Source organism: Rathayibacter sp. AY1F9 (assembly GCF_002932155.1).
Lineage (GTDB): Bacteria > Actinomycetota > Actinomycetes > Actinomycetales > Microbacteriaceae > Rathayibacter.
This window is the reverse complement of the sequence record NZ_PSVA01000022.1, coordinates 1-56,628: the sequence shown is the minus strand read 5'-3', so window position 1 is coordinate 56,628 and position 56,628 is coordinate 1. Positions and strand designations below refer to the sequence as shown.

Genomic DNA, 56,628 nt, shown 5'->3' with positions numbered 1-56,628 from the left:
CGCACGCCGGTGCTCCGCAGTCAGCTCCCCTAGGCGCTCAGGTCCCCGAGTGCGGGTCTTGACCGCCGAGAACGTCCCGCCGGCTCGAGCGCGGATTCCGCTCGCGGAGGGTCAGCGGGCGCGGTAGCGGTGCTCCGGACGGCCGGTGGTGCCGTAGCTGAGGGTCATCTCGACGAGGCCGCGGCCCGCGAGGCCCGAGAGGTAGCGCTGGGCGGTGGCGCGCGAGATGCCGGCGCGCTCGGCCACCTCGAGAGCCGACAGCTCGGCGCCCGATTCGGCCAGGCGCGCCAGGACGAGCTGCTCGGTCGCCGAGCGCGAGGGCTGCGCGGCGGTCGCGTCGCCCGAGTGCAGGATGCGCAGCGCCCGCTCCACCGCCTCCTGATCGGCCGCGCGGTCCTCCCGCAGCACGTTCCGGAACCGCACGTACGCGTCGAGGCGCTCGCCGAGCAGGCGCGCCTCGAACGGCTTGATGAGGTACCCGAGCGCTCCCGCGTGCAGGGCGCGCCGCACCGTCGCCCCGTCGGAGGCGGCGCTCACGACGAACGCGTCGGTGTCGAGCTCGCGGAGCAGCGCGATCCCGCTCTGATCCGGCAGGTGCACGTCGAGCAGGAGCAGATCGGGCGCGTGCTCGGCGACGGCCGCCCGCGCCGCGCGCGCCGTGTGCACCGGAGGAAGGGCCGTCAGCCCCTGCCGCGCCTCGACCAGGTCCGCATGCAGCTGCGCGACCCGGAAGTCGTCGTCCACCACCAGCACCGTGCGCTCCCGCGCCGTGTCCGCGCTCATGACCCGTCCCCGTCCTGCTCCGGCGGCAGCACCGCTCCGGGGAGGCGCGCGCACAGCACGGCCCCCGACTCCGCTCCGCCGGGGTCTGCCAGCCAGACCTCGCCGCCGCGCCGGGCGGCCACCTCGCGGCACAGCGGCAGGCCGAAGCCCCGGCCGTGCACGCGGCCGTCGTCCTCGACGGGGTCGCCCGCGCCGGCCCGGTCGAACAGCGAGTCCGGATCGAGCACTCCGTCGCCGGAGTCGGCGACCGTCACGAAGAGCGCGTCGCCGTCGTCGAGCAGCTCGACCTCGACGAAGCGCACGTCGCGCCGCCCCTCGACCGCCGCGCGCACCGCGTTGTCCACCAGGTTCCCGACCACCGTGGCGACGTCCTCCGGCTCGACGACGGTGCCGCGCACCAGCGTCTCCTCGCCGAGCGTCAGCAGCACGCCGCGCTCGGCCGCCTCGATCCCCTTCGCCCCGACGAGCGCCTGGAGGTACGGCTCCTGCAGCCGGTCGGCGTGCTGCACCGGGTACTTGAGCGGGCCGCGGGTCAGCACCTCGTCGAGGTAGTCGCGCGCCGACGCGGTCCGCCCCGCATCCAGCAGGCCCGCGACCACGTGCAGGCGGTTGGCGAACTCGTGCCGCTGCACCCGGAGCGCGTTGGTCATCGCGCCGACCGCGTCGAGGCGCCGGCTCAGCGCGGCGAGGTCGGTGCGGTCGCGCAGCACCACCACCACGCCCAGGTCGCGGTCGCCGCGGGTCACCCGGCGGATGTCGACGTAGACGATGCGGGAACGGACGACGAAGCCCTCCTCGCCTCCGGGGCGGGGCGGTTCGACGGAGTGCAGCGCGGCGCCGATCGCGTCGGCCAGCGGTACGGGGAGGTCGAGCTCCGCGAGCGGCCGCCCGTGCAGCGCCCGCCCGGTCGGGTCGTCGGAGCCGAGGATCGCGGCGGCCCGCGCATTGCAGACGCCGACGCGCCCGTCGCGGTCGAGCGCGAGCACGCCCTCGTCGACCCCGTCGAGCACGGCGGCCTGGTCCTGCACGAGCGAGGTGAGCTCCTCCGGAGCGAGGCCGAGCGTCAGGCGCAGCAGGCGGCGGCGGATGAAGACGGAGGCGACGGCGGCGAGCACCAGCCCGGCAAGCGCCGCGGCGAGGACGCCGAGCAGCGCGGTCGGCAGGTCGGTGAAGACGCTGGAGCGCGCGAAGCCGATGCTGACCTCGCCGACGACCCGCTGCTCCCCCGCGGCGAAGACCGGGACCTTCGCCCGTGCCGACTCGCCGAGCGTGCCGGTGCCCCACGAGACGCTCTCGCGCCCGGCGAGCGCCTCGTCGGGGCTGGTCGAGACCCGCTCGCCGAGGCGGTCCTCGTCGGGGTGGGCGAGGCGGATGCCCTGGTCGTCGGTGATCACGACGAAGAGCGCGCCGGTGCGCTGCTCGACGGCGGCGGCGACGTCCTCGAGCGGTCCGCCGCGCAGCTCCGAGGCGGCGGGCGCGCCGGGCACGGCGGAGGACGCGGCGACCGCGTCCTGCACGTCGGGGTCCTCGGCGACGGTGCGGGCGATGGCGAGCGCCGTGCCCTCCGCCTCGCCGCGCAGCTGCTGGATGCTGAGCGCGGTGACGAGCCCCGCGCAGACCAGCACGGCGGCCGACACCGTGGCGAGCTGCAGGACCAGGACGTGGGTCGCGAAGCGCATCGGGGCCTCCTCGCCGTCGTCGTGCGCAGAATGCGCAGAAGCCACACTATGCGCAGATGTCGCCGTAATGAGCGATACCCCGGCGCCGGACGCGGAGCTGCCTAGGGTTTCCACCATCTCCCGGCCGGCTCTCCCGCCGAGCGCGGGCGGAGGCACTGGACGAAGGAGTCAGCTGTGTTGGTAGTACTCGGTTTCACCATGATCCTGGCCTTCATGGCCCTGATCATGACCAAGCGGCTGACGCCGATGGTCGCCCTGATCGTCGTGCCGACGATCTTCGGCCTCTTCGCGGGCGCCGGCCTCGGCATCGGCGACATGGTCCTCGAGGCGATCGGCAGCCTCGCGCCCACGGCCGCGCTGCTGATGTTCGCGATCATGTACTTCGGGATCATGATCGACGTCGGGCTCTTCGACCCGCTGATCCGCTTCATCGTCCGCGCGCTCGGCGACGACCCGGCGAAGGTCGTGCTCGGCACGGCGCTGCTCGCGGGTGCGGTCTCGCTCGACGGCGACGGCTCGACCACCTTCATCGTCACCACCGCCGCGATGCTCCCGATCTACCTGCGCCTGGGGATGAACCCGGTCGTGCTGACCTGCGTCGCGGGCCTGGCCAACGGCACGCTCAACATCGTCCCCTGGGGTGGACCGACGGTGCGCGCCGCCGCGGCCCTCCAGGTCTCGCCGAGCGAGATCTTCGTGCCGATGCTCCCGTCGCTCGCGGTGGGCCTGGCCGTCACGCTCGTCTTCGCCTGGTTCCTCGGGCTCGGCGAGCGCCGCCGCCTCGGCTCGCTCGCGCTGGCCGAGCCGATGCTCGAGCAGGAGCTCGTCGGCGCCGGCCGCGGCTCCTCCTCCCGCTCGGGCGGCGCCCGCACCGGCGGCCTCGCGGCCCTGACCGGGGGCATCCGCACCGTCGCCCGGGAGCGCTTCTCCTTCCTCCGCGGTCCCCAGGCCCTGCGCGGAGCCCAGGTGGCGGTCGCCGCCCGCGTGCAGGCCGACGACGCCGACACCGCGATGGCCGACACGATGCTCGACCCCGAGCGCGAGACGCTGCGCCCGAAGCTGATCTGGGTGAACCTGGTCCTGACCCTCGCGGTGATGACGCTGCTGGTCGCCGACATCCTGCCGCTGCCCTACGTGTTCATGGTCGGCTCCGCGGTCGCCCTGCTGATCAACTTCCCGAAGATGAAGGACCAGGCGGCCGAGATCGTCAAGCACGCGCCGAGCATCGTGGGCGTCGTGTCGATGGTGCTGGCGGCCGGCGTGCTGATCGGCGTCCTCAACGGCACCGGCATGGTCGACGCCATGGCGGAGTGGGTCGTCGCGGTGATCCCGCCGGCGCTCGGACCGTTCCTCGCCGTGATCACCGGCGTGCTCAGCATCCCGATGACCTTCTTCATGTCGAACGACGCGTTCTACTACGGCATCCTCCCCGTGCTCTCCGAGAGCGCGGCGAACTACGGCATCTCGCCGGTCGAGATGGCGCGCGCCTCGATCACCGGGCAGCCGGTGCACCTCCAGAGCCCGCTGGTCCCGGCGATCCTCCTGCTCGTCTCCCTCGCCGCGGTGAACCTCGGCGACCACCACCGCAAGGTGCTGTGGCGAGCGGTCGTCGTCTCGCTGGTCATGCTCGCCGTCGGCGTGCTGGTCGGCTCGATCCCCTTCGGCTGAGGCCGGCGGAGCGGATCGCCGAGCGATCGGAACGAGGACGGGACCCCTTGCTGCGGCGGGGGTCCCGTCCTCGTTCCGCGGCTCGGTCCCGCAGCCCGCGCTAGCGCAGCAGCGGCGCCAGGTTCTCGGTCCACACGTCGGAGCCGACCTTGAGGATGAGGGCGCCGACCACGACGAGGAACGCGACCCGGATGAAGCGGCTGCCACGAGCGACGGCCATCCGCGAGCCGAGGTACGCGCCCGCCACGTTGGCGGCGCCCATCAGGAGGCCCAGCAGCCAGATCACGTGCCCGCCCGGCACGAAGTAGAGCAGGGCGCCGAGGTTGGTCGCGACGTTGACGATCTTCGCCTTGGCGCTGGCGAGCAGGAAGTCGTAGCCCAGCGCGGTGATCAGGGCGATGATCAGGAAGGTCCCGGTGCCCGGTCCGATCAGGCCGTCGTAGAAGCCGATCAGGAGTCCCAGCACGGCCGCCGTGACGAGGTGGCGCCGGCCCGCGTGCTTGAGCACCGTGACGCTGCCCAGTGCCGGGCGGGCGATCGTCACGACGGCGACCACGATCAGCGCGACGACGATGATCGGCTTGAACACCGCGGCCGGGAGGAGGCCGGCGAGCGTCGCGCCTCCGTAGCTGCCCGCGAGGGCGACCGCCGCCATCGGCAGTGCGGTGCGCAGATCGGGCTTCGCGCGCCGGTAGTAGGTGATCGCGCTGGTGGTCGTGCCGAAGATCGAGGCCAGCTTGTTCGTGGCGAGCGCCTGCACGGGCGAGATCCCGGGGACGAGGAGCAGGGCGGGCAGCTGGAGGAGTCCGCCGCCGCCCACGACCGCGTCGATCCAGCCGGCCGCGAAGGCGGCGAGGATCATCAGCGCGAGGACGGGGAGTCCGAGATCCTCTGTGAAGGTCAGCATCGGTCGGAAGCGTACGCGAGCACCGCGACCCCTCGACCTCGGGGGCCGGGCCGCCCTAGGGTCGGCGGCATGCGATTCGGACTCTTCATCCCCCAGGGCTGGCGCCACGACCTCGTCGGCGTCCCGGCCGCCGACCAGTGGCGCACCATGAGCGACCTCGCCCGGCACGCCGACGACGGCGCCTGGGAGTCGATCTGGGTCTACGACCACTTCCACACCGTCCCGCAGGTGACGGAGGAGGCGACGCACGAGGCGTGGTCGCTGATGAGCGCGTTCGGCGCCACCACGTCGCGCGTGCGGCTGGGCCAGATGTGCACCTGCATGGGCTACCGGAACCCCGCCTACCTCGCCAAGGTCGCGACGACCGTCGACATCGTCTCGGGCGGGCGGGTCGAGATGGGCATCGGCGGCGGCTGGTACGAGCACGAGTGGCGCGCGTACGGCTACGGCTTCCCGCCGATCGCCGAGCGGCTGGGCCGGCTCGACGAGGGAGTGCAGATCCTGCAGCAGGCCTGGACGACCGGGTCCGCGACCCTCGACGGCCGCTACTACCAGGTGGACGGCGCGCAGAACCGACCGCTGCCCCTGCAGGAGGGCGGCATCCCGCTGTGGGTCGCCGGCGGCGGCGAGAAGGTCACGCTGCGGATCGCGGCCCAGTACGCGCAGTACACGAACTTCGCCGGGACCCCGGAGGCGTTCGACCACAAGAGCTCGGTCCTCCGCGGGCACTGCGAGCGCCTGGGCACCGACTTCTCGGCGATCACCCGGAGCTCGAACTACAACGTCGTGATCGGCGAGACGGAGGCGGAGGTCGAGGCGGCGCTGCAGCGTCTCGAGGAGCGCGTGGTCCCGTACCTCGGCGCGGAGGGAGCGGCGTCCTTCGTCGCCGAGTACCGCAGCCCCGACGCGCTCGCGGTCGGCACTCCCTCGCAGATCGTCGACCGGCTCGCCGGCATGCAGTCGCGCGGGATGGACTACGGCATCCTCTACTTCCCGGACGCCGCCTACGACCGGTCCGGCATCGAGCTGTTCGAGCGCGAGGTGCTGCCGGCGCTCTCCTGAGCGCGGAGCGGCGGGGGCTCCTACGCCTCCCGCCCCCCGCCCGCAAGTCCTTGGGGCGCCCCGGCCCCGCGCTTACGGTCGGAGCATGGACGCACAGGACATCCGCTGGAACGACGAAGCCCGCGACAAGATCCTCGAGGACTCGGACAGGGTCCTCCGTGAGGCGGTGCTCGACCTCGCGACGAGCAAGAAGGGCGAGCCCTGGGAGGACGTGTTCGCGGAGCTGAACGCGCGCCTCAAGGACCGCTTCATCGACTTCGAGCCCGGCCCGGACCTCCGCAAGTACGCCGAGGCCGTCTCCGCCGGGGAGATCGAGACCGGCTCGTGAGCGAGCACGACCGCGACGCCGCGCTCGAGGACGAGATCACCTCGATCCACGCCCTCGGCGAGGGTCGCGTCGGCGAGACGGCCGGCCCGGAGGACGAGGACCACGAGCTCTCGCCCGAGCAGGACGCCCGCATCGAGTCCGAGCTGAAGAGCCGGGGCAGCGAGAGCTGATCCCCCCGGTACGCGGAAGGCCCGCTCCCCCTCGAGGGAGCGGGCCTTCCGCGTGAGTCGCGACTACGCCGAGAGGGGCTCGTAGTCGGTGTAGCCCTCGGCTCCTCCGCCGTAGACCGTCTCCTGGACGACCTCGTTCTCGGGGTGCCCGCCCTGCCAGCGCTCGACCAGGTCGGGGTTGGCGATCGCCGGGCGGCCGACGGCCACGGCGTCGGCGTGGCCCTCGCTGATCAGCTCGGTCGCCTCCTCGCGGCTGGTCGGCGAGCCGAAGCCGCTGTTGGCGATGAAGACGCCGTCGAAGCGCGAGCGGAGGTCCTGGACCAGCTCGCCGGCGGGCTCGGCGTGCAGGACGCTGAGGTAGGCCAGGCCGAGCGGGGCGAGCCCGTCGACGACGGCCTCGTAGGTGGCGCGCACGTCGTCGCCGTCGGTCTCGACGACGTCCTGGATGTTGTGGGCCGGCGAGAGGCGGATGCCGACGCGGCCCGCTCCGACCTCGTCGACGATCGCGCGGGTGACCTCGAGCGGGAACGCGGCGCGCTCGGCCGGGGTCCCGCCGTACTGGTCGGTGCGCACGTTGGAGACGGGCGAGAGGAACTCGTGCAGCAGGTAGCCGTTGGCGCCGTGCACCTCGACCCCGTCGAAGCCGGCGTCGATCGCGCGGCGGGCGGCGGCGACGAACTCGTCGCGGACGGTCGCCAGCTCCTCGGTGGTCAGCGCGTGCGGCACCGGGAAGGGCTTCTTGCCGGCGGGGGTGTGCACCTCTCCGTCGATGGCGACGGCGCTCGGGGCGACGATGCGGTCGGTGCCGGTGATCTCGGTGTGCGAGACGCGGCCCGCGTTCATCAGCTGCATGACGATGCGTCCGCCCGCGGCGTGCACGGCGTCGGCGACGGCGCGCCAGCCCGCGGCCTGCGCGTCGGTCTCGATGCCGGGCTGCCCGGCGTAGCCCTTGGACTCGGCGCTGGGGAAGACGCCCTCGCTGATCAGCAGGCCCATGCTCGCGCGCTGGGCGTAGTACTCGGCGACGATCGCGCCGGGCACGCCCTGCTCGTCGGAGCGCAGTCGCGTCATCGGTGCCAGGACGATGCGGTTGGGGAGGTCGAGGTCGCCGGCGGTGAGGGGGGAGAACGGATCCACGGGATCGCCTTTCTACGGAGCTGTCTCAGGGGCTGCCCTGAGGGGGGAGGCACGTGCACCTGCGGCGCACTCCGGGCCACAACCGCGAGCGGAGCACGGTCATTCCTCCTCCCGGCGTTCTCCCATCCCCCGCGCCCCGGGCACGCGGTCGACGGCCTGCCGCCTCCCGACTCCTGCTCGGACACCCGGGCTGTCTACACTCGGGAGGCGACGACGAAGGAGTGTGCGCGATGCCGGCGAGACCCCACCACCCCGTGAGCTCCCGGCTGCTACCGGCGCTCGGGGCCCTCCTGATCGCCGCGGTCCTCGCGCTGGTCCCCGCGACCGCGGCGACGGCCGAATCGCCCGTCTCCTTCTCCTCCTCCACCGTCCTCGACTCGGTCGGGGTGCTGAGCTCCGGAGAGACCGCCGAGATCGAGCAGGCCTCGCGGGCCCTCTACGACCAGCACCGCGTGCAGCTGTTCGTCGCCTTCGTCGACTCCTTCACCGATCCGTCCGACCGCGCCGCGTGGGCGGACGAGACCGCGACCCGCAACGGACTGGGCACCGACGACGTCCTCCTGGCCGTCGCGGTCGACGCCCGCCAGTACCAGGTGTCGGTCGCGCAGGGCTTCGCCCTCGACGACGCGCAGGTCTCCTCGCTCCAGTCCGACGACATCGAGCCGAGGCTCGCCGACGGCGACTGGGCCGGAGCCGCGGTGGCCGCCGCCGACGGGATCGGGCAGCGCCTCGACGCGCCCAGCGCCGGCGAGTCCCTCGGCTCGGGGCTGCTGATCGCGCTCGGCGTGCTCGCGGCCCTCGTCGTGGTCGGCCTCGTGGTGCTGCTGCTCGTGCGCCGCGCGCGGAAGCGCCGCGCCCAGGAGGCGGTGGAGGCCTCGATCGACGAACTCGCCACCCGTGCCGGGTCGGCCCTCGTCCACGCCGACGACGCCGTCCGCACCAGCGAGCAGGAGGTCGGCTTCGCGGAGGCGCAGTTCGGCGCCGACGCGACCGGCGCGTTCCGCGAGGCGCTCGTCACCGCGAAGCGCCTGCTCGGCGAGGCCTTCACCCTGCAGCAGCGCCTCGACGACGCCGAGCCGGAGACCGATCAGGAGCGCCGCGACGGCTACCAGCGCATCCTCCAGCTCTGCGCCGACGCCGAGCAGACGCTCGACGAGCGCGCGAGCGCGTTCGAGGAGCTGCGCGACCTCGAGAAGAACGCGCCGCAGGTCGCCGCCGCGCTCTCGGCTCGCGCCGCCGAGGTCGGCGACCGCCTCCCCTCGGCCCGCGCCCGCCTCGCCGAGCTCGCCTCCCGCTACGCGCCGACCGCGATCGACGACGTGGGCGACGACGCCGACCAGGCCGAGGACCGCCTCCGCTTCACCCGCGACCAGCTCGCCGGCGCCCAGCAGGCGCTGCAGGCCGGCGACTCCGGCCGCGCCGCCGTGCTGCTGCGCGCCGGGCAGCAGGCCGCCGAGCAGGCCTCCGGACTCGTCGACGCGGTGGCGACGAGGGGTGACGAGCTGCAGAAGGCGGAGGCGTCGCTCGCCGGCCGCATCGCCGAGATCCGCGCCGACGTGGCGCAGGGACGAGCGCTCGCCGCCTCCCAGGACGCGGAGTCCGCTGCCCAGGCGCAGAACGTCGCCGCGGCGGTCGCCTCGACCGAGGCCGCCCTCGACGACGTCGAGCGCGCCGCCTCCGTGCGGCCGAACGACCCGCTCGCCCTGCTCGAGGCGCTCACCGCCGCCGACGCCACGATTGACGCCGCCGTCGGCGGGTTCCGCGACGCGCAGGCCCAGCGCGAGCGCGAGCGGGCCGCCCTCGGCGCCGAGCTCACCTCCGCCCGCAGCCGCGTCTCGGCCGCCGAGGACTTCATCGCGGCCCGCCGCGGCGCGGTCGGCTCGGAGGCGCGCACCCGCGTCGCCGAGGCCGCCCGCTCGGCCGAGTACGCCGAGCGCATCGCCGCCACCGACCCCCGCGAGGCTCTCGCCTCCGCCCAGCGCGCTTCGCAGCTCGCCCAGCAGGCGCTCGAGCGGGCGCGGGCCGACGCCGGCTCGTACTCCGCCCCGAACGCCGTCGGCAGCCCCTACGGAGGCGACACGACCGGCGCGTTCCTCGGCGGGATCCTGGTCGAGTCGCTCCTGGGAGGCGGACGCCGCAGCGGCTACCGCTCGGGCGGCTTCGGCGGAGGCGGGTTCAGTGGCGGCTTCGGCGGCGGCGGCTCGTCCCGGCGCTCCGGCGGCGGCGGCTTCGGCGGCGGGCGCAGCAGCGGCGGAGGCGGACGCCGTGGAGGCGGCGGGCGCTTCTGAGCGCCCCCGGGCATCCGCGCACGACCGACGACCACCACCTCCCCCACGACTCCGGCACCACCTCCGACATCCGGCACCACCCACGACGCAAGGAGAGACACCCATGGCTCAGAGACAGTCGATCTTCGGCCGCATCGCGCAGCTCGCGAAGGCCAACATCAACGCACTCCTCGACCAGGCCGAGGACCCGCAGAAGATGCTCGACCAGATGGTCCGCGACTACACCGACAGCATCCGCGACGCCGAGGCGGCGATCGCCACCACGATCGGCAACCTGCGCCTGCTCGAGGACGACTACCGCGAGGACGTGCAGAACGCCCAGGAGTGGGGCGGCAAGGCCCTCGCCGCGAGCCGCAAGGCCGACGAGCTGCGCACCGGCGGGAGCGCCGGCGACGCCGACAAGTTCGACGCGCTGGCCAAGGTCGCTCTGCAGCGCCAGATCCAGTCCGAGAAGGAGGCGAAGGACGCCGAGCCGACCATCGCCTCGCAGACCGAGGTCGTCGACAAGCTCAAGTCGGGCCTGAACCAGATGCGCGAGAAGCTGCAGCAGCTCTCGAGCAAGCGCGACGAGCTGATCGCGCGCTCGAAGACCGTCGAGGCGCAGAGCCAGGTCCAGGACGCCGTGAAGAGCATCGACCTGATGGACCCGACGAGCGAGGTGAGCCGCTTCGAGCAGAAGATCCGCCGCGAGGAGGCGCGCGTCCGCGGCGCGGAGGAGCTCGCCTCCTCGAGCCTGGACGCGCAGTTCGAGTCGCTCGAGGACCTCGGCGAGATGACCGAGGTGGAGGCGCGCCTCGCCGCGCTCAAGTCCGGCCGCCCGCAGGACTCGATCGGCTCCTGAGCCCGTGCGCCTCCGGCGGTCCCGCCGGAGGCGCACTCCCCTTCCCGACACGCGCGGAGCGAAGGCTGGCAATCGCCATGGTGCGGTGCCGCCGCCGTCCCCGTAGTGTTCACACCAGGTTGCCCTTGACCCCGGTCGCCCTGATGCCGCGTCCGGCCCCTACCGACGCGGTGAACCATGAGCGGACCGCCCCCGTCGGGATCGCTCACCGAGAGACCGTCGACGCCGACGGTCACCACGAAGAGCGAGGCGCCGATGAGCACCCCCACCACCACGTCCGTCACCGGAGGCGCCCCCCGCGTCGTCCGCACCCGCCCCCGCGCCGACGGCCGCGTCAACCCGACGACCGAGTACTCCGGTCTCCTCAGCACGGTCCGCGACGCGGGGCTCCTCCGCCGCCGCACCGGCTTCTACTACACGATGTTCGGCGCGCTGGTCCTCGCGCTCGGCGGCATCGTCACCGGCTTCGTCCTGCTGGGCGACTCCTGGTTCCAGCTCCTGCTCGCCGCCGCCCTCGGCATCGTGCTGACGCAGTTCGCCTTCCTCGCCCATGAGGCCTCGCACCGCCAGGTGTTCGAGTCCGGCAAGGCCAACGACGTCGCCGGCCGCACCCTCGCGAACCTCTTCGTCGGCATCAGCTACTCCTGGTGGATGACCAAGCACAGCCGCCACCACGCGAACCCCAACGTGCTGGGCAAGGACCCGGACATCGAGCGCGACGTCGTCTCCTTCACCGCCGAGGACGCGGCCCGCTCGCGCGGCCTCTACGCCTGGCTCACCCGCCGCCAGGGCTACGCGTTCTTCCCGCTCCTGCTGCTCGAGGGCCTCAACCTGCACCTGCACGGCTTCCGCACCGTGTTCGGCAAGGGCAAGGTCGACAAGCGCTGGGTCGAGATCACCATGCTCGTCACCCGCGTCGGCCTCTACCTCGCCGTCGTCTTCTGGGCCCTCCCCCTCGGAATGGCGTTCGCCTTCGTCGGCGTGCAGCTGGGCGTCTTCGGCCTCTACATGGGCGCCTCGTTCGCGCCGAACCACAAGGGCATGCCGCTGCTGCCGAAGGAGGCGCGCGTCGACTTCCTCCGCCGCCAGGTCCTCACCTCGCGCAGCATCCGCAGCACCTGGTTCACCGACCTCTACATGGGCGGACTGAACTACCAGGTGGAGCACCACCTCTTCCCGAACATGCCCCGCCCGGCGCTGCGCCGTGCGCAGGTCATCGCCAAGGAGTACTGCACCACCCACCAGATCCCCTACACCGAGACCTCGCTGATGGAGTCGTACGCGATCGTCGTCCGCTACCTCAACAAGGTCGGCCTGTCGGCCGGCGGCGACCCGTTCGACTGCCCCGCCGCCTCCGCCTACGGACGCTGAGCACTCCCCCTTCGGAGGCCCCTCGCACCTTCCCGGTGCGGGGGGCCTCCGTCGTTCGCGGGAGCGCAAGGGGGTGCCCCCGCGGGCGGCGGAGTCGTAGCGTCGGGACATGAGCAGCTCCGACTACGACATCGAGCCCACCCCCACCGACACGACCGACGGCGCCCGCACGCCCGACCCCGCCACCGAGACCGGCACCTCCGCGGGCCTCGACGAGGTCGGCGGCGCGGCCTCCCCCCTGGCCGACGGCGTCGGCGCCGACGGCGAGGAGCAGAACCCCCCGCTGCCCGACTGGGGCCCCACCGACGGCGTCCACGGCACCGACGCCGAGACCGACGCCTCGGGCACCGAGCAGCACTGACACGGCTCCGCGAGGGACCTCCCCGGCCGGTCGGCGAACGTTCCGACCGCGTTCCGAGGAGGTCCCTCCGTGTTCGCCGGAGGGTCGGCCGGCGCTCGGTCGGCGCGCCCTACACTGGCGAAATGCAGCCGACCGAACGCGCCCTCCGCGTGATCTCCTACAACCTCCGGGAGCACCGAGCGCACGCCGAGATCGCCCCCCTCGCCGCCCGCCACGACATCGACGTCCTGTGCCTGCAGGAGTGCGACACCACGAAGCTGCCGCAGGAGGTGGGCTCGCTCCGGCTCGCGTCCGTCACGGCCCGCAACCGCCTGGGCCTTGCCGTCTACTACTCGCAGGACCGCTTCGAGCTCTCCGGCAGCGCCGCTTTCGAGCTCAGCAAATCCATGCACGACCGGGTGATGTCCCCCGCTCACGAGCGCCTGCTGGCCGTCCGCCTCGACGACCGCGACGGCGGATCGATCGCGGTCTCCTCCTTCCACGCCGCCCCGCTCTCGGCCGGCAACGCCCTGCGCCGCAAGCAGATCGACGAGGCGCTCAACCGGCTGCGCGAGTACGCGCCGGACACCCCCTCCCTGATGGTCGGCGACTACAACTACCCGTGGTTCTTCCGCGGACTCGACCGCCGGATGACCCGGAACGGCTACCTGGTCTCGCGGAGCGACTCCCCCACCTACGCGCGCTACCGCTACTTCAGCGGCCACTTCGACTTCGCGATCAGCGACTCCGTGCGGATCGAGCGGGTCTCCACGCTGCCCCAGGGCGTCTCGGACCACCTCCCGGTGATGGTCGACGCGCACTACGGCGTCCCCGCCGCCTGAGCGCGGGGCTCGCGGGCCCGCGCGGTCGGTAGGCTCAGGGGGTGACGACCCTGATCCTCGCCCGGCACGGAGAGACTGTCTGGCACTCCGAGAACCGCTTCGCGGGCTCCTCCGACATCGCGCTGACCCCCCGGGGCCAGGACCAGGCGGCGACTCTGGCCGCCTGGGCCGTCGACGCCGACCTCGAGGCGGTGTACTCCTCCACCCTGGTCCGGGCCGTGCGCACCGCCGTGCCCGCCGCGCGGGCGGCCCACCTCGAGCTGCAGCCCGACCCGGCCCTGGTCGAGGTCGACTTCGGCCGCGGCGAGGGGCTGACCACCGACGAGATGGAGAAGCGCTTCCCGGACGAGTACCACGCGTGGGTCGCGGCGCCGGCCATCCAGCCGATGCCCGGCGGCGAGTCCGGCCTCGACGCCGTCGCCCGCGCGAACACCTCGCTCGCCCGCATCCACCGCGAGCACCCCGACGGCCGCGTGCTCGTCGTCGCGCACGGCACGCTCATCCGCCTCCTGCTGTGCGCCTACCTCGGCATCAACCCCGAGACCTATCGGCACACCTTCCCGGTGGTCGACAACGTCTCGCTGACCACGCTGCGCTGGGACGCGACCGGCGTCGGCCTGCTCGGCTACAACGTCCCGCCCGTCCAGACGCAGCGGCGCTCCAGCTGAGCGCAGTGGCCGCTCCGGAGCGGCGCCCGGCGAGCGCTGGCTCGATCGGCCTGGTGCTCGGGTCGGTCGCGAGCGTGCAGCTGGGCGCCTCCTTCGCCGTGCTGCTCTTCCCCGCCGCGGGGCCGATCGGCACCGTCACGCTCCGGCTGGTGTTCTCGGCCGTCGTGCTGCTCCTGGTCTGCCGTCCGCGGCTGCGCGGCCACAGCCGGAGCGACTGGGCCACCGTCGCCGCCTACGGTCTCGCCCTCGGCGGGATGAACGCCTGCTACTACGAGGCCATCGCCCGGATCCCGCAGGGCGCCGCCGTCACCCTCGAGGTGCTCGGGCCGCTGACGCTCTCGGTGATCGCCGGGAGGAGCGTGCTGAGCCTGGTCTGGGCGGTGCTCGCGCTGGCCGGGGTGGTGACCCTGTCGCAGGGCGGATTCTCCGCGCTGGACCCGGTCGGCGTCGGCTTCGCGCTGGGGGCCGCAGTGCTCTGGGCCGCGTACATCGTCTTCGCCGGCCGCACCGGCGGGCGGTTCCAGGGGATCGACGGGCTCGCGCTGGCGCTGGCGGCCGGCGCGATCGTGTCGCTGCCGTTCGGCCTCGCCTCCGCCGGGCCCGCCCTGGTGGTGCCGCCGGTGCTGCTCCTCGGGCTCGCCGTGGCGGTGCTCTCCTCCGCGGTGCCCTACGCGCTGGAGCTGCTGGCGCTGCGGCGCCTGCGCTCCTCCACCTTCTCGATCCTGATGTCGCTCTCCCCCGGGGCGGCCGCGCTCTCGGGCTTCCTCGTGCTCGGTCAGCGCCTCAGCGCCGTCGAGGCCGTCGGGATCGCGCTCGTGGTCGCCGCGAGCATCGGAGCGGTGCGGACCGCGCGGACCTCCGCCTGAGCGGCAGTTCTTTTGTTAGGCTAACTATGTGCCATCGACCGAGACCCTGCAGACCGAGACCCCTCAGGCCGATCTCCCGCTGACCTCCCTCGCCGGCGAGGTGCGGGCAGCGGTCGGCCGGCTCGGACGGCGGCTCCGGCAGGAGAAGGCCCAGCACGAGCTCAGCGATCCGCAGTTCAGCGTGCTCGCGCTCCTGCACCGCGAGGGCGCGAAGACCCTGGGCGAGCTGGCCGAGGCGGAGCGGGTCCGCCCGCCGTCGATGACCCGCACGGTCGGCTGCCTGGTCGACGAAGGACTCGCGGAGCGCCTGGCCGACCCCGCCGACGGCCGCGTCACCCGCATCCGCCCCACCGGGGCCGGCACCGCACTGGTGCTCGACGTGCGCCGCATCCGCGACGCGTGGCTCGTGGCGCGCCTCGAGGAGCTCCCTCCCGAGGACCTGCGCCTGCTCCACGACGCGGCGGCGGTCCTGCGCGCGGTGGCCGACCGATGAGCGCGATGTTCCGCTCCCTCGCCGTGCCGAACTACCGCATCTGGTTCGCGGGCGCGATGGTCTCGAACGTCGGCACCTGGATGCAGCGCACGGCCCAGGACTGGATCGTGATCAACGACCTGACCGACCACGACGCGACGGCGCTCGGCGTGACCATGGCGCTGCAGTTCGGACCGCAGCTCGTGATGGTGCCCTTCTCCGGCTTCATCGCCGACCGCTTCGACCGGCGGAAGCTCCTGATGGCCACCCAGGGCGCGATGGGCGCGCTCGGGCTCGGCCTGGGGCTCATCGTCGTGACCGGGGTCGTCCAGCTCTGGATGGTCTACCTCTTCGCCCTGCTGCTCGGCTTCGCCGCGGCGATCGACGCGCCCGTGCGCCAGACGTTCGTGTCGGCGCTGGTCGAGGAGCGCGACCTCACCAACGCCGTCTCGCTGAACTCGGCCTCCTTCAACTCGGCGCGGATGATCGGACCGGCCCTCGCGGGCGTGCTGATCGCCGCGGTCGGCTCCGGCTGGGTCTTCCTCCTCAACGCCGCGAGCTTCCTCGCCGTCCTGCTCTCGCTGCGCGCGCTGCACCGCGACCAGCTCCGCAGCGCCCCACGCGCCACCCGCGGCCCGGGTGCCCTGCTGGAGGGGTTCCGCTACGTGTCGAAGCGGCCGGACATCCTCGTGGTGCTCGCGATCGTGTTCCTGATCGGCACCTTCGGCCTGAACTTCCCGATCTTCGCCTCGACGATGGCGACGGTCGAGTTCGACATGGGGGCGAGCGAGTTCGGCCTCCTCTCCTCCGCGATCGCCGTCGGCTCGGTGCTGGGGGCGCTCCTCTCGGCTCGCCGCGACCGCCCGAGGCTCCGGCTCATCGTCGGCGCCTCCGCGGCGTTCGGCGTCGCGCTCGCGCTGGCCGGCGTCATGCCGACCGTCTGGGCGTTCGCGATCCTGCTCCCCTTCGTCGGCATCGCGGCGCAGACGCTGATGACCTCGGCCAACGGCTACGTGCAGCTCTCGACCGCCCCCGAGATGCGGGGCCGGGTCATGGCGCTCTACATGGCCATCTTCGTCGGCGGCACCCCGATCGGCGCCCCGCTGATCGGCTGGGTCGCGAACGCCTACGGTCCGCGCCAGGCGATGCTGGTCGGCGCCGCCTCCGGGATCGCGGCGGCCGCCATCGGACTCGCCTTCCACCTCCGCCTGCGCCGCGCCGCCCGGCTCGCGGCCCCCGGGCCGGAGGCTCTGCCCGCCACCGGCGGAGTCCCCCTGCTGCGTCCGCGCGCCTAAGCTCCGTCGGCCGGTCCGCACGCCGGGCGGATCCGCGGACCGCCCACTCGACGGGTCGCCCCCGACGCGGGGCGCGACCGCCGCCCGCCCTCAGGCCTCGCGGGTGATCTCGACGCGGACGAAGAGCTTCGACGAGCGGGGCCCGGCGAACACCCCGCGCAACGGCGCGATGTCGTTGTAGTCGCGGCCCCGGCCGACGATGACGTGGCGGTCGCCGATGTCGATCAGGTTCGTCGGGTCGTAGCCGCGCCAGGCTCCTCCGCAGAACCACTCGACCCAGGCGTGGGACTCCCCCACCACGGTCTCGCCGATCTCGGCGTGCGGCTTGGGGTGCAGGTAGCCCGAGACGTAGCGCGCCGGGATGCCCACCGAGCGCAGCGCCCCGAGGACGATGTGCGTGATGTCCTGGCAGACGCCCTCGCGCGCGGTCCACGACTCCGTCGCGGTGGAGTGCACGCCGGTGACGCCCTGCCGGTAGGTCATCGCCCGGCCGATCGTCTCGGCGATCGTGAGCGCGGCCTCGCACGGGCCGGCCGCCTCGTCCGCGAGCGAGCGCGCCATCGCCGCGAGGTCCTCCGGCGGCGCGGTGCGGTGGGTCTGCTTCGACTGCTCCACGTACTCGGTGCGCGTCTCGACCTGCTCGGACAGCTGATCCCACCCGGTCGGGTGGTCGGGGTGCTGCTTCGGCCGGATCTCGACGAGCGAGGTCGCCGTCAGCGAGAGCTCGCGGTGGGCGTCGAGCACGTCGAACGACGAGACGCGGGTGCCCCAGTAGTCGGTGTAGGCGTGCACCGAGGTCACCGGCCGGATGTCGAGGTTCGAGAACAGCACCAGCTGCCCGTCCGAGGAGGCGGGGAGCATCCGCGCCTCGTTGTAGGACGCGACCACGTCCCCCGCGTAGGTGAAGCCCGTGGTGTGCCTGATGCGCAGCCTGCTCACAGCGCCTCCCCGATCCAGCTCGGCATGACGTTGGTGGGGAAGTACCGCTGGCGGATCGCCTCGGAAGCGGCCGAGGTCGCCTCCTGCACGCTGTCCATGTGCCGCGGCAGGTCCTCGAGGATGTCGGTGATCGGCCGGAACTCCAGCTCGCTGCGGATCCGCCCGAGGACGCGCTGCGCGTCGCCGGAGTGGCCGATGCGGCCGGTGCGCGGCTCGATGTCGCGCATGCACGCCTCCGCCCGCGAGACCGAGAAGAGGATCGAGCGCGGGAACAGCCGGTCCAGGAGGAGGAACTCGGCCGCGTTCCGCGCGCTCGGCACGCCCCGGTAGGTGCGCAGGTACGCCTCGTAGGCGCCGCAGGAGCGGAGGATCGTGGTCCAGGAGGGGCCGCTCGCCTCGGTCAGCGAGCGGGTGGCGAGCAGGCGGGCGGTCATGTCGGCGCGCTCGATCGAGCGGCCGAGGGTGAAGAACTGCCAGGCCTCGTCGCGCGAGGTCGCCGACTCGATGATGCCGACGGCGAGGGCGGAGCGCTCGCGCACCCAGCTGAAGAACTCCGACACCCGCTCGCCCGAGACGCGGCGCGGCATCCGGGTGCGCGTGGTGTTGAGGCACTCCCAGAGCTCGGTCGAGACGATCTCGCGCGCCCGGCGGGCGTTCTCGCGGGCCGCGCCGAGCGAATAGGCGATCGAGGCGGGGTTCGTGCGGTCGATCGCGAGGATCGCCAGCACGTCGGCGCGGGTGATCTCGCGCATGTCGTCGGGCGGGGTCGAGCCCATCACCGACAGGAGCGAGCGGCAGGCCGTGTCCTCGTCGATCCACGGGTCCTCGAGCAGGAGCTGGAGGTGGACGTCGAGGATGCGGGCGGTGCCGTCGGACCGCTCGATGTAGCGGCCGATCCAGAACAGCGACTCGGCGATCCGGGAGAGCATCAGTCGTCCTCCCCCGCCGCGAGCGTCTGCTGCTGCTGCTGGTCCTGGTCGGTGTTCGGCGCGTCCTGCGGCGAGTGGTCGGGCGTGTGGTTGAGCGGGTAGACGATCGGGATGGAGCTGGTGACCGCGGCCTGCTCGGCGACGAGCGCCTGGATGTCGCGCGCCTCGGGCTCGGCGCTGCGCGCCTCCTCGAGGCCGACCACCCAGGTGTCCTTCGATCCGCCGCCCTGCGACGAGTTGACGACGAGCTGCCCCTCCGGGAGCGCGACGCGGGTCAGGCCGCCGGGCAGCACCCAGACGTCGGTGCCGTCGTTCACGGCGAAGGGCCGCAGGTCGGCGTGCCGGGGGCGCATCCCGTCGTCGACGAGGGTGGGGATGGTGGAGAGCTGCACGACCGGCTGCGCGATCCAGCCGCGCGGGTCGGCCTGGAGGCGGGAGCGCAGCTCCGCGAGCTCCTTCGCCGAGGCGGCCGGCCCGACGACCAGGCCCTTGCCGCCGGAGCCGTCGACCGGCTTCACGACGAGCTCGTCGAGGCGGTCGAGCACCTCCTCGAGCGCTCCCGGATCCTCGAGCCGCCACGTGTCGACGTTCTTGATCACCGGCTCCTCCGAGAGGTAGTAGCGGATGAGGTCGGGCAGGTAGGTGTAGACGAGCTTGTCATCAGCGACGCCGTTGCCGACCGCGTTGGCGATCGTGACGTTCCCGAGCCGGGCCGCGAGCATCAGCCCGGGGGAGCCGAGCATCGAGTCGGCGCGGAACTGCAGCGGATCGAGGAACTCGTCGTCCACGCGGCGGTAGATCACGTCGACCCGGGTCGGGCCGGAGGTGGTGCGCATGAACACCTTGCCGCCCGTGCAGAACAGGTCGCGGCCCTCGACCAGCTCGACGCCCATGAGGCGGGCGAGGAGGGTGTGCTCGAAGTAGGCGGAGTTGTAGACGCCCGGAGTGAGCACGACCACGGTCGGGTCGTCGACGCCGTCGGGGGCGGAGGCGCGCAGTGCCTGCAGCAGCTTGTTCGGGTAGTCGCCGACCGGGCGCACCCGCATCGAGACGAACAGCTCGGGCAGCGTCTGCGCCATCACCCGGCGGTTCGAGATGACGTAGGAGACGCCGGAGGGCACGCGGACGTTGTCCTCGAGGACCCGCCAGCCGCCCTTCTCGTCGCGGATCAGGTCGATCCCGGACACCTGGATCCGCACGCCGTTCGCGGGGACGATGCCCGCGGCCTGCCGGTGGAAGTGGCTCGAGCTCGAGATCAGCCCGGCGGGGATGACGCCGTCGGCCACGGCGTTCTGCGGGCCGTAGACGTCGGCGAGGAACGCCTCGAGAGCACGGACCCGCTGCTTGATGCCGGTCTGCACCTCGTTCCACTCGGCGCGCTCGATCACCCGGGGGACGGCGTCGAGCGGGAACGGCCGCTCCTCCCCCGCGAAGTCGAAGGTGACGCCCTGCGCGAGGTAGGAGGAGGCGAGCGCGTCGGTGCGGCCGCGCAGCTCCTCCTGGGTCATCCGCGCGAGCGAGGAGTAGATGTCGCGGTAGGCGCCGCGGACCCCGTCGGGGCCTCCGGTCGACGCCACGTCGGCGAACATCTCGTCCCAGGGGGTGGCGCCCGTGTCGGGCCGCTCGACCTTCTGGGACCCGTATCCGTCGAAGAGGTCACCCATGGCACGACTCTAGTGCGGGGCGTATTGCGGGGATGTTTCGGGCGGCCGCGGGGCGAGCGGGGCGGGTCGGCGACGTCCGGGCACGGCGCCTCCGCCGTCCTGCGACAGCCCGGCGGAGGCCCGGGGATCCTCAGGAATAGATCCGGCTGCACGTGGTTGAATGAGGATGTACATGCAAACGCATGGACCAGGCCCCACCGGGCCGGAGGACAGAAGGAGCGCCTGATGCAGTTCGGCATCTTCACGGTCAGCGACATCACGACCGACCCCACGACCGGATGGACCCCGTCCGAGTCCGAGAAGATCCAGGCGACCCTCGCGATCGCGCTGAAGGCGGAGGAGATCGGCCTCGACGTCTTCGCCCTGGGCGAGCACCACAACCCGCCGTTCTGGTCCTCCTCCCCCACCACCACGCTCGGCTACCTCGCGGCGAAGACCGAGAGAATCACGCTCTCCACCGCGATGGCCCTCATCACCACGAACGACCCCGTGAAGCTCGCCGAGGACTACGCGATGCTCCAGCACCTCGCCGGCGGCCGCGTCGACCTGATGCTCGGCCGCGGCAACACCGGCCCCGTCTACCCGTGGTTCGGCAAGGACATCCGCCGCGGCATCGAGCTGACGATCGAGAACTACGACCTGCTGCACCGCCTGTGGACCGAGGACTTCGTCGACTGGGAGGGCCAGTTCCGCACTCCCCTCCAGGGCTTCCAGTCGACCCCGCGCCCCCTCGACGGTGTCGCGCCGTTCGTGTGGCACGGATCGATCCGCTCCCCTCAGATCGCCGAGCAGGCCGCCTACTACGGCGACGGCTTCTTCGCGAACCACATCTTCTGGCCCGCCTCGCACACCCAGAAGATGGTGCAGCTCTACCGCCAGCGCTTCGAGCACTACGGCCACGGGACCGCCGACCAGGCGATCGTCGGCCTCGGCGGGCAGATCTTCCTGGCGAGGAACTCGCAGGACGCGGTCTCGCAGTTCCGCCCCTACTTCGACAACGCCCCCGTCTACGGCCACGGCCCCTCGCTCGAGGACTTCACGGAGCAGACCCCGCTCACCGTCGGCTCCCCGCAGCAGATCATCGACCGCACCCTCGGCTTCCGCGAGTACGTCGGCGACTACCAGCGCCAGCTCTTCCTGATGGACCACGCGGGACTCCCGCTGAAGACCGTCCTGGAGCAGATGGACATGCTCGGCGAGATCCTCCCCGCCCTCCGCGCCGGCTTCGCCGAGGGCCGCCCCTCGCACGTGCCCGACGCCCCCACCCACGCCTCCCTCGTGGCCGCGCGCGACGCGCAGCCCGCGGCCGAGCCCGTCACCGTCTAGTCAGGAGCTCTCCATGGACACCCGCAGGATCACCGTCCTCTCGGCCGGCCTCAGCCAGCCGTCCTCGACCCGGCTGCTCGCCGACCGCCTGGCCGACGCCGCCGAGTCCTCCCTCACCGAGCAGGGCTTCGCCGTCGAGCGGAGCGTCGTGGAGCTGCGCGACCTCGCGCACGACGTCACGAACAACCTCCTCACCGGCTTCGCGAGCCCCGCTCTGCAGACCGCGCTCGACGCGGTCGCCGGCGCCGACGGCCTGATCGCCGTGACGCCGATCTTCACCACCAGCTACAGCGGGCTCTTCAAGTCGTTCGTCGACGTGCTCGACACGGAGGCGCTGCGCGACCTGCCCGTGCTGCTGGCGGCCACGGGCGGGTCCCCCCGCCACTCCCTGGCCGTCGACTACGCGATGCGCCCGCTCTTCACCTACCTGCACGCGGCGCCCCTCGCGACCACCGTGTTCGCGGCGACGGACGACTGGGGCGGCGCGACCGAGGACGGACGGGCGCTGCCCTCGCGCATCGAGCGCGCCGGACGCGAGCTGGCCGATCAAGCCGCCCGCTCCTCCCGCTCGGGCTCCGCGCCCGACCCGTGGGCGCTCGACGGCTCGTTCGAGGGGATGCTCGGCCGCCGCGGCTGAACGCCCGCCGCGCGGATCGGCCGCTCCTCTCATGGATCGGCCGATCCGTCCAGCCGCGATTCCCGCGGCCCTGCCGGAATAGCCTGCCCCCGGGAGCCTGCCGCTGGCCCCCGGAAGGAGGCCGTCATGGGCCTGACCAGCAAGGGGCTCCCCGCGGGGGCTCTCGACCTCTCGCAGCTCGGACGCGCGGTCCTCGACCGCCGCCGCTTCCTCGGAGCGCTCGGCGTCGCCGCCTCCGTCCCGGTCCTCTCCGGCTGCGGCTTCGCCCCCGCGGGCCCCGCGGCGAGCGCCGGCAGCGACACCCTCACCTTCACCACCTGGGGCACCGACGCCGAGCTGGCCGGCTTCCAGCGCGCGATCGACGCGTTCCAGTCGGCGAACGCCGGCGCCACCGTGACCCTCAACGCGGTCCCGTACGAGCAGATGTTCACCAACATCGACGCGCAGCTGCAGGCGGGCAACCCGCCGGACGTCTTCCGGGTCCCGTACTACACGTTCGGCAGCTACGCCGGCCGCGACCAGCTCCTGGACCTGTCGGGCTTCCTCGACTCCGACGTCGCCGAGCGGTTCACCGATCCGGCCTGGGCCGCGGTGCAGAGCGGCGGGAGCCCCTTCGGCGTCCCCCACCACACCGACACCTCGCTGATCCTCTACAACACGCAGGTGCTGGCCGACGCGGGCGTCACCTCCTTCCCCTCCTCGCCCGAGGAGGCGTGGACCTGGGAGGAGTTCACCGAGGTCGGGCGGAAGCTGCGCGCCTCGCTCCCCGCCGAGCGCTACCCCTTCGCCTACAACTGGCAGGGCAACGGCGTCACCCGCTGGCTGAGCCTGCTCTTCCAGGCCGACGGCCGCTTCCTCACCGAGGACCTGTCCGGGCCCGCGATCGACTCCGCCGCCGGCCGCGCCGCGATCGACTTCAGCCGCAGCTTCTTCACCGACGGCCTCGTGCCGCCGAGCAGCTCCGTGCAGGCGACCACCTACGCCAGCGACCTCTGGTACTCGCAGACCACCGCGATGACCTTCGCCGGCGCGTTCCTCATCCCCGACGCCGACTCCACCCTCGACTTCGAGTGGGGCGCCACCTACTCCCCGCGCAACGTGCGCGGAGGCGGCGACTTCGGCGGCAACGCCCTCGTCGCGACCAAGGCCGCGAAGAACCCGGAGCTGGCCGCCTCCTTCCTCGCGTTCGTGACGGAGGAGGAGGCGATGCGCGACTTCTGCGCCGGCGCCTCCCTCCTCCCCACCCGTCGCGACCTCACGGAGTCGGGCATCGAGTTCGCCGTGCGCCCCGAGCTCGCCGAGGTGTTCCTCGGCCAGGCGGGCACCGTCCAGGCGTCCGACTCGGCGCAGGTCGCCTCGCCCGACATGGCCGCGATCATCACGGTGCTCAAGGAGCAGCTGGAGCAGGCCTTCGTCGGCGGGCGCAGCACCGAGGACACCATCGCCGGCCTCACCTCCGGCATCGCGGCCGCGACGCAGTGAGCCGGTCGGTCCTCGCGCCGGAGGCGGTGACCGCCCGCCCCCGGCGCACCTCCCGCGCCCCCGCCCGCGAGACGGCGGCCGCCTACGCGTTCCTCGCGCCGAACCTGCTGATGCTCGGCCTGTTCGTGTTCGTCCCCCTGGGCGGCGCGTTCCTGATCGGCTTCCAGCGCACGAACGGCTTCGGCGACGGCGTCTTCGTCGGACTCGACAACTACGCGCGGCTGCTCGGCGACGGCCTCTTCTGGCGCTCGACGTTGAACACGGCGCTGTTCACCCTGATCGTGACCCCGCTCTCGATGGCGCTGGGCCTCGGCGCGGCGGTGCTGATGAACTCGGTGCTGCCCGCGCGGCCGGTGTTCCGCAGCATCCTCATCCTGCCGATGGCGGTCTCCGGAGTGGCGACGGCGCTGATGGGCGTGCTGATCTTCGACGAGAACAGCGGCGTGCTCGACGGCATGCTCCAGACGATCGGCCTCCCCCGCATCGCCTGGCAGTCCGGCGGAGCGGCGGCCTTCGCCTCCGTGGTGCTCGTCACCCTGTGGTGGCGCACCGGCTTCAACATGCTGATCTACCTGGCGGGGCTGCAGGGGGTGAACCCGGCGCTCTACGAGGCGGCCCGGCTCGACGGAGCGAACGCGTGGCAGCAGTTCCGCCACGTGACGCTGCCGCTGGTCGGCCCGTCGTCGTTCTTCCTGCTCATCCTCAACGTCATCTACTCGTTCCAGGTGTTCGACATCGTCTTCGTGCTCACCGGCGGCGGACCGCAGAACGCGACCTCGGTGCTCGTGACCTACGCCTACGACACCGGTTTCGTCACCCGCGACCAGGGCTACGCCGCGGCCATCGGCATCGTGCTGCTGATCCTGACCATGATCTTCACCGCGGTGCAGTGGCGCACCAACCGCTCGAGGGACCTCGTCGAATGATCCGCACGTCGCGCACCTCGCGCCTGCTCCGCCTCGCCCTCGCCCTCGCCGTCTCGGTGGTCATCGTCTTCCCGCTGTACTGGATGGTCGTCGTCGCGTTCTCCTCGCGGTCCGAGCTGCTCGGCGGCACCCTCCGCCTCTGGCCGCGCGAGCTGACGCTGGTGAACTTCGAGCGGGTGTTCTCGTCGTTCCCCGTGGCGACCTGGTTCGGCAACTCCCTCGCGATCAGCCTGGTCACCGCGCTGATCACCGTGACGATCAACCTGCTCGGCGGCTACGCCTTCGCGCAGCTGCGGTTCCGCGGATCCGGAGTGCTCTTCCTCCTGGCCCTGTCGACGCTCACCCTGCCCGTGCAGGTGATCATGGTGGCGCTGTTCCGGCTCGTCACCGACCTCGGCCTCTACGGGAGCTACTGGGCGGTGATCCTGCCGACGGCGGCCTCGGCGTTCGGGCTGTTCCTGGCGCGGCAGTTCATCCTCGCGATCCCGCGGGACCTGATCGAGGCGGCCCGGATCGACGGCGCCGGGCACTTCCGCGTGTTCACGGCCATCGTCCTCCCCCTCTCGAAGCCGCTCATCGCCGTGCTCTTCTTCATGTCGCTGCTCGGCTCCTGGAACGACTTCGCCTGGCCGCTCATCGCCCTGAAGGAGAACGCGCTGTTCACGCTCCCGATCGGGCTGCTCTTCCTCCAGGGGCAGTTCGGCAGCGACTACGGAGCGACCATGGCGTTCGCCCTGGTGAACGTCGTGCCGATGGTGGTGCTGTTCCTGGTGTTCCAGCGCTACTTCGTGCAGGGCTTCGCGCGCAGCGGCCTCCGCTGACCCCGCGGCCGGGGGTGCGGATCGGTGCGCTGAGCGGCCATTCGTCCCCCCGTCCGGGGCCGGGAGTGTCAATCCCCCCGTTCCGCCGACCCGGCCGGCGCCGCCCCGCGGTACCGTCGTCGCAGGCGCCCACCTCGTGCGCTCCGGAGCGCACCGTTCGAGCGGAAGGCGGGATCGCCATGAGTACCGTCGCCGCGAACGCCGCCCAGCAGAAGGTGGCCGGCCGCTACTACCTGATCGAGCGCATCGGCTCCGGCGGGATGGGCTCGGTCTACCGGGCCCGCGACGAGACCGTGCAGCGCGAGGTCGCCGTGAAGGTGTTCCGCGCGGAGGCCTCGAACCCCGAGGACGTGGCCCGCCAGGAGCGCGAGGTGCGGATGCTGAGCTCCTTCGCCCACCCCGGCATCGTCAACCTCTTCGACGCGGGGCTGCACAACTTCGGCGGCGAGGTCCGCCGCTACGTCGTGATGGAGCTCGTCGCCGACCCCACGATGGAGGCGCGGCTCGAGTCCGGCCTCCTCCCGGCGGCGGAGGTCGCGGCGATCGGCACGCAGCTCGCCGAGGCCCTGGCCTACCTGCACGAGCGCGGCGTCGTGCACCGCGACGTGAAGCCCGCGAACATCCTGGTCAGCGAGGTCGCCTCCAGCGGCTACACCCGCACCGCCAAGCTCACCGACTTCGGCGTGGCCCACTTCATGGACGGCTCCCGCCTCACCAGCGACGGCGTCGTGATCGGCACCGCGAGCTTCGTCAGCCCGGAGCAGGTCGCGGGCGAGCCGATCAGTGGAGCGAGCGACGTCTTCTCCCTCGGCCTGGTCCTCCTCGAGGCGATCACCGGTCACCGCGAGTACTCGGGCACCGTCCTCGAGGCGGCCATCGCCCGCCTCCACCGCAGCCCCTCCGTGCCCGACACCCTGCCGGCGGAGTGGCGGGCGCTGCTGACCTCGATGACGCAGCGGGACCCGGAGAAGCGGCCGACCGCCGACGAAGTCGCGCACCGGCTCCGCGGCGGGATGACGACGGGCACGGCGGCGGCCGCGCCGACCGCCTCGGACTCGCGCGCGGCACGGATCCGGCGCTCCGTGATCATCGGCTCGAGCGTGGTCGGCGTCGGCGCGATCGCGGCGCTGTCGTGGATGCTCGGAGCGCTCGCCGGTCGCTGAACGACCGGGCGCGGGGCCCTAGGCCTCGCCGGGGAACGCGGGACGGAGCACGATCCTCGTCCAGGCGCCCACGTAGATCCGGTCGCCCTCCTCGACCTCGCGGCGCTGCCCGGCGGCGATCGGCGACTGCGGGAGCGGCGCCCCGGCCGGGGCGAGGTACGTGCCGTTCGCCGACTGCAGATCCTCGACCCACCAGCGGTAGCCGTCGGTGCTCAGCTGGCAGTGGCGCCGCGAGACACCGGAGTCGGAGCCGCAGTCCACCTGCGGCGAGATGCCGCGGGAGACGGACGGGCGGCCGACGAGCAGGGTGCGCTCGCGGAGGACGACGGTCGCGGGCGGGCCGGGCGAGGGCATGGGGTCGTCGGCGCGCTGCTCGGCGTACCACTCCGGGTCGACCCAGAGCTCGGCGATCCACGGGCGGTCCGGGTCCGCGGAGGCGGCGGCGGGGCGGGCGGAGCCGGTGGCCGGCGCGGACGCGGCCTCCTCCTCCGACGCTGAGGCCTCGGGTGCCGCGTCGGGGGCTGCGGCCTCGGGTGCAGGGGCCTCCGGGATCACCTCGGTCGGCGGAGCGGCGGGCGGCGCGGTCGCGACGGGGGTGTCGAAGCCGGCCTCCTGCTCCGGGACCAGCTCGGTCGGAGCCGCGGGATCGGCCTGCGGCGCGGGCGCCTCGCCCAGGTGCTGGGCCGGGTCCCCCGACGGCGTCGCGGAGCCGCCGACCTCGCCCGGAGCGCGGACGGCGCCGGAGGAGGTGAACGGATCGGCCTCGGGGAGGGAGCCGGTCGTGAAGTCGTAGCCGCAGTTCTCGCAGAACAGGGCGCCTGGCTCGTTCGGGAACGAGCAGTGCGGGCAGACCGAGGGGCCGGTCGGGATCGCGGTGGTCGGCGCGGCGGGAGCGGGCGACGGGGCCGCAGCGGCACCGATGGGCGCCCCGCAGACGTCGCAGTAGTCGCCGGACTGCGAGGTGTGCCCCTCGGGACAGCGGAAGCTCACTTGCGCACCCGCGTGGTCTTGGTCGACGCGGTGTCCAGCGCCATCTCGTCGAGGCGGTCCACGCCGCGCTTGAGCCGCACGGTGCCCTCGTTCGGGTCGTCGATCTCGACGACCTTCCGCAGCTTCGCGGTCGCCTCGTCGTTCCCGGTGACGGAGGCGAGCTGCACCGCCCGCCCGAGCTTGACCGTGGCGGTCGCCTCGTCGCCCCGCGCCTTCGCCGCGAGCCCGTCCTGGATCGCCGAGGCGAGCTCGGTCTGGCCGGTGTAGTGGGCGACGGCGGGGTCGATGCGGGCGGTCAGGGCGGAGTCGTCCGTCCAGCGCGCCTTCACCAGGGCGGAGGCGACCACCTCGTCGCGCACGCTGAGCTGCACCCGCGCGGCGAGCTGCTCCGAGCCGACCGGCTTCGACGCGACCCGGACCGCCACGTGGTACTCCCGCGACTCGTCGCCCCAGGCGCCGGTCGGGTAGGCGCCGGTGAGCGGGTTCACGGAGTTCCGCCGGGAGCTGAGGTCCTCGAGGTTCGGCGCGACCTGACGGACGAACAGCAGCTGCGCGCCCTGCGGAGTCCAGACGCGGAGCTCGCCGTTGGCGACTCCCCGGCCCATCGACGCCCGCATCAGCGACTCGAAGTCGGCAGCCATGTCGGCCGGGTTCGCGATCAGGCCCACGGTGCCCAGCAGGGCGCTCGCGATGGTGCGCGCCTCCTCGACGATCCAGCGGGAGCCGACGCCGCGCACGTCGCACTGGAAGTCGCCGGACGCCGCGCGGATCGCCGCGTCCAGCTGCATCCGCGACTCGTGCTCGTTCTTGCCGTCGGTGAGGAGGATCGCGTGCCGCTGCGTCGCCTCCGGCACGGTCGCGAACAGCTGGCGGGCGAGGGTCAGCCAGGTGCCCATCGCGGTGCCGCCGTCGGCCTGGAGGTAGCCGATCGCCTCCTTCGCCGCGGCTCGCGCCCCCGGCTCCATCCGCACCATCGAGACGGTGGCGTTGGGGTACGGGAAGGCGCGGTCGGCGCGCTCGGACCCGGCCACGACGGCGAAGAAGGTGCCGTCCAGGATCTGGTCGACGGCCACGGCGGCGGCGCGCTTCGCGGCCGTCATGTTCTCGCCGGTCATCGATCCGGAGCAGTCCACGATGATGATCTCGGCCGCGGCCCCGTCGGACCCGGCGACCCCCGTGCCGGACGCGGTCACCGTGACGATGGCGTGCACGTCGGTGGCGCCGTCCGAGAGGAACTCGTTCTGGAAAACACTCGCGCTGAACTCCGCCATTCCGGCAGTTTACGGGGACGCCCGGCCCGAGCGGCCCTCCATCGCCGAGGATCGGCCGGGCATCGCGGCCCGACGCCTGCACGACAGCTGTCGGGGCCGGCGGAGGCGGGTCGAGCGCCGCCGGAGCGCCCCCGTCAAGCCCGCCGCGACCGGACGCCGCCGATGCAAGGGTGGAGCCGTGCCTCCCTGGACCCTCGCCCTCGCCAGCGGCGCCATCGGCGGCGCCACCCTCCTGATCGGCGCCGCGCTCGCCTGGTTCGTGCGCGTGCCCCCGAAGCTCACCGCCGCGATCTCCGCCTTCGGAGCAGGGGTGCTGATCTCGGCGCTCGCCTACGAGCTCGTGCAGGAGGCGGCGGACGACGGAGGACTGCTCCCGACGATCCTCGGCACGCTCGCGGGAGCCGTCGTCTTCGTCGGCGCGGACGCGCTGCTCACCCGCGCCGGCGCGGGGAACCGCAAGAGCGCGAAGGGGTCGGGCGGAGGAGGAGGCGCGGCCATCGCGGCCGGCGCCCTGATCGACGGGGTCCCAGAATCGATCGTGCTCGGCCTCTCGGTCGCCCAGGGCGGAGCGGGAGCGGCGATCAGCGTGCCCATCGTCGCCGCGGTCGCGATCTCGAACCTCCCCGAGGGCCTGTCCTCGACCGTCGGCATGAAGGCCGACGGCCGCTCCGCCCGCTACGTCTTCACCGTCTGGGGCGGAATCGCCGCGATCTCGGCCGCCGCGGCGCTGGTCGGCTTCCTGGTCTTCGCCACCGCACCGGGCGCGGTCGTGGCCTTCGTGACGACCGTCGCCGCCGGCGCGATCCTCGCCATGATCTCGAACACGATGATCCCCGAGGCGTTCGACCGCGACGACGTGCTCACCGGGCTGTACGCGGTCCTCGGGTTCGTGACGGCGTTCGCCTTGCACAGTGCTGGTTAGGACGCCGCTCCCCGCGCGGCGTCCCGCAGTCGGCTCGAGCGCGGGGCTGGGTCCCGAGGAGCGGGTCGCGCACGGCGACGCGGATCCGCTGGAACGCGGATCCCCGGACACGCCTCGCGAGGACGCCGCTCCCCGCGCGGCGTCCCGCAGTCGGCTCGAGCGCGCTGCCGGGTCCCGAGGAGCGGGATGCGCACGGCGACGCGGATCCGCTGGAACGCGGATCCCCGGACACGCCTCGCGAGGACGCCGCCGCCTGCGGAACGGAGTGCGGTCAGCCGCTGAAGGCGGTGAGGGCGTCGTCGAGGATGCCGAGGCCGCGGGCGACCTCGGCGGGGGTGATGACGGCCGGCGGGACCACGTGGATCCGGTTGTCGGCGGTGAAGGGCAGGAGACCGCGGGACAGCAGGTCGGCCTTGAGGCGGGCGACGGAGGCCGCCGGCAGCGGGGTGCGCGCGGCCCGGTCGGTGACCAGCTCCAGGGCCCAGAACACTCCGGAGCCCCGGACCTCGCCGATCAGGTCGTGCTTCGCCTCGAGCGCCGCCAGGCCGGGGGCCAGGTGCTCCGAGCCGATGGTGCGCGCGTTGTCGACGATCCCCTCCTCCTCCATCGCCTGGAGCGTCGCGACGACGCTGGCCGCGGCGAGCGGGTGGCCCGAGTAGGTGAGACCGCCGGGGAAGACGCGCTCGTCGAAGTGGTGGGCGATCGGATCCGAGATGACGACGCCGCCGATCGGGACGTAGCCGGAGTTCACGCCCTTCGCGAAGGTGATCAGGTCGGGGCGCATGTCGAAGGCGTCGAAGGCGAACCACTCCCCCGTGCGGCCGAAGCCCGCCATGACCTCGTCGAGGATCAGCTGGATGCCGTACCGGTCGGCGATCTCGCGCACACCCGCGAGGTAGCCGGGCGGCGGGGTGAGCACGCCGGCGGTGCCGGGGATGGTCTCGAGGAGGAACGCGGCGATCGACTCCGGCCCCTCCGCCTGCACGACGCGCTCGAGGTGGTGGAGGGCGCGCTCGCACTCCTGCTCGAGGGTCTCGGCCCAGAACTCGCTGCGGTACAGGTAGGGCCCGAAGGCGTGCACGTGCCCGCGGGAGTACTCGTTCGGGATGCGGCGCCAGTCGCCGGTCGAGACGATCGCCGCTCCCGTGTTGCCGTGGTACGAGCGGTACAGCGAGACGACCTTGTCGCGGCCGGTGAACAGCCGCGCCATGCGGATCGCGTTCTCGTTCGCGTCCGCGCCGCCGTTGGTGAAGAAGACCTTCTCCATGCCCTCGGGCGCCCGCTCGGTGATCAGGCGGGCCGCCTCGGCGCGGGTCTCGTTCGCGTAGGCGGGGCCGACGGTGGTGAGGACGCCCGCCTGCTCCTGGATCGCGGCGACGACCTTCGGGTGCTGGTAGCCGATGGTGACGTTCACGAGCTGGCTCGAGAAGTCGAGGTAGCGGGTGCCGTCGACGTCCCAGACCTCGGCGCCGAGACCGCCTGCGATCGGCAGCGGGTTCAGCGCGCCCTGCGCCGACCAGGAGTGGAACACGCGGGACCGGTCGGCGGCGGTGACCGAGGCGTTGTCGCGGACGGTGGGGGCGGTCGAGGACGTCATGCTCCCCATCGTGCCGCGCGCGCCTCGGAAGCGGGCGTGCGGATCCGTCGATCCGCGGACCCTACGATGGACGGAACGTCGAAGGGAGCCGCGCATGCCCGCGACCGTCCGCGATCTGCTGGCCGAACCGGCCTTCCGCCTCCGCGTGCTCGCCGGGGTCCACGACGAGGCCGACCTCGACGCCCCTCTGGTGTGGGCGCACTCCTCGGACCTCGTCGATCCGACGCCCTGGCTCGAGTCGGGCCAGCTGCTGCTGACCGACGGCGTCCACTTCACCGGGCACGACAGCGCCGAGTTCTCGGAGGAGTACGTCGCCCGGCTGCGCGGCCGCGGCATCCGCGCGCTCGGCTTCGCCACCCGCATCGTGCACGACGAGGTGCCCACCGCTCTCGTCACGGCGTGCGAGCGCCAGGGCCTGCCGCTGCTGGAGGTGGCGGACCTGACTCCGTTCATGGGGATCATCCGCTTCGTCGCCGACGTGATCTCGCGGGAGCAGCGCGAGCGGCTGGAGTGGTCGCTCGAGGCGCAGCGGCGGGTCGCCCGCGCGGCGCTGCGGCCGGACGGGCTCGCGGCGATCCTCACCGAGCTGGAGCGGCAGCTGGACTGCTGGGTCGCCCTCTACGACGCCGCCGGGCAGAGGGTGCACCTGCCCACCCGGCTCGACGTGCCGGCGGAGGAGGCGGTCGCCGCGGCCGCGAGGCACGCCCTGACGCGCGGCAGCCGAGCGGGACTCCGACTCGACGACGGCGGCGGAGTGACGCTGCAGACGATCGGGCGCCGCGACCACCTGCGCGGGGTGCTCGCCGTGGGCACGGGCACGCCGCTGGACCCGGCGGGCAGCGACCTCGTCGCGAGCGTCATCGCCCTGGCGAGCATCGCGCTGGAGCAGCGGCGCGCGCTGGACTCCTCCCGTCGGCAGCTGCGCTCCGGACTGCTCGAGCTGCTGGCCGCGGGAGCCTTCGACGTCGCCGAGAGCACCGCACGGCGCCTGGGGAGCCCGCTGCCCGCCGAGCCCGTGCGGGTGGTCGTGCTGAGCGCGCCCGTGCACGGCGACTCGCTCCTCGACGAGCTGGAGGTCGTGGCGGAGGAGGACGGCGCGCGCCTGTTCTTCGCCGAGAGGGACGGCTCGCTCGTCGCCGTCGCCGCCGCCGACGGACTCGAGCCGCTGACCGCCGTGCTGGAGCGGCACGGCGCGAGCGCCGGCGCCTCCGTCCCGATCGGCTGGTCCGACCTGGACCGGGGCCTCGAGGAGGCGCGGCGCGCCGCCGAGCGGACAGGAGACGGGACGGTGGTCCGCTTCGAGGACGTCGCCGCCGAGGGGATGATCGGGCTTCTCGCCGCCGCCGGAGCAGCACCGCTCGCCCGCCGGATGCTCTCACCGCTGCTGACCCCCGAGGGAGCCGTGCTGCTCGAGAGCGCCCGCGTCTGGCTCCGCCGCAACGGCGCCTGGGAGCCCGCCGCCCGCGACCTCGGCGTGCACCGTCACACCCTCCGCAACCGCATCACCGCCGTCGAGCGCGCCCTCGGCCTCGACCTCGACGACGTCTCCGCCCGCACCGAGCTCTGGACGGCGCTGCGGCTCCACTCATAGCCGATCTCCTCCTGCGTCGTCGATCGGCCGCGGTCGGTCTCAGGAGGTGGGGACGCTGGAAGAGCGGGTCGCGTACCGCGCACGACGATCCGCTCACACGCGGATCGCCGGTTGCGCGGTGCTCAAGAGCCTCTCTCCTCCTGCGTCGTCGATCGGCCGCGGTCGGCCTCAGGAGGTGGGGACGATGGGAAGAGCGGGTCGCGTACCGCGCACGACGATCCGCTCACACGCGGATCGACGGTTGCGCGGTGCTCAAGAGCCTCTCTCCTCCTTCGTCGTCGATCGGCCGCGGTCGGCCGGGGAGGGTGGTCGCGTTCCGCAGAGCGGGCCGCGTAGCGCGCACGACGATCCGCTCCCACGCGGATCGCCGGTTGCGCGGTGCTCAAGAGCCTCTCTCCTCCTTCGTCGTCGATCGGCCGCGGCCGGCCGGGGAGGGTGGTCGCGCTGGGAAGAGCGGGTCGCGTACCGCGACTGCGGGCGATCGACGACGCCAGGAGGAGAGAGCCTCACAAGCGCCGCGGAGCGCAACCGGTGATCCGCGTCCCAGCGGATCGACGTGCGCGGAACGCACGACGCTCTGCGATACCCGACCACCCTCCCGAGCCGACTGCGGGCGATCGACGACGAAGGAGGAGAGAGCCTAGGAATGCTGCGGGAACCCGAGGTTGATGCCGCCGTGGGAGGGGTCGAGCCAGCGGCTGGTGATGGCCTTCTGCTGGGTGAAGAAGCGGACGCCTTCTGCTCCGTGGGCCTTGGTGTCGCCGAAGAGGGACGCCTTCCAGCCGCCGAAGGAGAACGTGGCGACGGGGACGGGGATGGGGACGTTGATGCCGATCATGCCGACCTCGACCTCGTTCTGGAAGCGGCGGGCCGCTCCTCCGTCGTTGGTGAAGATCGCGGTGCCGTTGCCGAACGCGCCGTTGTTGATCAGGGCGACGCCCTCCTCGTAGGAGGCGACGCGGACGATGGACAGCACCGGTCCGAAGATCTCCTCCGTGTAGGCGCGGGAGGTGGTGGGGACCTTGTCGAGCAGGGTCGGGCCGAGCCAGAAGCCGTTCGCGTCGCCGTCCACCTCGATCCCGCGCCCGTCGATGACGACCTCCGCGCCGTCCTCCTCCGCGATCGCGATGTAGGAGGCGACCTTGTCGCGGTGCGCCTCGGTGATCAGCGGGCCCATGTCGCAGCCGCGGCGTCCGTCGCCGATGCGCAGGGTCGCGGCCCGCTCCTGGATCCTGGTGATGAGCTCGTCGGCGACGGGCTCCACCGCGACGACGACCGAGATCGCCATGCACCGCTCGCCCGCCGAGCCGAAGCCGGCGTTGATGGCGGAGTCGGCGACGAGGTCGAGGTCCGCGTCGGGGAGCACCAGCATGTGGTTCTTCGCCCCACCGAGGGCCTGGACGCGCTTGCCGTGCTTCGTGCCCGTCTCGTAGACGTACTGCGCGATCGGGGTGGAGCCGACGAACGAGATCGAGCGCACGTCGGGGTGCTCGAGCAGCCCGTCGACGGCCTGCTTGTCGCCGTTGAGCACCGTGTAGACGCCGTCGGGGAGGCCGGCCTCCTTCCAGAGGGCGCCGAGCCAGATCGCCGGGGACGGGTCCTTCTCGGAGGGCTTCACCACGACGGTGTTGCCGGCGGCGATGGCGATGGGGAAGAACCACATCGGCACCATCGCCGGGAAGTTGAAGGGGGAGATGATCCCGACCACGCCCAGCGGCTGCTTGGTCGAGTAGACGTCGACGCCGGTGGAGACCTGCTCCGAGTACTCGCCCTTGAGGTGGTGCGCGAGGCCCGTCGCGAACTCCACGACCTCCTGGCCGCGGGTGATCTCGCCGAGCGCGTCCGAGACGACCTTGCCGTGCTCCGACGTGATCAGCTCGGCGAGCTCCTGCTTCTTCGCCTCGAGGAGCTCGCGGAAGCGGAAGACGATCTGCTGCCGCTTCGCGAGCGACGTGTCGCGCCATGCGGGGAAGGCGGCCTTCGCGGAGGCGACGGCGGCGTCCACCTCGGCGGAGTCGGCGAGCGCGACCTCCTTGGTCGCGACTCCCAGCGCCGGGTCGTAGACGGGAGCGGTGCGGCCGGACGAGGAGGCCGAGGGAGCCCCGTCGATCCAGTGGCCGACGACGGACAGGGCGGTGGCGGGCTCGGCGATGCTCATGGCGACGACTGTAGGGGCGTGACCACGGCCGCGGGGGTGCCGATCCGTCCAGCGGTGGAGGGGTGATCTGGACGGATCGGCGTGCTCAGTCGGCGGGACGGGTGGCGTCGGCGTCGGCGTCGGCGTCGGGCGAAGGGGTGGCCGGGTCGGGGCTCGAGGCGGCGGGGTCGGCCGCGCTCGGGTCCGCAGCACCGCTGTCGGCCGCGCTCGGGCCCGCAGCGCTGGGATCCGCAGCGCCGAGGTCGGCGGCGCCGGTGTCGGCAGCGTCCGGCTCCGCACCATCGGGATCGGCACCGGAGTCGGCAGCATCCTGCTCGGCTGTGCCGGTCACCTCACCGTGCACCTCGGCAGCGGACGCTTCAGCCGCTGCCTCCGGCGCACCCGCCGGGTCGAACCGCGCCAGCGCCGCCGTGATGTTGTCGTGCCCGCCGCGCTCGTTCGCCCAGGCGACCAGCGCCTCCGCGAGCGTGACCGGATCCGCGCCCACCCTCTCCTGCGCCTCGCGCAGCACGCGCGCGAGGTCCTCGGCGGCGGACGCGTAGTTCCACAGCCCGTCGGAGCAGACCAGCACCCAGCCCGGCTCGGTCAGCTCCTCGGAGGCGACCCGCGGCTCCTCGTCGTGCGCGTCGGCGCCGAGCCAGCGGGTGATGGCGTGAGCGTCGGGCGCCGTCTCGGCCTGCTCCCGCGGCACTCCCGAGGCGATCTGCTCCTGCGCCCACGAATCGTCGACCGTGAGCTGCCGCGGCTCGCCCGCGTCCGGCATCCAGTAGCTGCGGCTGTCGCCCACGTTGCCCGTGACGAGCAGCGCGCCGTCCAGCACCGCCGCGGTGAAGGTGCACGAGGGCGGATTCGACCGCTTCTCGGGCACGGCCGCGTCGATCGCTCCGGAGGCGCGCGCGGTGGCCATCTGCAGCAGCGCGCGCCAGCGGTCCGCTATCGCGCTCTCCCCGCCGACCTCGGCCTGCAGCGCGCTGAGTGCCGCACGGGCCGCGGCGAGCGACGCCTTGTCGGAGTCGGGGGTCGAGGAGACCCCGTCGCAGACCACCAGCAGCGCCGTCCTCAGAGAGCCGTCGGCGCCGGTGGTCGCCCCGAGCGCCATCGCGTCCTCGTTGGCCGGGTGCCGGAGCCCGCGGTCGCAGACGCCGCCGACCAGCGGGTGCGGCGCTTCGGCCCAGTGCTCGCGCTCGGTCGGAGCGGGGCGTCCGCACTGCTCGCAGTAGCCGTCCTCGGCGACCGCTCCCCCGCAGTAGACGCAGGCGGCGGATCCTCCGACGGCGACGGGCGGAGCGGAGGGGGTGGCCGCGACGATCAGCGGCGTCCCGCAGGCCTCGCAGAACGCGTCGCCCGTCGTGACCGGCTCGCCGCAGTTCGGGCAGGGAGTCGACAGCGCGCCGCTCATGTCAGCGTCCAGCGTCGGACCTCGTTGGCCCGGTCGACGAGGCGCAGGCGCTCGTCGCGCTCGCGAGTGGAGGCGGCGAGCGCGCGGTAGGAGGCCTCGAGGCCGTCGCGGATGGCGGCCTCGTTCGCCTCGACCCCGCCGAGGGTCGCTCCCTCGGCCGGGCCGTCGCGCCGCACCAGCTCGAGGGCGGAGGCGAGGACCTGGGTCGTGAGCTCGAGGCGGGTCCGCTGGTCGATCGACACGGAGTCGACGCTCGCGAGGGCGGCCGAGAGCGCGGGCAGCCCGCGGCCCGACTCCGCCAGCAGCTCCGCCCGGCGGCGGCGCGCGTCGGAGTAGGAGGAGCGCGTGGGCGCGACGATGTCGAGCGCGTCGAGCGCCCCGTCGAGGTCGGAGCGCAGCTGCCGCACCCGGGCGAGACCGAAGGCGGCGGGTGCCGTGTAGTTCGCGTCGGCGCGGGCGCAGATCACGTAGAGGGACTCGGCGACCTCGGGCTCGCCGCTCGCCTCGCACGCCGCGGCGAGCGCGAGCTTCGGGGCGAGCTCGCCGGGGACCTGGCCGTAGACGGTGTTGAAGGAGGCGCGGGCCCCGATGTCGTCGCCGCGCGCGAGCTGCGCGAGACCGCTCATCCAGACCGCCCGCCACTCCCACGGGTCCTCCGTGAGGATCTCGCCCGTCGCGCGGGCCGCCTCCTCCCAGCGCTGCGCCTCGATCGCCGCCCGGGCGCGGGCGAGCCGCACCTCGACCGTCACGGTGGGCGCGAGCGCGAGAGCGCGCAGGCGCACGATCGGGTCGGCGACGTTCACGCCCGCGAGCCACGACCGGGCGGGATCGGACTCGTCGCGGCGGAGCGCTGGCAGCGCGTCCCACGGCGGGACGCGGTCGACCACGTCGGCCACGGGCGCCTCGAACAGGGCCGACTCCGTCGAGTGCAGCGCGGGGTGTCCGGGACCGCGGTCGGTCGCGACGACCTCGCGCAGCACCCCGAGCAGCTGGCCGCGCATCTCGTCCACCGTGGCGAAGCGGTCCTGCGGGTCGGGAGCGCACGCCTTCGCGATCAGGCGGTAGAAGGAGTCGTAGCGCTGGAACAGCGGCGTCTCCGACACGGGCGGCAGCGAGGCGACGAAGGTCGTCTGGTTGCCGCGGAAGTCGAGCACCAGCGAGGCCAGCGTGCGGCCGATCGTGTAGACGTCGGAGGCGACCGAGGGACCGAGGTCGGCGACCTCCGGAGCCTGGTAGCCGACGGTGCCGTAGATGGCGGAGTCCTCGTCGTCGATCCGGCGCACTCCGCCGAGGTCGATCAGCTTGACCTGGTCGCCCACCTGGATCATGTTGTCCGGCTTGAAGTCGCAGTAGAGCAGGCCGTGGTCGTGCAGGTAGGCGAAGGCGGGCATGACCTCGAGCACGAAGGCGAGCGCCTGGTCCACCGGCAGCGGATCCGCGGCGCCACCGTTGGCGTCCAGCCGCTCCTTCAGGATCTGCTTGAGGCTCGGCCCGCCGACGTACTCCATCACGATGTAGCCGGCGCCGTCGTGCAGGACGAAGTTGTAGATCTCGACGATCAGCGGGTGCTCGACCTCGGCCAGGAACCGGCGCTCGGTGACGGCCGCCGCGTACGCATCGGGGTCGCCGGAGTTGAGCAGGCCCTTGAGCACCACCCAGCGCCCCGAGACGTTCCGGTCGCGCGCGAGGTAGATCCAGCCGAGGCCGCCGTAGGCCAGGCAGCCGACGACCTCGTACTGGCCGCCGACGACGTCGCCCTTCACCAGCTGCGGAGTGAACGAGAACGGCGTGCGGCAGTTGGGGCAGAACCCCTCGGTGCGGCCGGGCCGACCGTCGCGCCCGCGGCCGACGGCCGTGCCGCAGTGCGAGCAGAAGCGCTTGCGCTCGGGGAGGACCGCCTCGGTCATCAGAGCGGCCATCGGGTCGGCGGCCGGGCGGGACGGGACGGTGGTGAGCCCGGCGCCGAGCCTCGGGCCGCGCAGTCGGGTCGAGGTGGTGCCGACGCGGCGGGTGACCTTCGAGCCGGTCTGCGCCGTGCGGGCGGAGCCGAGGGCGGCGGTGGCGAGGCGGGCGGAGGAGGTGCGCGTGCTGCGCGCGGTGGCCGGCTCCTCCGCGGGGCCGGGTGCCGTGGCGCCGGGGGTGCCCTCGACGAAGCCGGTGCCGAAGGCGGCGGAGGCGGTGGCGGGCGGGGAGGCCGGAGCGGCGCGGCGCGCGGTCGGCGCGGAGGCGGCGGCGCCCTCCTCGGGCGGGAGGCCGCAGACGTTGCAGTAGCCGTCCTCGATCGTCCCGGTGCAGCCGGGCGTCGCGGTGCAGGGGGCGCCGTTCATGGGGTGGCCTTCCGGTGGTGCGCGGGGTCGGGGTGCGGGAGGTCGCGGGTGACGACGTCGTACTGCTCGACCAGGTGGCGGGCGAGCGGGACGGAGCAGGGCACCGCGTCGAGGGCGGCGCGCACCTCCTCCTCGGCCGCGACGCCGACGGCGGTGGCAGCGCGGCCGTTGCCCTCGGCCCGCTCCCGCAGCGCCCGGACGCGGAAGCCGAGGGCGGCCCGTTCGCGCAGCGGCGAGGTGTAGGCGGCCTCGACCGCGTCGAACGCGCGGCCGACGGCGGTGAGCCGGGCGAGGTGCGCGTCGAGCGCCTCGCGGTCGGACGGAGGATCGCCCAGCCGGGAGACGTCGGGCACGGCCAGCCGCGGCGGGTCGGCGATCTCGCGGCGGCAACGGGCCACGAGCTCGCGCAGCGGCGCTTCGCGTCGCTCGGCCGCCTCCGCCAGCTCGCGCGCCCGACGGCGGTCGCGCTCGAGTCCGCGCCGCTCGGACGCGGCGATGATCAGGTCGCGCTCGAGCCGGGCGGAGTCGCTCTCGAGCTGGCCGAGCGGCCCCGACACGTCGGCTCCCCGGCCCGCCCGCTCGGCGAGCGCGTCGAGGCGGGAGCGCAGCACGGCGACCCGCTCCGCCCGCTCGCGGTCGACCGTGCCGCCGCCGTCACGGGTGAGGTCGCGGCAGCGCTCGATCTCGGCGCGCACCCCCACGATCCGCCCGGCGACGTCGGTGCCGCTGGGGTCGAGCTCGAGCCGGGAGCGCAGCTGGCCGACGACCGCGTCGCAGAGGCGCACCGCCTCCACCAGCGAGACCGCGCCGCTCCCGGAGGCGTCGAGACGGCCCCAGATCAGCTGCGACATCCGCTCGCGCGCCACGACGTCGACGCGGCCGGAGTCCCAGACCGCCTCGAGCTCGGCGAGGCGCCGGGTGACGGACTCGCGGAGCGACTGGGCGAGCACCACGTCGGCCGTGTAGTTCTCGGCCTGCGGCGACGCCAGCGCGGCGGCGTCCAGCCGCGAGAGCTCGCGCGTGGTCCGCTGGAGCCAGCGGGTGAGAGCGGCGAGGTACTCGAAGAGCTCGCGCTGCGGCGCGGCCTCCCCCAGCCGACCCGGAGCGACGGGGGTCCCCTCCGCGAGACCGGTGCTCATCGGCCGTACACCGGGGCCGGCGGCGAGGCCTCGCCGAGGACCCCGAGCCAGCGCTCGTAGATGCTCTGCCAGCGGCCGTCGCTGCGGATGCTCTCGAGCGAGGCGTTGACGAAGCGCACGAAGTCGGGGTCGTCGGCGGGCAGGCCGAGGCCGTAGGGCTCCGAGCTCAGGGCGTCGCCGACGACCTTCGCGTACGGGTCCTGCGCCACGAAGCCCGCGAGGATCGTGTCGTCGCCCGCGATGGCGTCGACCTCTCCTGCCTGGAAGAGGGCGAGGCACTGCGAGTGCGTGGCGGCCTCGACGGCCTCGACCTCCGGGTAGTCGTTCTGCAGGCGGCTGAGCGTCGTGGTGCCGCTGGGCGCGCAGACCCTCTCGCCGTCGAGGTCGCCGATGCCCGTGATCGGGACGCCGTCGGGGTCGTCGGAGACGAGCACCTTGAGGCCGGCGTCGTAGTACTCGGACGAGAAGGCGATCGAGCTCCAGCGATCGCAGGTCATCGTGAGGGTGCGGGCCACCATGTCGACCTGCGGGGCGCCGTCGCCGCCGGTGAGCGCGGGGAGGCGCTGAGCGGAGGTGATCACGACGTAGTCGATGGAGTCGCTGCCGAGGATCGCCCGGGCGACCTCGCGGGCGATGTCGACGTCGAAGCCCTCGATCGCCCCCGTGATCGGGTTGCGGGCGCTCATCAGGAGGGTGTCGGCCGAGACGCCGACGCGCAGCGTCCCGCGCCCGCGGATCTCCGCGAGCCTGGTGCTGTCGGTCACGCCGGTCGGCGCGTAGGAGGTGACCGCCGAGGGCGAGCAGTCCGCCGCGGCAGGAGCGGCGGGAGCGGTCGCGCTCGCCGTCGGAGTCGGGGTCGCCGCGGCGAGGGGCGTGCCGAGGTCGTCCGCCCCCGTCGTGCAGCCGGTGAGTGCGAGTGCCGCGGTGGTGGCCAGGGCGAGGGCGGCGGCGCGCAGGCGGTTCATCGGTACTCCTCCAGTCGCTGGGCGATGCCGCGCCAGGCGAACACGGCTCCGGCGAGACCGGCCGCCAGCAGGATCCACGAGACGAGGGTCGCGAACTCCGCACCTCGGTCGAGCGTGGCGGCGGCGGCCAGGGCCTTCTCCTGCACCACGTCGCGGGCGTCGTCGGAGAAGGTGGTGAAGAGGTCGTTCGGCGTGCCGTTCCCGGTGATCGTGGCGACGCGGACGGCCTGGTCCCAGTTCCCGGCGTCGTCCGCGGCGCGGATCTCCTCGTGGAACGACTGCCACTGCCCGAACTCGTCGACGAGCCGCGTCCTCGCCAGCTCGTCCTGCAGGTCGCCCGAGAGCTTCTCCCGGGCGGAGTCGACGGCCTGGGTGTAGCGCTCCTCGAGGGCGGCGCCGGAGCCGCGCTTGATCAGCGTGAAGCTCTCGAGCGACTTGGCGTCGCTCGCGGCGATGAGCGCGTTCGACACGGTGAGCGCCTCGCGATAGGACTCGACCCGCGCCGTCCCCGCGTCCGCCGCGACCGATCCGTAGGCGAGCGCCCCGCCGACGCCGACGACCAGCAGGAGGGCGGTCCCCGTGGCGAGCGGGCGGTTGAGGTAGCGGTGCGTGCGGCGGGCGAGCCAGAGCTGCGCCGCCAGGAGGAGGACCAGCATCACGAGCGAGCCGATCATGAGCAGGACGCTCCATCGGACGGCGTCGTAGGCGGCCGCGACCCGGTCGGCACCGGAGTCGACCAGTCCGTCGAGGTCCTCGAGGATGCCGCCGTCTCCCGAGAGGGCCGTCGACGCCTGGTCGAGGTATGCCGAGGCGACGGGGAAGCCCTGCCGGTTGTTGGCTCGCGCCTGCTCGATCAGCCCGCTGTAGGTCGTGATGCTGCTGGCGACCCGGGCGAGGGCCCGGGTGTCCGCCGAGTCGGCGGCCGAGAGCCCGGCGATCGCGGAGGCGGCGCCGGTGAGGCTCGAGACGTACGACGCCCGCAGCTCGGTCGGCTCCAGTCCGCCGACGAGGAAGGTGTTGGCCGCGATCGCGTTGGCGTCCACCAGCAGCGTGCGGACGTTCTGCACGCCGAGCAGCTGCGCCGACTGCTCCCGGGCCGTCGTCGCGGCGCGCGCCTGCATCGCTCCTGCCTGCTGCGCGAACACGCCGAACAGCACGGCCGCCAGCGCCGTCAGGGCGAGCAGGAGGCGCAGGGTGGCCGGAGTGGTCGCGGTCGCGCGGGCCAGCAGCGACGGCTTCCGCTGCGCCGGCCGGTTGGCGACCTGGACGAGGGGCGGCACGGGGATCCTCTGCGCGGGCGGCGCGGCGGGTGCGGTGCTCAACGGCTCTCCTCCTCGGGGTCGTCGGTGACGGGGACGGCCGTGCCGCTCGGGGCGGCGTCCGCCTGCCCGAAGGCCTCCTCAGAGCCGTCGACCGCGCCCTCGTCGTCGTCGCCGGCTCCGTCCGGGCTACTCGAGGCTTCGGGGCTCTCCACCACGTCCTCGGGGAGCAGGATGCGCAGCTCGTCGAGCGTCGGCTCCTCCACGTCGCGGAGGCGCCAGGCGTGCCGGGCGATCGCCGCGTCGAGGACGTTGCGGACCCAGCGCCCGTTGCCGAACGCCTCCGTGCGCTGCTGCGCCGAGGCGAGGCCCGCGAACGCGGCGAGCGCCTCCTCCGTCGGCTCGAAGTCCGCGGAGGCGGCGAGGCGGCCGAAGATCGCCGAGAGCTCGTCGTCGGAGTAGTCGGCGAAGTCGATCGTGGTCGAGAAGCGGCTGGCGAGTCCCGGGTTCGTGTCGAGGAAGCCCTGCATCGGCCCGGAGTAGCCGGCGACGATCACGACGAGGTCGCCGCGGTGGTCCTCCATGTCCTTCACGAGGGTGGTGACCGCCTCCGCGCCGTACTGGTCGAGCGCGAGCGCGTAGGCCTCGTCGATGAAGAGGACGCCGCCGCGCGCGGAGGCGATCACCTCCGCGGTCTTCGTCGCGGTCTGCCCGAGGTAGCCGGCCACCAGCTCCGATCGGTCGACCTCGACGAGCACGCCCTTCGAGAGGATGCCGAGCGAGCGGTAGATCCGCGAGACCAGCCGCGCCACCGTCGTCTTGCCCGTGCCGGGGTTCCCCGTGAAGACGAGGTGGCGGGTGAGCGTGGGCGTGCTGAGTCCGGCGGCCTGGCGCAGGGTGTCGATCCGGAGCAGCTGCGTCTGCCGCTTGATCTCGCTCTTCACCCGGTCGAGGCCGATCAGCGCGTCGAGCTCGGCGAGCAGGTCGTCGATGGACTCCGGCGGGTCGAGCGGCTCCGGCTCGGAGGCGGGCTCCGCGGCGGGAGCGGCGGCGGGCGCCGGCTCGTCCTGCGGACCGTCGTGCTCGGTCCGGCGGAGGCGCTCGAGGATCTCGTCGACCCCGGGCACGCCGGCGGGCAGACCGGTCGGCAGGTCGGCGCTCGCGGCACCGTCCGGCGTCCGGCCGGTCGTGTGCGGTACTCCTCCGCTCGTCGTCGGAGCGGCGCCCCGGGCGCCCGGGACGGCGGAGAGCTGGGCCGCGGCGGTCGCGGAGGCGGAGGCGATGCCGCCGATGCCCGGGTCGCCGAGAGCGCTGGCCGCCGAGACGACCTCGGTCAGGGCGCGGGCGTAGGCGGAGGAGTGGTGCGAGCCCGCGCCGACCAGGGCGGCCAGCTGATCGGTCGGCCCCGACCGCCAGCGCCGGCCGCTCGAGGCGGCGGTGAAGAACGCCTCCAGACCGCCCGTCGCGCCGGTCGCGGCGAGCCAGTCCTGTCCGGCGCCGCGGATCGACTCGGCGACGGCGGCGGCCAGCCGCGCACCCTCGTCGCGGACGGCCGCGGCGTCGAGGCCGGCGGCCGTCCCCGCGAGCACGAGGGCGTCCAGCGCTGGGGCGAGCGCGGTCACGAGGCGCTCGGCGGGGTCAGCGAGCCGGATCCGGACGGCGCTCCCGGCTGCGGAGGCGCGTCGAGACCGCTCGGGGAGAGCGAGGACTCCGTGAACTTCTCGGCCAGGAACTGCCCGTGCGCGATCAGCGCCGAGGCGTCCTGCCGCGAGACGGCGTCCGAGATGCGGTCGAGCGTGCCTCCGAGGAGGTCGAGCTGGTCGCAGAGGATCATCAGCGAGGTCTTCCCCCTGTGCACGGCGCGGCGGTCGGCGAAGTCCCTCGGCAGGCGGAGGTAGCCCTCCACCGCCTCGGGGAGGTAGCTGGTCGCGGTCGCGACGACGGTGTGGCCCTGACGGCTCATCCCGCCGAGGCGGTCGAGACGGGGCACCATCTCGCGGACCGTCTCGTCGATCCGCTGGATGCGCGCCGCGACGATGCCGGGCACCCGGCCCTCCGTCCGCGTGCCGACCCTGTCGAGCGCCGCGAGGATGTCCTTGCTCGTCGGGACGCTCGGCAGAGCGGGCGCGGTCTCCTCCGGCGCCGCGGGGGCACCCGTGAACAGGCGGGAGAACCAGCCCATCGGCTAGCGGCCGAGATCGAGCGAGGACGTCGCGTCGATGTCCGAGTTGCTGCGGCGGGCCCGCTCGACGTACTCGCCGGCCTTCGCCGTCTCGGTCTGCAGGACTCCGACGGTCTGGGCCATGCTGTCGAGCGCCTTGATCTTGAAGTCCGAGATCGAGTCCATCGTCTGGTAGATGTTCGCGAACGCGGCCTGCAGCTGCGGCAGCCCGACCGTGGCCGAGGCGGCCTGCGACTGGATCGAGGCCGACTGGTCGGCGAGCATGCGCGAGGTGGCCTCGATCATGTTGGACGTCGTGGTGTTCAGCGCCGTGATCTGATCGAGCACGAGGCGCTGGTTGGCGAGCGCCTGCGCCACGATGACCGCCGTGCGCAGCGCCGAGACGGTCGTGGTCGTCGCGCGGTCGACGCCCTTGATCAGCTCGACGTTGTTCTTGATGACGACGTCGATCGCGAGGTAGCCCTGGATCGACACGGCCAGCTGGGTCAGCAGGTCCTGGTGCTTCTGGCGCGCGTAGAAGAGGACGTCCTCGCGCAGCGCCTTCGCCCGCTCCGGATCGGTCGCGTCGAGCTCGGCGATCTTCGCCGAGAGCTTCACGTCGAGCCGCTCGGCGACGTAGATGTACTCGTTGAGACGGGTCATCGTCTCCCAGAGGTTCTGCTTCTCGAGATTCAGGGCCGCGTTGTCCTTCCGCAGCTCGTCCTGCCCGTCGTACAGGGCCTGGATGATCGCGTTCAGGTGCGACTGGGCGCTCTCGTAGCGGCGGAAGTAGTCGGTGATCTTGTTGCCGAACGGGATGAAGCCCAGGATCTTCTTCTGCAGGTTGTCCTCGGACGGGTCCAGATCCTCCACCGTGCGGCGCAGCTCAAGCAGCGTCTTGCCGATGGTCGACCCCTCGGAGAGCCCGCCCTCCTGGAGGGCGCGCACCGGCGTGCTCAGCAGCCGGTTCGACGAGTCGGCGGCCGAGCGGATGTCGGCGTCGCCCATCGTGCGGATGTCGTTGGCCCGCGTCGCGAACTCGGGGCTGCGGGACTCCGTCGCCAGGAGCGTGTCGAGGTAGCCGTCGACCTTCGCCTCGAGGCCGGGCAGGGCGGCTTCCGGCACCTTCGGCGCGATCGACGGCGCCGAGGTGGTCGGCACCGCTGCCACCGGCTCCGGAGGCGTGAGCGAGAGGGCGTTCTGGACGGGCGGCTGCAGGGCCTCGGTCATCGGGATCCTCACCGTTCCTGGCGCTCGGCGCCGACTGGGATGAACGTCCGCCCAGCATATCCCGGGCCCTCCCGCGGGATCCCCGCGAGCCGCCTCGTCCGAGGACTCGACGCGATCGGGCGGCTGTGGAGGAGCATCCGCCGCCGGTCAGACCGCCTTCGGGCGCCTCCGCAGCGTCGCCACCGCGACTCCGGCCAGGGCGAGCGCGCCTCCGAGCAGCGCGGCGAGCGGCGGGGTCTCGCCCAGGACGAGCCAGGACAGCAGCACGACCACCGCGGGCACCGCGTAGGTGGACGCCGCGGTGCGACCCGCGCTGGAGCGCGCGAGGACGTACCCCCACGTCGTGAAGGCGACGGCCGTCGGGAAGATCCCGAGGTAGACCACGGCCAGGATCGAGGAGAGCGGAGCGGCGGCGAGCGCCTCGACGAGCTCCGGGGCGAAGGGCAGGCACGCGACCGTGCCGGCTACGCAGCCGAGCCAGGTCATCGTCGGCGCGTCGATCCGTCCCAGCAGGCGCTTCTGAAGGGTCGCCGCGCTGCCGTAGACGACGGCGGCGACCAGGCCGAGGGCGACGCCGATCACGTCGAACTGCCCGGTGGAGGTGGAGAACGCGATCACCGCGACGCCGGTCAACGCCACGAGCATCCCGGCGAGGAGACGGCGGGGGAACCCCTCCCCCAGCAGCAGCCCGGCGAGCACGGCGGTGATCATCGGCGCGATGTTCACCAGCAGCGCCGCCGTCCCCGCGTCGACGTGCCGCTCCGCAGCGTTCAACGCCAGGTTGTAGACCCCGAACCAGGCGACTCCCCAGCCCAGCACGAGCAGGAGGAGGCGCCCGCGCGGGACCGCTGTGCGCGGATCCGGAGCCGCCTCCGAGCGGCGCCTCCGGGCGGTGAGGACGACGCGCACCACCGTGAGCGCGAGCGACCCCACCACGATGCGGCCGAGGGTCAGCGCGCCCGGGCCGAAGTCCTCCGTCGTGGCGCGGATGCCGACGAAGGCCGACGCCCAGAGAAGGACAGTGACCGCGATCGCGCCCCACAGCAGGAGGGCGTCCCTCGTGGAGGGCGGGGCGGAGGAGGAGACGTCGGCCATGAGGCCATCGTGGCGCTGCCGGGGATTCAGCACCAGTTCCGTTCACTGTCGGATAGTTCAGCCGGACTGTACCGTCGTCCCATGCTCGACGTGCACCGGCTCCGCATCCTCCGCTCCGTCGTCGCCTCCGGCTCGATCGCGGGAGCCGCCTCCGGCCTCGGCTACACGCCCTCCGCCGTCAGCCAGCACCTCACCGCTCTGCAGCGCGAGACCGGACTGACGCTGCTGGAGCGCGTGGGCCGCGGCGTCCGCCCGACCCCCGCCGGACGCGCCCTCGCCGCCCAGGCGGACCGCGTCCTCGAGCGCCTCGCCGAAGCGGAGGCCGTGGTGGAGGAGCTGCGCGAGGGCCGCTCCGGCCGCCTCTCGGTGACGTACTTCGCCTCCGTCGGCAGCGCCTGGATGCCGGAGGTCGCCCGCCGGCTGACCGCCGCGTTCCCCGGCCTCGCCCTCGATCTGCGCCTGGGAGAGGAGCTCGACGACGACCTCGGAGCGCGCCCCGACGTGCAGCTCCTCGTCGCCTCCTCCGAGCCGACCGCCCCCGGATTCACGGCGCACCACCTCCTCGACGACCCCTACCTCGTCGTCCTGCCCGACGGTCATCCGCTCGCCTCCCGGAGCGAGATCGACCTCGCCGAGCTCGCGAACGAGCGCTGGGTCGACAACGACCTGCCCACCGGCTGGTGCCGCCGGAACGTCGTGGAGGCCTGCGCCGCCGCCGGGTTCGCGCCGCCCTTCCACGTCCAGGCCAACGACCACATCACCGCCGCCGCGTTCGTCGCCGCGGGCATGGGCGTGACGGTCCTGCCGGAGCTCGCGGCCCACCGTCTGCCGGACGGCGTCCGCGCCGTGCCCGTCGTCCGTCCCCGGCCCGTCCGCTCCCTCGAGGCCGTCGTGCGGAACTCCGCCGCCTCCTCCGCACCGGTGGCCCTGGTGCTGGAGACACTGAAGGCCCTCGCCGCGCGCCGCTGAGCGCGCCTGCACGGGCGAGCTCGCAGCACACCGGAGCACGATGGGCGCGTGAGCTCCGTCGAACCCGTCACCCGTTCCGCGCCCGCGCTCGGCGGACCGCGCATCCTGAAGCAGCGCTGGACCGAGGCGACGTTCCTGCACTGGCGGGTCGACCCCGCCCTGGTGGCGCCCCACCTCCCGGCCGGGACGAGGCCCGACGAGCACGACGGCTCCTCCTGGGTGGGCCTGATCCCGTTCCGGCTCTCGCGGACGGCCTTCCTCGGCGGCCCGCGGGTGCCCTGGCTCGGCACCTTCCCCGAGGTGAACGTCCGGCTCTACTCCGTCGACGAGCAGGGACGACGCGGAGTCGTGTTCGTCTCGCTCGACGCCTCCCACCTCCTTCCCGTGCTCACCGCGCAGGCGGTGTTCGGGCTCCCCTACCGCTGGGCCCGGATGAGCATCGAGCACCGCCACGGCGCGGTGATCTACGACACGATCCGGCACTCGGACTCGGCCGCCCGCTCCCGGATCGTCGTCCGCCCGGGCGAGCCGGTCGACGAGGACCCGCTCGGCTCGTTCCTCACCGCACGCTGGGCCTACCACGAGCGCCACCTGGGCTCCACCTGGTACGGCCGCAACCTGCACCGGCCGTGGCCGCTGCGCCGCGCGGAGCTGCTGGCGCTCGACGACGGGCTGCTCGACGCCGCGGGCTTCCCCGGGCTGGCGACGCGCGCGCCGGACTCGGTGCTGTACTCGGCCGGAGTGGAGACCGTGTTCACGGTGCCGCGGAAGGTGTGAGGGGGGCGACGCTCCTCCACAGACGGTTCTTCGCGATGCTGTCCGATGAAACGGCGCTCCCGAGGCCCACGGCGAGACTTCGTCCGGTGAGATCAGGGCATGAAGGAATCGGCGACAGTAGACGACGCGCTCACGGAGGCGCTCGCGCTCGCCGGCTCACGGCACGCTGAGCGGTCCGCCGTCGAGGCATCCCGGTACCGGGCAGTCGAGGAGGCACGCCGCCTCGCGATGGCGGCACCGGCGGCGCTCGTCGGCGAGCACGTCCAGGTGCAGGTGGATCGGGCGGAGGCGGCGCACCGGGCGCTGATCGCGGAGCTCGCGACGAGACTCCGGGTCTCGGAGGCGCACGCCTCTGCACTGGTCGACGAGGCACGCCTGCTGGTGAACGACTTCCCGGCGACGTTGCGCGCACTCGCGGACGGAGCGCTCTCCCCCGAGCACGCGCGACTCGTGGTGCGAGGAGCGCTCGACGTCCCGGCCGAGGTCCGTGGGCGCTTCGACGAGGAGGCCGCCACGATCGCGGTCGCCTGCACGCCGCCCCAGCTGCGACGCGCCCTCCGGTCGCTCCGGGAACGGCTGCACCCGCAGACGCTCAGCGAACGTCATCGGGACTGCGCCCGTCGTCGCGCGCTCTGGGTGGAGGGCCTCGACGACGGGATGGCGATCCTGCACCTCTACACCGCAGCTCCCGATGTGCTCGGCGCGATGGACAGGATCGACCGGGCCGCCCGCTCCCTCGCGGATCTGCCGGACGAGGAGCGGACGCTGGGCCAGCTCCGCGCAGACATCGCCGCTGCGCTGCTGGTCGACGGGGAGACATCGGCCGACGGAGACGGCACGTCGATGCCGGCGGGAGTGCGCGCCGAAGTCGCGGTGACCGTGCCGGCGCTGACCCTCCTCGGGCGGTCCGACCAGCCCGCCGTCCTCGACGGATACGGACCCGTCGATCCGGAGACCGCGCGGCGTCTCACAGCAGGTGCTCCCTCGTTCACGCGGCTGCTCACCCATCCGGAGAGCGGAGCGGTCCTCTCCGTCGGACGCGACTCCTACCGAGTGCCGGCGGACCTGCGTCGCCACCTCCAGCACCGCGACGGGACCTGCCGGTTCCCGGGATGCACCCGCAGCACCCGCCACGCGGACGTCGACCACACGAATGACTGGCAGCACGGAGGCACCACGTCGGTCGACAACCTCGCACACCTCTGCCGACACCACCACCGGCTCCGCCACACCACGGGGTGGACCCACCGGCAGGAGCCGGACGGCACGCTGCACTGGACGAGCCCGACGGGACGGCAGCATGTCACCCGGCCCGGGGAGCCGGGGAACGGGACGGAGGGCGGACACGATCCGACCGGGACCGGCGGGCCGTGACAAGGGGCAGGTCGGGTGGCGTGGACGGGCAGGTCAAGGGGCGGGCCCGCTTCGGCGCGCCCGCGTAGCGTGGACGGCACGGGCCGATAGGCGCGGAAGCGACAAGAGGGGCAGCGACATGGCAGGAACGAAGGACAGGAAAGACGCGACGACGGGGACCTCCGCGGTGCTCTTCGACATCGACGGGACCCTCGCCGACACGAACTTCCTCCACGTCGAGGCGTGGTCGCGCGCCTTCTGGCAGGCCGACCTCGTCGTGCCCGCCTGGCGCATCCAACGAGCGATCGGCGCAGACTCGTCGGAGCTGCTCGACATGCTCCTCGAGGACGAAAAGAAGGAGGAGCAGCGCGCACTGGTGAAGTCGCTGCACACCAAGAACTACGCCGAGACGACAGCACGCATCGTTCCACTTCCGGGAGCTCGCGAGCTCGTCGCGACGCTCGTAGGTCGAGGCGTCCACGTCGTCCTCGCCACCTCGGCACCGCAGAACGAGCTGGACGTGCTTCTCGACGTCCTCGCCTTCGGCGGGTCCGTCCACGCTGTCACCAGCGGCGCCGACGTCTCCACCGCCAAGCCAGCACCCGACCTGATCTCTATCGCGCTCGACCGCGCGGGTGTCTCCGTCGACCGCGCCGTCATGGTCGGCGACGCGACCTGGGACGTCCTGGCCGCCGAGCGCGCGGGCCTGGCAACGGTCGGAGTCCTCTCCGGCGGAACCTCGGAGCACGAACTCCGCGAGGCCGGAGCCGTCGCCGTCTACGAGGACGCGGCGGCCGTCCTCACCGGTCTCGGTGAAGGGCCCCTCGCGAGCCTCCTGAACTGACCGACCGCCACCCCAGGAGGCTCACGAGCCTCAGTCGCGGGGTCGCCGTCGCAGCACGAGGAGCGTCACTCCGATGGCGGCGGCGACCGCGGCGAGAGCGCCGCCGATCCACAGGACGTCCCCGAGGAGTGCCGGGTCCGATCCGGACGTCGCCTGCGCTTCGTCGGCGGACTCGGCCTGTCCTCCTGAGACCGCGACGGTGCCGTTGCAGTCCGGGACCGAGTCCGACCCGTCGGCGAGCGCGGTCCCGTCGGACGGCGCCCAGTCGAACGCGTACTGGCCCGACACGGGGTGCCCGTCGGTGGACACGACCTGCCAGGTCACCTCGTACTCCCCCGCCGCGCCGAGCTCGAGCGGCATCGACGCTTCCGGCCCGACGACGCTGACGCAGCCGTCGCCGTAGTAGAGCCCGTCCGGCCCGACGACGCGCAGAGCCGCCGCCGTTCCGTCCGTCCCGAGGACGAGCAGGTCGTCGTTCGTCGTCAGCACCAGCGTTCCCGGCTGCTCCGTCACGGTCGAGTCCGCAGCGGGAGTCGTCGAGACGAGGTAGTTGTGCGCGCTGGCGGGCGCCGCCACCGCGATCGAGCCGAGCAGCCCGATCGCGGTAACGGCGACGAGGGCCTTCCGACGGGTCACGCCGACGCCCGGGGTCCGCGGCGGCGGGAGGCGAGCCCGACGGCCACGCCGACCGCGCCGACGACGAGCCCGCCGACTCCGAGGATGCGGGCGAGCACGTCGTCGCCGCTCGTGGCCGTCGTCGCCGAGGCGGTGGTCGCGACCGCGTCGTCACCGTCGCCGTCGTCGTCGTGTCCGCCCCCGTGGCCGGAACCCGCTTCCGCCGCGGTCACCGCGACGGTGGGAGCGGGCAGCTCGGGCTCGTCCTGGCCGTCGACGGTCGGCTGGTCCCAGGCGGTGCTGCCGGTCTCGCACGTCTGCAGCACGGGGAACTCCAGCGTGGAGCCCGCCGCGTCCTCGGGGAGCTGAAGCTGGAGGGCGACGGTGTCGCGGTAGCCGTCGGCGAGGGGCGTCTTCGCCGTGTAGACCACGTCCGAGACCCGCTTGGTCGCGGTGTTCCCGTGGGAGTCGGTGACCGGGTCGGCGATCGCGACCTCGTTCTTCACGACGTCCCAGTTCGGGTTGATCGTCGGGCTGACCGAGTTGATGCCGTCGGGCATCGTGATCGTGAGTCCCGTCGTCGGCGAGCCCTCGCAGCCGTGGGCCAGCGAGAACGTCACCACCGTGTACGAGCCGGCGGCGGTGCTGCTCGCCGCCGCGGTCACGTGGGCGCTGGCCGCAGTGGGCGCGGCGACAGCGAGCGCGATCGATCCGGCGGCGACGAGTGCGCCGCTGCCGACGAGGCGGAGCCGCGAGAAGGAAGAAGAAGAAGAAGAACGGGTCATGACGGTCGTGTCCTCGGGGGAGATCCGGCGCGGGGCCGGGAGTTCTGGACGCAGCGCGGGTTCGCGGTGCATGCGGAGGCGCCGACCGGAGCCGCTCCCGCACGGGAGGGGGGTGTCAGGCGGCGCGGAGGACCCGCAGCGGCGGCCCGCGGTGCCGGAGGATCGAGAGGACCGCGTCGAGGGAACGGGGCGCCCGCGGCTCGGGGGTGCCCGTCATCGAGACGCCGGGTGCCGACGGGAGCGCGACCGCGGACGCGCGGGCGACGATCCGTACGACGACGCGCTGGAGGCCTGCTCCCAGCGTCCAGAAGAGGCGCTCGCCGTACCGGAACGCCGCGATCGTGAAGGCAGCCGCAGCGAGGTGGGCGACGAGCATCAGCGGAGCGTGGGCCGCGTGTCCGCCTCCGCCGGCGATCAGCTCGATGGTCGACCCGTCGTGGAAGTGCGCGCCGGTGCCCGTCGTCCCGACCACGCTCACCTCCCCACCGCTGCCCGTGATGAGGAAGAGGCCGTGGTACGCGATCTGGCTGAGGAGCACGGAGAGCGTCAGCCGGGGAAGGGACGGACGGCGCCCCGAGAGGAGGACGCAGACGACGACGGCGAACGCCGCGGCGAGGGCGAGCACGGCAGGAGCGGGGGTCTCGGCGCCCGCGAGCGTGTGGGAGGCGGCGGCCGTGGCGGTCGCGGCGAGAGCGGCGGCGACGCCGCGAGCCACTCGTGCACCTCGGGTCTGCACTCGCCCGTCCTCTCGTCGTCGCGTCGACGCGTGCGCGCGACGTCTCCAGGGTAATCGACGCGGCGGAGCAGCTCCCCGCCGTCCCGGTTCCCTGCCGTTACGAAGCCGTTACCTAGATCACCGAAAGAAATCCAAACCCCCGCAGGGAGGGCTCCGAACACATGTCAACGGCCGCGACACGGTCCACACAGAACAGGTCCTCCGCATCACGTGGGGGCCGTCTCACGAAGGAGTAATCCCATGCGATCCACCAAGCGTTCCGCCCTCGCCGCATTCGCCCTGCTGGGCACCGCCGCCCTCGGCCTCACCGCCTGCTCGAGCGGAAGCGGCTCGACCACCGCCGCCAGCGACGCGGCGACCGAGATGTCGACCCCGATGGCCACCTCGTCGGCCTCCGCCTCCTCGACCCCCATGGCGACCATGGACCCGGCCGCGAACCTCGTCGGCCCCGGCTGTGCCGCCTACGCCGAGCAGGTCCCGGACGGCGCCGGCTCGGTCGAGGGCATGTCGCTCGACCCCGTTGCGACCGCCGCGTCGAACAACCCGCTGCTCACCACCCTGACCGCTGCGATCTCCGGTGGCCTCAACCCCGACGTCAACCTCGTCGACACGCTGAACAGCGGCGAGTTCACCGTCTTCGCCCCGGTCGACGACGCGTTCGCCAAGCTCGACGCCGCGACCGTCGACTCCCTCAAGACCCCCGAGGGCGCCGCCACGCTGTCCTCGATCCTGACCTACCACGTCGTCCCCGGCCAGATCGCCCCTGACGCGATCGCCGGCGACCACGCCACTGTCCAGGGTGGCAACCTCACCGTCACCGGTTCCGGCGACGACCTGAAGGTCAACGACGCGTCCGTCATCTGCGGTGGCGTCCAGACCGCCAACGCGACCGTCTACCTCATCGACACCGTGCTGACCCCCCCGGCCAGCTAATTCCCCTCACCGGCTCCGGCCGGTGAACACGCCGAAGGGCGGGCACCGCGAGGTGTCCGCCCTTCGGCGTTCGTGCGTGCAGAAGCCCTCCGCGAAGCCGGACACTGCAGAGTCGTCCGGCACAGAGTCGTCCAGCACAGAGCCGCGCAACGCAGAGCTGTCCGAACGGGAAGCCGCACAGCGAGGAGCCCTGCGCAGCGCGGAGTCGGAGGGTCACCACGACCCGGCACTCGCCGTCACTCCGCACCACAGCACTCACCACGAACGACACGAGGCGCGGACCCCGATGCAGGGGGTCCGCGCCTCGTCGTCGTGCGGTCGGCGGCTACTCGGCCGGGGCGCTGATCTCGCGCAGGACGCGGTCGCCGGGGCGGGCCTCGATCATCTCGGCCTCGATCTCGGCCCGGTCGAGCAGCTCCTCCATGCGGCGGCGACGGTTGCGCGTGATGAGCGTCACGACCGTGCCCGTCTTGCCCGCGCGGCCGGTGCGGCCGGAGCGGTGGAGGTACGTCTTGTACTCGTCGGGAGCGTCGGCCTGAATCACCAGGTCGATGTCGTCGACGTGGATGCCGCGCGCGGCCACGTCCGTCGCGACCAGCACGTCCACGCGTCCGCTGGTGAGCAGTGCGAGGTTGCGGGTGCGGCGCGACTGGTTGAGGTCGCCGTGGAGGCTCGTCGCGGGGATGTCCGCGTGGTCGAGCTGCTCCGCGAGCTGCTCCGCGAACGCGCGGGTCCGGGCGAAGATCAGCGTCTTGCCCTGGCGGGCGGCGAGCTGCTCGATGATCTCGGCCTTGTCGCGGTGCTCGATCAGGAGCACGCGGTGGTCGATGGTCGAGGACGCCTGGTCCTCGCCGGCGACCTCGTGGACGCTCGGCTCGACCAGGAACTCGTCCACGAGCGTCGCGACGCCCTTGTCGAGCGTGGCCGAGAACAGCAGCCGCTGGCCGCCGTCGGCGGTCTGGCGGAGGATGCGCTGCACGGGCTCGAGGAAGCCGAGGTCGCACATGTGGTCGGCCTCGTCGAGCACCGTGATGGTGATGTTCGAAAGGTCGAGGCGGCCCTGCTCGACGAGGTCCTCGAGGCGGCCCGGCGTCGCGATGACGATGTCGACTCCGCGCTGGAGGGCTCCGACCTGCTTGTACTGGGGGACGCCGCCGTAGATGGTCGTCGTGAACAGGCCGACGGAGCGGGCGATCGGCTGGATGGTCCGGTCGATCTGCATGGCGAGCTCGCGGGTCGGCGCGAGGATGAGCGCCCGCGGAGCGCGGCCCGGCTTGCGGCCCTTCGCTCCGTTGTTCTCCATCAGCCGCTCGACGACGGGGGCGCCGAAGGCGATGGTCTTGCCGGAGCCGGTCTTGCCGCGTCCGAGGACGTCCTTGCCGGCGAGCACCTCGGGGATGGTCGCGGCCTGGATCGGGAACGGCGCGGCCGCTCCGAGCTCGGTCAGCATCCGGACGATGTTCCCTCCCAGGCCGAGGTCGCCGAAGGTGACGCCCTCGACGTCGACGGCGAGCGTGGCCGTCGCCTCGAGGCGCTCGAGCACGACGTCGTCGGCCTGGTGCGGCGCACGGGCGTCGCGGCTGGGGTAGAAGTCCGAGCCGGAGTCGCGGCGCGAGGGCCGGGAGTCGCGGTCGAACGAGCGGGTCGGGCGGTCGCCGCGGTCGTGGCCGCGCGAGGGACGCGCGTCCCGGTCGAAGGAGCGGGCCGGGCGGTCGCTGCGGTCGAACGAGCGGGCGGGACGCTCGGTGCGGTCGTAGCCGCGCGAGGGGCGCTCGTCGCGGTCGCCGGCGCGGGCCGGACGGTCGTCGCGTCCGTAGGAGCGGGCCGGACGCTCGTCGCGGTCGTTCGAACGGGCCGGGCGGTCGCTCCGGTCGAAGGAACGCGCAGGACGGTCGTCGCGCCCGTGGGAACGGGCCGGACGATCGTCGCGATCGTTCGAGCGGGCCGGACGCGCGTCACGGTCGAAGGAACGGGCCGGGCGGTCGCTCCGGTCGAAGGAACGCGCAGGACGCTCATCGCGCCCGTAGGAACGCGCCGGACGATCGTCGCGATCGTTCGAGCGGGCCGGACGCGCATCGCGGTCGAAGGAACGGGCCGGACGGTCACTGCGATCGAAGGAACGCGCAGGACGCTCATCGCGATCGTTCGAGCGGGCCGGGCGTGCGTCGCGGTCGTACCCGCGGGCCGGACGCTCGTCACGGTCGTTCGAGCGGGCCGGACGCGCGTCGCGGTCGTAGCCGCGCGAGGGCCGCTCGTCGCGGTCGTACCCGCGGGCGGGCCGATCGGCGCGCTCGGTGGCTCGCTCGGCGCGCTCGTCGGCGTTCCAGCGCGCCTTCTTGGGGGCGTTCTCGTCGACGGCGCGGAAGCCGCGGTGGCCCTCGCTGCGCGAGCCCGGCTTGGCGCCGGGGAAGCGGGAGCGGCCGCCGAGCTGGGACTTGCCGCTCGAGGCGCCGAAGCGGTTGGGCTCGAAGTTCTTGGCCGGACGTCCGCCGGCGGGCTTCTTGTTCTTGGGCATGGCAGTTCTTCCTGGGTTCAGGTCGTGCGCGAGGAGGCGACGCCGGAGGAGCCCCGTCGTGAGGGGCGTCCGTGCGCTGGACTGCTGCGGGGCAGCAGGGGGAGAACCCGGGCGAGTCATTGACCGGGGCCGATTCACACATGTGATTCGTCTCACGACGACTGTCGGAGACTCGGCCCGCTTGACTAACAAACCCATCCGCACGCGAACGCACGGTGTCAAGAGCCGACCGCGTGAGTCTACACGCGGCCCCGGAGCCTGGCTAGGGCGGGGAGACGTGCGGCCAGGAGCCGCTCAGGTCGGGGGCCGCGAAGGCCGGGAGCCGCGAAGCCCGGGAGCCGCGCACCTCCGCAACCGGTCCCCCGAGGAGTCGCCCCGCATACAGCCCCCCCC

The 56,628-nt window shown here is 73.2% G+C and carries 50 protein-coding genes; 26 read left to right on the top strand and 24 right to left on the bottom strand.

Annotated features, from left to right (window positions below; genetic code table 11):
• Positions 1-111 precede the first annotated feature (111 nt).
• Entirely contained in the window at positions 112-783 is a 672-nt protein-coding gene (locus C5C37_RS13460) for a response regulator (protein ID WP_104223865.1), read from the bottom strand.
• Complete coding sequence (locus tag C5C37_RS13455) at positions 780-2,462, bottom strand: ATP-binding protein (RefSeq protein ID WP_104339064.1); 1,683 nt, start codon at positions 2,460-2,462, stop codon at positions 780-782. Before C5C37_RS13455 ends, C5C37_RS13460 begins: the two co-directional genes overlap by 4 nt.
• Before the next feature lie 198 nt (positions 2,463-2,660).
• On the opposite strand from C5C37_RS13455, the gene C5C37_RS13450 reads away from it, so the two are divergent.
• Complete coding sequence (locus C5C37_RS13450; protein ID WP_104233156.1) at positions 2,661-4,130, top strand: CitMHS family transporter; 1,470 nt, start codon at positions 2,661-2,663, stop codon at positions 4,128-4,130.
• 100 nt (positions 4,131-4,230) lie between these two features.
• On the opposite strand, the gene C5C37_RS13445 is transcribed toward C5C37_RS13450, so the two are convergent.
• Entirely contained in the window at positions 4,231-5,037 is an 807-nt protein-coding gene (locus C5C37_RS13445; protein ID WP_104223862.1) for a TSUP family transporter, read from the bottom strand.
• Positions 5,038-5,106: 69 nt separating this feature from the next.
• On the opposite strand from C5C37_RS13445, the gene C5C37_RS13440 reads away from it, so the two are divergent.
• The 3 genes from C5C37_RS13440 to C5C37_RS17590 all read left to right on the top strand — a co-directional run bounded on the left by C5C37_RS13440 (position 5,107) and on the right by C5C37_RS17590 (position 6,597).
• The gene (locus C5C37_RS13440) at positions 5,107-6,099 is read left to right on the top strand and encodes an LLM class F420-dependent oxidoreductase (protein WP_104223861.1); all 993 of its coding nucleotides are present in this window, start codon (positions 5,107-5,109) and stop codon (positions 6,097-6,099) included.
• Between the two features lie 85 nt (positions 6,100-6,184).
• Positions 6,185-6,427: a hypothetical protein gene (locus C5C37_RS13435; RefSeq protein WP_068251275.1), complete on the top strand. Its 243-nt coding sequence runs from the start codon at positions 6,185-6,187 to the stop codon at positions 6,425-6,427.
• A complete protein-coding gene (locus C5C37_RS17590; protein ID WP_160035225.1) occupies positions 6,424-6,597 on the top strand; it encodes a hypothetical protein in 174 nt (57 codons plus the stop codon). The genes C5C37_RS13435 and C5C37_RS17590 overlap by 4 nt, the downstream gene beginning before the upstream one ends.
• A 63-nt stretch (positions 6,598-6,660) precedes the next feature.
• Here C5C37_RS17590 and C5C37_RS13430 read toward each other — a convergent pair whose 3' ends face one another.
• A complete protein-coding gene (locus tag C5C37_RS13430) occupies positions 6,661-7,734 on the bottom strand; it encodes an alkene reductase (RefSeq protein WP_104226205.1) in 1,074 nt (357 codons plus the stop codon).
• Between the two features lie 230 nt (positions 7,735-7,964).
• Between C5C37_RS13430 and C5C37_RS13425 the strand changes: the two genes are divergently transcribed.
• From C5C37_RS13425 to C5C37_RS13385, 9 genes are all read left to right on the top strand, one after another.
• On the top strand, positions 7,965-10,022 hold the full coding sequence (locus C5C37_RS13425; RefSeq protein ID WP_104335527.1) for a TPM domain-containing protein: 2,058 nt from the start codon (positions 7,965-7,967) through the stop codon (positions 10,020-10,022).
• 103 nt (positions 10,023-10,125) lie between these two features.
• Positions 10,126-10,863 (top strand): PspA/IM30 family protein, encoded by a 738-nt coding sequence (locus C5C37_RS13420; RefSeq protein WP_104223858.1) that lies wholly within the window; start codon positions 10,126-10,128, stop codon positions 10,861-10,863.
• Between the two features lie 255 nt (positions 10,864-11,118).
• Positions 11,119-12,234 carry an acyl-CoA desaturase gene (locus C5C37_RS13415; protein ID WP_104226226.1) on the top strand — a complete coding sequence of 372 codons (1,116 nt, stop codon included), beginning with the start codon at positions 11,119-11,121 and terminating at the stop codon, positions 12,232-12,234.
• Between the two features lie 109 nt (positions 12,235-12,343).
• Positions 12,344-12,595 (top strand): hypothetical protein, encoded by a 252-nt coding sequence (locus C5C37_RS13410; RefSeq protein ID WP_104246865.1) that lies wholly within the window; start codon positions 12,344-12,346, stop codon positions 12,593-12,595.
• 122 nt (positions 12,596-12,717) lie between these two features.
• On the top strand, positions 12,718-13,416 hold the full coding sequence (locus tag C5C37_RS13405) for an endonuclease/exonuclease/phosphatase family protein (RefSeq protein WP_104223855.1): 699 nt from the start codon (positions 12,718-12,720) through the stop codon (positions 13,414-13,416).
• A gap of 41 nt (positions 13,417-13,457) precedes the next feature.
• On the top strand, positions 13,458-14,084 hold the full coding sequence (locus C5C37_RS13400) for a histidine phosphatase family protein (protein WP_104223854.1): 627 nt from the start codon (positions 13,458-13,460) through the stop codon (positions 14,082-14,084).
• Between the two features lie 5 nt (positions 14,085-14,089).
• Positions 14,090-14,950 (top strand): DMT family transporter, encoded by an 861-nt coding sequence (locus C5C37_RS13395; RefSeq protein WP_219814487.1) that lies wholly within the window; start codon positions 14,090-14,092, stop codon positions 14,948-14,950.
• 28 nt (positions 14,951-14,978) lie between these two features.
• A complete protein-coding gene (locus C5C37_RS13390) occupies positions 14,979-15,443 on the top strand; it encodes a MarR family winged helix-turn-helix transcriptional regulator (protein ID WP_258074136.1) in 465 nt (154 codons plus the stop codon).
• Entirely contained in the window at positions 15,440-16,717 is a 1,278-nt protein-coding gene (locus tag C5C37_RS13385; RefSeq protein ID WP_104223853.1) for an MFS transporter, read from the top strand. The genes C5C37_RS13390 and C5C37_RS13385 overlap by 4 nt, the downstream gene beginning before the upstream one ends.
• 90 nt (positions 16,718-16,807) lie before the next feature.
• Here C5C37_RS13385 and C5C37_RS13380 read toward each other — a convergent pair whose 3' ends face one another.
• The 3 genes from C5C37_RS13380 to C5C37_RS13370 are packed head-to-tail and all read right to left on the bottom strand — an operon-like array spanning position 16,808 to position 20,249.
• Positions 16,808-17,656 carry a transglutaminase family protein gene (locus C5C37_RS13380; protein WP_104223852.1) on the bottom strand — a complete coding sequence of 283 codons (849 nt, stop codon included), beginning with the start codon at positions 17,654-17,656 and terminating at the stop codon, positions 16,808-16,810.
• Positions 17,653-18,585: an alpha-E domain-containing protein gene (locus C5C37_RS13375; protein WP_104223851.1), complete on the bottom strand. Its 933-nt coding sequence runs from the start codon at positions 18,583-18,585 to the stop codon at positions 17,653-17,655. Before C5C37_RS13375 ends, C5C37_RS13380 begins: the two co-directional genes overlap by 4 nt.
• Positions 18,585-20,249, bottom strand: coding sequence for a circularly permuted type 2 ATP-grasp protein (locus C5C37_RS13370; protein ID WP_104223850.1), 1,665 nt, complete (start codon positions 20,247-20,249; stop codon positions 18,585-18,587). Before C5C37_RS13370 ends, C5C37_RS13375 begins: the two co-directional genes overlap by 1 nt.
• A gap of 225 nt (positions 20,250-20,474) precedes the next feature.
• Here C5C37_RS13370 and C5C37_RS13365 point away from each other — a divergent pair, with 225 nt between their 5' ends.
• The 6 genes from C5C37_RS13365 to C5C37_RS13340 all read left to right on the top strand — a co-directional run bounded on the left by C5C37_RS13365 (position 20,475) and on the right by C5C37_RS13340 (position 26,604).
• The gene (locus C5C37_RS13365; protein WP_104339063.1) at positions 20,475-21,575 is read left to right on the top strand and encodes an LLM class flavin-dependent oxidoreductase; all 1,101 of its coding nucleotides are present in this window, start codon (positions 20,475-20,477) and stop codon (positions 21,573-21,575) included.
• A 13-nt stretch (positions 21,576-21,588) separates the two neighbouring features.
• Positions 21,589-22,212, top strand: coding sequence for an FMN reductase (locus tag C5C37_RS13360; RefSeq protein WP_104315048.1), 624 nt, complete (start codon positions 21,589-21,591; stop codon positions 22,210-22,212).
• A gap of 126 nt (positions 22,213-22,338) precedes the next feature.
• Positions 22,339-23,694, top strand: coding sequence for a sugar ABC transporter substrate-binding protein (locus tag C5C37_RS13355; RefSeq protein ID WP_104297825.1), 1,356 nt, complete (start codon positions 22,339-22,341; stop codon positions 23,692-23,694).
• 26 nt (positions 23,695-23,720) lie between these two features.
• Positions 23,721-24,620, top strand: a complete 900-nt coding sequence (locus C5C37_RS13350; protein WP_244229482.1) for a carbohydrate ABC transporter permease — start codon at positions 23,721-23,723, stop codon at positions 24,618-24,620.
• Positions 24,617-25,441: a carbohydrate ABC transporter permease gene (locus C5C37_RS13345; protein ID WP_104233145.1), complete on the top strand. Its 825-nt coding sequence runs from the start codon at positions 24,617-24,619 to the stop codon at positions 25,439-25,441. Before C5C37_RS13350 ends, C5C37_RS13345 begins: the two co-directional genes overlap by 4 nt.
• Positions 25,442-25,620: 179 nt before the next feature.
• Positions 25,621-26,604 (top strand): serine/threonine-protein kinase, encoded by a 984-nt coding sequence (locus C5C37_RS13340; RefSeq protein WP_104339062.1) that lies wholly within the window; start codon positions 25,621-25,623, stop codon positions 26,602-26,604.
• 18 nt (positions 26,605-26,622) lie between these two features.
• Here C5C37_RS13340 and C5C37_RS13335 read toward each other — a convergent pair whose 3' ends face one another.
• Both C5C37_RS13335 and C5C37_RS13330 read right to left on the bottom strand, forming a co-directional pair.
• Entirely contained in the window at positions 26,623-27,594 is a 972-nt protein-coding gene (locus tag C5C37_RS13335; protein ID WP_104339061.1) for an FHA domain-containing protein, read from the bottom strand.
• The gene (locus C5C37_RS13330) at positions 27,591-28,865 is read right to left on the bottom strand and encodes a VWA domain-containing protein (RefSeq protein WP_104339060.1); all 1,275 of its coding nucleotides are present in this window, start codon (positions 28,863-28,865) and stop codon (positions 27,591-27,593) included. The genes C5C37_RS13335 and C5C37_RS13330 overlap by 4 nt, the downstream gene beginning before the upstream one ends.
• Before the next feature lie 178 nt (positions 28,866-29,043).
• On the opposite strand from C5C37_RS13330, the gene C5C37_RS13325 reads away from it, so the two are divergent.
• Complete coding sequence (locus C5C37_RS13325) at positions 29,044-29,787, top strand: ZIP family metal transporter (RefSeq protein WP_104223842.1); 744 nt, start codon at positions 29,044-29,046, stop codon at positions 29,785-29,787.
• Between the two features lie 271 nt (positions 29,788-30,058).
• On the opposite strand, the gene C5C37_RS13320 is transcribed toward C5C37_RS13325, so the two are convergent.
• A complete protein-coding gene (locus C5C37_RS13320) occupies positions 30,059-31,384 on the bottom strand; it encodes an aspartate aminotransferase family protein (RefSeq protein ID WP_104339059.1) in 1,326 nt (441 codons plus the stop codon).
• Positions 31,385-31,478: 94 nt separating this feature from the next.
• Between C5C37_RS13320 and C5C37_RS13315 the strand changes: the two genes are divergently transcribed.
• Complete coding sequence (locus C5C37_RS13315) at positions 31,479-32,975, top strand: PucR family transcriptional regulator (protein WP_181127422.1); 1,497 nt, start codon at positions 31,479-31,481, stop codon at positions 32,973-32,975.
• A gap of 640 nt (positions 32,976-33,615) precedes the next feature.
• On the opposite strand, the gene C5C37_RS13310 is transcribed toward C5C37_RS13315, so the two are convergent.
• The 10 genes from C5C37_RS13310 to C5C37_RS13265 all read right to left on the bottom strand — a co-directional run bounded on the left by C5C37_RS13310 (position 33,616) and on the right by C5C37_RS13265 (position 46,708).
• Positions 33,616-35,133 (bottom strand): CoA-acylating methylmalonate-semialdehyde dehydrogenase, encoded by a 1,518-nt coding sequence (locus tag C5C37_RS13310; RefSeq protein ID WP_104283188.1) that lies wholly within the window; start codon positions 35,131-35,133, stop codon positions 33,616-33,618.
• A gap of 85 nt (positions 35,134-35,218) precedes the next feature.
• Complete coding sequence (locus C5C37_RS13305; RefSeq protein ID WP_104339057.1) at positions 35,219-36,532, bottom strand: PP2C family serine/threonine-protein phosphatase; 1,314 nt, start codon at positions 36,530-36,532, stop codon at positions 35,219-35,221.
• A complete protein-coding gene (locus tag C5C37_RS13300; RefSeq protein ID WP_104339056.1) occupies positions 36,529-38,859 on the bottom strand; it encodes a serine/threonine-protein kinase in 2,331 nt (776 codons plus the stop codon). Before C5C37_RS13300 ends, C5C37_RS13305 begins: the two co-directional genes overlap by 4 nt.
• On the bottom strand, positions 38,856-39,998 hold the full coding sequence (locus C5C37_RS13295) for a hypothetical protein (protein WP_104287875.1): 1,143 nt from the start codon (positions 39,996-39,998) through the stop codon (positions 38,856-38,858). The genes C5C37_RS13300 and C5C37_RS13295 overlap by 4 nt, the downstream gene beginning before the upstream one ends.
• Positions 39,995-40,963, bottom strand: coding sequence for a glutamate ABC transporter substrate-binding protein (locus C5C37_RS13290; protein WP_104339055.1), 969 nt, complete (start codon positions 40,961-40,963; stop codon positions 39,995-39,997). Before C5C37_RS13290 ends, C5C37_RS13295 begins: the two co-directional genes overlap by 4 nt.
• The gene (locus C5C37_RS17585) at positions 40,960-42,285 is read right to left on the bottom strand and encodes a hypothetical protein (RefSeq protein WP_181127421.1); all 1,326 of its coding nucleotides are present in this window, start codon (positions 42,283-42,285) and stop codon (positions 40,960-40,962) included. Before C5C37_RS17585 ends, C5C37_RS13290 begins: the two co-directional genes overlap by 4 nt.
• On the bottom strand, positions 42,282-43,844 hold the full coding sequence (locus C5C37_RS13280) for an AAA family ATPase (RefSeq protein ID WP_258066325.1): 1,563 nt from the start codon (positions 43,842-43,844) through the stop codon (positions 42,282-42,284). The genes C5C37_RS17585 and C5C37_RS13280 overlap by 4 nt, the downstream gene beginning before the upstream one ends.
• Complete coding sequence (locus C5C37_RS13275) at positions 43,841-44,404, bottom strand: hypothetical protein (protein WP_104260379.1); 564 nt, start codon at positions 44,402-44,404, stop codon at positions 43,841-43,843. The genes C5C37_RS13280 and C5C37_RS13275 overlap by 4 nt, the downstream gene beginning before the upstream one ends.
• A gap of 3 nt (positions 44,405-44,407) precedes the next feature.
• Positions 44,408-45,613 (bottom strand): toxic anion resistance protein, encoded by a 1,206-nt coding sequence (locus C5C37_RS13270; RefSeq protein WP_104223833.1) that lies wholly within the window; start codon positions 45,611-45,613, stop codon positions 44,408-44,410.
• Positions 45,614-45,760: 147 nt separating this feature from the next.
• Positions 45,761-46,708, bottom strand: a complete 948-nt coding sequence (locus C5C37_RS13265; RefSeq protein WP_104273646.1) for a DMT family transporter — start codon at positions 46,706-46,708, stop codon at positions 45,761-45,763.
• 81 nt (positions 46,709-46,789) lie between these two features.
• Here C5C37_RS13265 and C5C37_RS13260 point away from each other — a divergent pair, with 81 nt between their 5' ends.
• The 4 genes from C5C37_RS13260 (at position 46,790) to C5C37_RS13245 (ending at position 50,651) form a co-directional block, all read left to right on the top strand.
• On the top strand, positions 46,790-47,677 hold the full coding sequence (locus C5C37_RS13260) for a LysR family transcriptional regulator (RefSeq protein ID WP_104267139.1): 888 nt from the start codon (positions 46,790-46,792) through the stop codon (positions 47,675-47,677).
• Positions 47,678-47,725: 48 nt separating this feature from the next.
• Positions 47,726-48,454 (top strand): YqjF family protein, encoded by a 729-nt coding sequence (locus C5C37_RS13255; RefSeq protein WP_104246884.1) that lies wholly within the window; start codon positions 47,726-47,728, stop codon positions 48,452-48,454.
• A gap of 99 nt (positions 48,455-48,553) precedes the next feature.
• Positions 48,554-49,828: an HNH endonuclease signature motif containing protein gene (locus tag C5C37_RS13250; RefSeq protein ID WP_104339054.1), complete on the top strand. Its 1,275-nt coding sequence runs from the start codon at positions 48,554-48,556 to the stop codon at positions 49,826-49,828.
• A 118-nt stretch (positions 49,829-49,946) separates the two neighbouring features.
• A complete protein-coding gene (locus C5C37_RS13245) occupies positions 49,947-50,651 on the top strand; it encodes an HAD family hydrolase (protein ID WP_104339053.1) in 705 nt (234 codons plus the stop codon).
• A gap of 30 nt (positions 50,652-50,681) precedes the next feature.
• Here C5C37_RS13245 and C5C37_RS13240 read toward each other — a convergent pair whose 3' ends face one another.
• Genes C5C37_RS13240 through C5C37_RS13230 form a run of 3 tightly spaced genes read right to left on the bottom strand, consistent with a single transcriptional unit; the run spans position 50,682 to position 52,787 of the window.
• On the bottom strand, positions 50,682-51,287 hold the full coding sequence (locus C5C37_RS13240; RefSeq protein WP_104246887.1) for a copper resistance CopC family protein: 606 nt from the start codon (positions 51,285-51,287) through the stop codon (positions 50,682-50,684).
• Positions 51,284-52,123 (bottom strand): YcnI family protein, encoded by an 840-nt coding sequence (locus C5C37_RS13235; RefSeq protein ID WP_104273641.1) that lies wholly within the window; start codon positions 52,121-52,123, stop codon positions 51,284-51,286. The genes C5C37_RS13240 and C5C37_RS13235 overlap by 4 nt, the downstream gene beginning before the upstream one ends.
• A 43-nt stretch (positions 52,124-52,166) precedes the next feature.
• Positions 52,167-52,787 carry a hypothetical protein gene (locus C5C37_RS13230; protein ID WP_146084567.1) on the bottom strand — a complete coding sequence of 207 codons (621 nt, stop codon included), beginning with the start codon at positions 52,785-52,787 and terminating at the stop codon, positions 52,167-52,169.
• Positions 52,788-53,027: 240 nt separating this feature from the next.
• Here C5C37_RS13230 and C5C37_RS13225 point away from each other — a divergent pair, with 240 nt between their 5' ends.
• Positions 53,028-53,720 carry a fasciclin domain-containing protein gene (locus C5C37_RS13225; RefSeq protein WP_104246890.1) on the top strand — a complete coding sequence of 231 codons (693 nt, stop codon included), beginning with the start codon at positions 53,028-53,030 and terminating at the stop codon, positions 53,718-53,720.
• A 325-nt stretch (positions 53,721-54,045) separates the two neighbouring features.
• Here the strand turns inward: C5C37_RS13225 and C5C37_RS13220 are convergent, their stop codons facing one another.
• Entirely contained in the window at positions 54,046-56,235 is a 2,190-nt protein-coding gene (locus tag C5C37_RS13220) for a DEAD/DEAH box helicase (protein WP_104339052.1), read from the bottom strand.
• Positions 56,236-56,628: the final 393 nt, after the last annotated feature.

Bases quoted from the DNA above. Each gene is read 5' to 3' on its own strand.
- C5C37_RS13460 (WP_104223865.1), bottom strand. From the start codon at position 783: ATGAGCGCGGACACGGCGCGGGAGCGCACGGTGCTGGTGGTGGACGAC.
- C5C37_RS13455 (WP_104339064.1), bottom strand. From the start codon at position 2,462: ATGCGCTTCGCGACCCACGTCCTGGTCCTGCAGCTCGCCACGGTGTCG.
- C5C37_RS13450 (WP_104233156.1), top strand. From the start codon at position 2,661: ATGATCCTGGCCTTCATGGCCCTGATCATGACCAAGCGGCTGACGCCG.
- C5C37_RS13445 (WP_104223862.1), bottom strand. From the start codon at position 5,037: ATGCTGACCTTCACAGAGGATCTCGGACTCCCCGTCCTCGCGCTGATG.
- C5C37_RS13440 (WP_104223861.1), top strand. From the start codon at position 5,107: ATGCGATTCGGACTCTTCATCCCCCAGGGCTGGCGCCACGACCTCGTC.
- C5C37_RS13435 (WP_068251275.1), top strand. From the start codon at position 6,185: ATGGACGCACAGGACATCCGCTGGAACGACGAAGCCCGCGACAAGATC.
- C5C37_RS13425 (WP_104335527.1), top strand. From the start codon at position 7,965: ATGCCGGCGAGACCCCACCACCCCGTGAGCTCCCGGCTGCTACCGGCG.
- C5C37_RS13420 (WP_104223858.1), top strand. From the start codon at position 10,126: ATGGCTCAGAGACAGTCGATCTTCGGCCGCATCGCGCAGCTCGCGAAG.
- C5C37_RS13415 (WP_104226226.1), top strand. From the start codon at position 11,119: ATGAGCACCCCCACCACCACGTCCGTCACCGGAGGCGCCCCCCGCGTC.
- C5C37_RS13410 (WP_104246865.1), top strand. From the start codon at position 12,344: ATGAGCAGCTCCGACTACGACATCGAGCCCACCCCCACCGACACGACC.
- C5C37_RS13405 (WP_104223855.1), top strand. From the start codon at position 12,718: ATGCAGCCGACCGAACGCGCCCTCCGCGTGATCTCCTACAACCTCCGG.
- C5C37_RS13385 (WP_104223853.1), top strand. From the start codon at position 15,440: ATGAGCGCGATGTTCCGCTCCCTCGCCGTGCCGAACTACCGCATCTGG.
- C5C37_RS13375 (WP_104223851.1), bottom strand. From the start codon at position 18,585: ATGCTCTCCCGGATCGCCGAGTCGCTGTTCTGGATCGGCCGCTACATC.
- C5C37_RS13370 (WP_104223850.1), bottom strand. From the start codon at position 20,249: ATGGGTGACCTCTTCGACGGATACGGGTCCCAGAAGGTCGAGCGGCCC.
- C5C37_RS13365 (WP_104339063.1), top strand. From the start codon at position 20,475: ATGCAGTTCGGCATCTTCACGGTCAGCGACATCACGACCGACCCCACG.
- C5C37_RS13360 (WP_104315048.1), top strand. From the start codon at position 21,589: ATGGACACCCGCAGGATCACCGTCCTCTCGGCCGGCCTCAGCCAGCCG.
- C5C37_RS13355 (WP_104297825.1), top strand. From the start codon at position 22,339: ATGGGCCTGACCAGCAAGGGGCTCCCCGCGGGGGCTCTCGACCTCTCG.
- C5C37_RS13345 (WP_104233145.1), top strand. From the start codon at position 24,617: ATGATCCGCACGTCGCGCACCTCGCGCCTGCTCCGCCTCGCCCTCGCC.
- C5C37_RS13340 (WP_104339062.1), top strand. From the start codon at position 25,621: ATGAGTACCGTCGCCGCGAACGCCGCCCAGCAGAAGGTGGCCGGCCGC.
- C5C37_RS13330 (WP_104339060.1), bottom strand. From the start codon at position 28,865: ATGGCGGAGTTCAGCGCGAGTGTTTTCCAGAACGAGTTCCTCTCGGAC.
- C5C37_RS13320 (WP_104339059.1), bottom strand. From the start codon at position 31,384: ATGACGTCCTCGACCGCCCCCACCGTCCGCGACAACGCCTCGGTCACC.
- C5C37_RS13315 (WP_181127422.1), top strand. From the start codon at position 31,479: ATGCCCGCGACCGTCCGCGATCTGCTGGCCGAACCGGCCTTCCGCCTC.
- C5C37_RS13310 (WP_104283188.1), bottom strand. From the start codon at position 35,133: ATGAGCATCGCCGAGCCCGCCACCGCCCTGTCCGTCGTCGGCCACTGG.
- C5C37_RS13305 (WP_104339057.1), bottom strand. From the start codon at position 36,532: ATGAGCGGCGCGCTGTCGACTCCCTGCCCGAACTGCGGCGAGCCGGTC.
- C5C37_RS13300 (WP_104339056.1), bottom strand. From the start codon at position 38,859: ATGAACGGCGCCCCCTGCACCGCGACGCCCGGCTGCACCGGGACGATC.
- C5C37_RS13295 (WP_104287875.1), bottom strand. From the start codon at position 39,998: ATGAGCACCGGTCTCGCGGAGGGGACCCCCGTCGCTCCGGGTCGGCTG.
- C5C37_RS13290 (WP_104339055.1), bottom strand. From the start codon at position 40,963: ATGAACCGCCTGCGCGCCGCCGCCCTCGCCCTGGCCACCACCGCGGCA.
- C5C37_RS13275 (WP_104260379.1), bottom strand. From the start codon at position 44,404: ATGGGCTGGTTCTCCCGCCTGTTCACGGGTGCCCCCGCGGCGCCGGAG.
- C5C37_RS13270 (WP_104223833.1), bottom strand. From the start codon at position 45,613: ATGACCGAGGCCCTGCAGCCGCCCGTCCAGAACGCCCTCTCGCTCACG.
- C5C37_RS13265 (WP_104273646.1), bottom strand. From the start codon at position 46,708: ATGGCCGACGTCTCCTCCTCCGCCCCGCCCTCCACGAGGGACGCCCTC.
- C5C37_RS13260 (WP_104267139.1), top strand. From the start codon at position 46,790: ATGCTCGACGTGCACCGGCTCCGCATCCTCCGCTCCGTCGTCGCCTCC.
- C5C37_RS13250 (WP_104339054.1), top strand. From the start codon at position 48,554: ATGAAGGAATCGGCGACAGTAGACGACGCGCTCACGGAGGCGCTCGCG.
- C5C37_RS13245 (WP_104339053.1), top strand. From the start codon at position 49,947: ATGGCAGGAACGAAGGACAGGAAAGACGCGACGACGGGGACCTCCGCG.
- C5C37_RS13235 (WP_104273641.1), bottom strand. From the start codon at position 52,123: ATGCACCGCGAACCCGCGCTGCGTCCAGAACTCCCGGCCCCGCGCCGG.
- C5C37_RS13225 (WP_104246890.1), top strand. From the start codon at position 53,028: ATGCGATCCACCAAGCGTTCCGCCCTCGCCGCATTCGCCCTGCTGGGC.
- C5C37_RS13220 (WP_104339052.1), bottom strand. From the start codon at position 56,235: ATGCCCAAGAACAAGAAGCCCGCCGGCGGACGTCCGGCCAAGAACTTC.